This is a genomic window from Empedobacter sp. R750 (assembly GCF_030324345.1).
In the GTDB taxonomy this organism is placed as follows: Bacteria; Bacteroidota; Bacteroidia; order Flavobacteriales; family Weeksellaceae; genus Empedobacter; species Empedobacter falsenii_C.
In genome coordinates this window covers 1-57,671 of the sequence record NZ_JACAGF010000014.1, presented here as the reverse complement: position 1 = coordinate 57,671, position 57,671 = coordinate 1, and the positions used below count along the sequence as shown (strand labels likewise).

50 protein-coding genes and 1 pseudogene (1 of these 51 running past the window's edge) are annotated in these 57,671 nt (G+C 31.5%); 31 read left to right on the top strand and 20 right to left on the bottom strand.

Translation table 11 applies throughout. The features are described from left to right. A protein-coding gene (carA, locus tag HXZ74_RS13550) for a glutamine-hydrolyzing carbamoyl-phosphate synthase small subunit (RefSeq protein ID WP_280050114.1) crosses the window boundary here: on the top strand, positions 1–45 show its final stretch. Its footprint begins 1,044 nt before the window's first position; the window shows 45 of its 1,089 coding nt (coding positions 1,045–1,089); its start codon lies off the left edge, out of view; the stop codon is at positions 43–45. Positions 46–56: 11 nt separating this feature from the next. Then, on the top strand, positions 57–3,287 hold the full coding sequence (gene carB, locus HXZ74_RS13545; RefSeq protein WP_286475829.1) for a carbamoyl-phosphate synthase (glutamine-hydrolyzing) large subunit: 3,231 nt from the start codon (positions 57–59) through the stop codon (positions 3,285–3,287). A gap of 103 nt (positions 3,288–3,390) precedes the next feature. Here the strand turns inward: carB and HXZ74_RS13540 are convergent, their stop codons facing one another. The 5 genes from HXZ74_RS13540 to HXZ74_RS13520 form a co-directional block, all read right to left on the bottom strand. Then, on the bottom strand, positions 3,391–4,425 hold the full coding sequence (locus tag HXZ74_RS13540; protein WP_286475827.1) for a DUF3667 domain-containing protein: 1,035 nt from the start codon (positions 4,423–4,425) through the stop codon (positions 3,391–3,393). Between the two features lie 210 nt (positions 4,426–4,635). After that, on the bottom strand, positions 4,636–5,256 hold the full coding sequence (locus tag HXZ74_RS13535; protein WP_280063036.1) for a hypothetical protein: 621 nt from the start codon (positions 5,254–5,256) through the stop codon (positions 4,636–4,638). Positions 5,257–5,352: 96 nt separating this feature from the next. Then, on the bottom strand, positions 5,353–6,060 hold the full coding sequence (locus tag HXZ74_RS13530) for a hypothetical protein (protein WP_125350289.1): 708 nt from the start codon (positions 6,058–6,060) through the stop codon (positions 5,353–5,355). A 60-nt stretch (positions 6,061–6,120) separates the two neighbouring features. After that, positions 6,121–6,843, bottom strand: coding sequence for a tRNA threonylcarbamoyladenosine dehydratase (locus tag HXZ74_RS13525; RefSeq protein WP_280063035.1), 723 nt, complete (start codon positions 6,841–6,843; stop codon positions 6,121–6,123). A gap of 14 nt (positions 6,844–6,857) precedes the next feature. After that, a complete protein-coding gene (locus HXZ74_RS13520; protein WP_286475826.1) occupies positions 6,858–7,514 on the bottom strand; it encodes a TatD family hydrolase in 657 nt (218 codons plus the stop codon). Positions 7,515–7,587: 73 nt separating this feature from the next. Between HXZ74_RS13520 and HXZ74_RS13515 the strand changes: the two genes are divergently transcribed. Then, on the top strand, positions 7,588–8,991 hold the full coding sequence (locus HXZ74_RS13515; protein WP_286475853.1) for a DHA2 family efflux MFS transporter permease subunit: 1,404 nt from the start codon (positions 7,588–7,590) through the stop codon (positions 8,989–8,991). A 15-nt stretch (positions 8,992–9,006) separates the two neighbouring features. Continuing rightward, positions 9,007–9,267 (top strand): CPCC family cysteine-rich protein, encoded by a 261-nt coding sequence (locus HXZ74_RS13510; protein ID WP_260392410.1) that lies wholly within the window; start codon positions 9,007–9,009, stop codon positions 9,265–9,267. Positions 9,268–9,320: 53 nt separating this feature from the next. Here the strand turns inward: HXZ74_RS13510 and HXZ74_RS13505 are convergent, their stop codons facing one another. Beyond that, a complete protein-coding gene (locus HXZ74_RS13505; protein WP_114999109.1) occupies positions 9,321–10,361 on the bottom strand; it encodes an asparaginase in 1,041 nt (346 codons plus the stop codon). A gap of 226 nt (positions 10,362–10,587) precedes the next feature. On the opposite strand from HXZ74_RS13505, the gene HXZ74_RS13500 reads away from it, so the two are divergent. Then, complete coding sequence (locus tag HXZ74_RS13500; RefSeq protein ID WP_286475824.1) at positions 10,588–11,988, top strand: phage integrase SAM-like domain-containing protein; 1,401 nt, start codon at positions 10,588–10,590, stop codon at positions 11,986–11,988. A gap of 440 nt (positions 11,989–12,428) precedes the next feature. Here the strand turns inward: HXZ74_RS13500 and HXZ74_RS13495 are convergent, their stop codons facing one another. The 3 genes from HXZ74_RS13495 to HXZ74_RS13485 all read right to left on the bottom strand — a co-directional run bounded on the left by HXZ74_RS13495 (position 12,429) and on the right by HXZ74_RS13485 (position 13,794). Continuing rightward, positions 12,429–13,022, bottom strand: coding sequence for a recombinase family protein (locus tag HXZ74_RS13495; protein ID WP_114999115.1), 594 nt, complete (start codon positions 13,020–13,022; stop codon positions 12,429–12,431). Positions 13,023–13,199: 177 nt separating this feature from the next. Beyond that, complete coding sequence (locus HXZ74_RS13490; RefSeq protein WP_114999117.1) at positions 13,200–13,490, bottom strand: hypothetical protein; 291 nt, start codon at positions 13,488–13,490, stop codon at positions 13,200–13,202. After that, a complete protein-coding gene (locus HXZ74_RS13485) occupies positions 13,480–13,794 on the bottom strand; it encodes a hypothetical protein (RefSeq protein WP_114999118.1) in 315 nt (104 codons plus the stop codon). Before HXZ74_RS13485 ends, HXZ74_RS13490 begins: the two co-directional genes overlap by 11 nt. A gap of 1,154 nt (positions 13,795–14,948) precedes the next feature. Between HXZ74_RS13485 and HXZ74_RS13480 the strand changes: the two genes are divergently transcribed. The 7 genes and pseudogenes from HXZ74_RS13480 (at position 14,949) to HXZ74_RS13450 (ending at position 21,248) form a co-directional block, all read left to right on the top strand. Further along, on the top strand, positions 14,949–15,785 hold the full coding sequence (locus tag HXZ74_RS13480; RefSeq protein ID WP_038336839.1) for a hypothetical protein: 837 nt from the start codon (positions 14,949–14,951) through the stop codon (positions 15,783–15,785). A gap of 63 nt (positions 15,786–15,848) precedes the next feature. Continuing rightward, on the top strand, positions 15,849–16,304 hold the full coding sequence (lysM, locus tag HXZ74_RS13475) for a peptidoglycan-binding protein LysM (RefSeq protein ID WP_038336838.1): 456 nt from the start codon (positions 15,849–15,851) through the stop codon (positions 16,302–16,304). A gap of 148 nt (positions 16,305–16,452) precedes the next feature. Then, positions 16,453–17,295, top strand: a complete 843-nt coding sequence (locus HXZ74_RS13470) for an OmpA/MotB family protein (protein ID WP_280063031.1) — start codon at positions 16,453–16,455, stop codon at positions 17,293–17,295. A gap of 88 nt (positions 17,296–17,383) precedes the next feature. After that, positions 17,384–18,682, top strand: a pseudogene (locus tag HXZ74_RS13465) (cation:proton antiporter). Then, positions 18,682–19,188, top strand: a complete 507-nt coding sequence (locus tag HXZ74_RS13460; RefSeq protein ID WP_286475822.1) for a hypothetical protein — start codon at positions 18,682–18,684, stop codon at positions 19,186–19,188. Before HXZ74_RS13465 ends, HXZ74_RS13460 begins: the two are co-directional and overlap by 1 nt. A gap of 119 nt (positions 19,189–19,307) precedes the next feature. Next, complete coding sequence (locus HXZ74_RS13455; protein WP_286475820.1) at positions 19,308–20,684, top strand: AAA family ATPase; 1,377 nt, start codon at positions 19,308–19,310, stop codon at positions 20,682–20,684. A gap of 6 nt (positions 20,685–20,690) precedes the next feature. After that, complete coding sequence (locus HXZ74_RS13450) at positions 20,691–21,248, top strand: hypothetical protein (protein WP_114999131.1); 558 nt, start codon at positions 20,691–20,693, stop codon at positions 21,246–21,248. A 56-nt stretch (positions 21,249–21,304) separates the two neighbouring features. Here HXZ74_RS13450 and HXZ74_RS13445 read toward each other — a convergent pair whose 3' ends face one another. The 3 genes from HXZ74_RS13445 to dnaN are packed head-to-tail and all read right to left on the bottom strand — an operon-like array spanning position 21,305 to position 25,337. Beyond that, positions 21,305–21,739, bottom strand: coding sequence for an META domain-containing protein (locus tag HXZ74_RS13445; protein WP_114999133.1), 435 nt, complete (start codon positions 21,737–21,739; stop codon positions 21,305–21,307). A gap of 13 nt (positions 21,740–21,752) precedes the next feature. Continuing rightward, positions 21,753–24,182, bottom strand: coding sequence for a phenylalanine--tRNA ligase subunit beta (gene pheT / locus HXZ74_RS13440; RefSeq protein ID WP_280063027.1), 2,430 nt, complete (start codon positions 24,180–24,182; stop codon positions 21,753–21,755). A gap of 36 nt (positions 24,183–24,218) precedes the next feature. Then, positions 24,219–25,337 carry a DNA polymerase III subunit beta gene (gene dnaN / locus HXZ74_RS13435; protein ID WP_038337242.1) on the bottom strand — a complete coding sequence of 373 codons (1,119 nt, stop codon included), beginning with the start codon at positions 25,335–25,337 and terminating at the stop codon, positions 24,219–24,221. A gap of 268 nt (positions 25,338–25,605) precedes the next feature. Here dnaN and HXZ74_RS13430 point away from each other — a divergent pair, with 268 nt between their 5' ends. The 7 genes from HXZ74_RS13430 (at position 25,606) to HXZ74_RS13400 (ending at position 31,956) form a co-directional block, all read left to right on the top strand. Beyond that, positions 25,606–25,884, top strand: coding sequence for a GNAT family N-acetyltransferase (locus tag HXZ74_RS13430; RefSeq protein ID WP_286475818.1), 279 nt, complete (start codon positions 25,606–25,608; stop codon positions 25,882–25,884). Positions 25,885–25,890: 6 nt separating this feature from the next. Continuing rightward, the gene (locus HXZ74_RS13425) at positions 25,891–26,517 is read left to right on the top strand and encodes a carbonic anhydrase (protein ID WP_180905972.1); all 627 of its coding nucleotides are present in this window, start codon (positions 25,891–25,893) and stop codon (positions 26,515–26,517) included. 63 nt (positions 26,518–26,580) lie between these two features. Further along, positions 26,581–29,406 (top strand): hypothetical protein, encoded by a 2,826-nt coding sequence (locus HXZ74_RS13420; protein ID WP_286475816.1) that lies wholly within the window; start codon positions 26,581–26,583, stop codon positions 29,404–29,406. Between the two features lie 4 nt (positions 29,407–29,410). Continuing rightward, entirely contained in the window at positions 29,411–30,160 is a 750-nt protein-coding gene (locus HXZ74_RS13415; protein WP_114999140.1) for an SDR family NAD(P)-dependent oxidoreductase, read from the top strand. A 125-nt stretch (positions 30,161–30,285) separates the two neighbouring features. After that, a complete protein-coding gene (locus HXZ74_RS13410; RefSeq protein ID WP_114999142.1) occupies positions 30,286–30,795 on the top strand; it encodes a GFO_1088 family ECF-type sigma factor in 510 nt (169 codons plus the stop codon). Continuing rightward, the gene (locus HXZ74_RS13405) at positions 30,767–31,468 is read left to right on the top strand and encodes a hypothetical protein (RefSeq protein ID WP_114999144.1); all 702 of its coding nucleotides are present in this window, start codon (positions 30,767–30,769) and stop codon (positions 31,466–31,468) included. The genes HXZ74_RS13410 and HXZ74_RS13405 overlap by 29 nt, the downstream gene beginning before the upstream one ends. A gap of 11 nt (positions 31,469–31,479) precedes the next feature. After that, positions 31,480–31,956 carry a DUF4252 domain-containing protein gene (locus tag HXZ74_RS13400; RefSeq protein WP_114999145.1) on the top strand — a complete coding sequence of 159 codons (477 nt, stop codon included), beginning with the start codon at positions 31,480–31,482 and terminating at the stop codon, positions 31,954–31,956. A 28-nt stretch (positions 31,957–31,984) separates the two neighbouring features. On the opposite strand, the gene HXZ74_RS13395 is transcribed toward HXZ74_RS13400, so the two are convergent. Continuing rightward, positions 31,985–32,443 (bottom strand): GNAT family N-acetyltransferase, encoded by a 459-nt coding sequence (locus tag HXZ74_RS13395; RefSeq protein ID WP_181816280.1) that lies wholly within the window; start codon positions 32,441–32,443, stop codon positions 31,985–31,987. A gap of 47 nt (positions 32,444–32,490) precedes the next feature. Continuing rightward, positions 32,491–34,857: an outer membrane beta-barrel family protein gene (locus HXZ74_RS13390; protein WP_286475814.1), complete on the bottom strand. Its 2,367-nt coding sequence runs from the start codon at positions 34,855–34,857 to the stop codon at positions 32,491–32,493. 122 nt (positions 34,858–34,979) lie between these two features. On the opposite strand from HXZ74_RS13390, the gene HXZ74_RS13385 reads away from it, so the two are divergent. Together HXZ74_RS13385 and HXZ74_RS13380 are read left to right on the top strand one after the other, a co-directional pair. Further along, positions 34,980–36,302, top strand: coding sequence for a sensor histidine kinase (locus tag HXZ74_RS13385; protein ID WP_114999148.1), 1,323 nt, complete (start codon positions 34,980–34,982; stop codon positions 36,300–36,302). Further along, on the top strand, positions 36,292–36,969 hold the full coding sequence (locus HXZ74_RS13380) for a response regulator transcription factor (protein ID WP_286475812.1): 678 nt from the start codon (positions 36,292–36,294) through the stop codon (positions 36,967–36,969). Before HXZ74_RS13385 ends, HXZ74_RS13380 begins: the two co-directional genes overlap by 11 nt. A 92-nt stretch (positions 36,970–37,061) precedes the next feature. On the opposite strand, the gene gdhA is transcribed toward HXZ74_RS13380, so the two are convergent. Together gdhA and HXZ74_RS13370 are read right to left on the bottom strand one after the other, a co-directional pair. After that, positions 37,062–38,411, bottom strand: a complete 1,350-nt coding sequence (gdhA, locus tag HXZ74_RS13375) for an NADP-specific glutamate dehydrogenase (protein ID WP_286475810.1) — start codon at positions 38,409–38,411, stop codon at positions 37,062–37,064. Positions 38,412–38,610: 199 nt separating this feature from the next. Next, on the bottom strand, positions 38,611–39,201 hold the full coding sequence (locus HXZ74_RS13370; RefSeq protein WP_114999154.1) for a DUF937 domain-containing protein: 591 nt from the start codon (positions 39,199–39,201) through the stop codon (positions 38,611–38,613). Between the two features lie 104 nt (positions 39,202–39,305). Between HXZ74_RS13370 and HXZ74_RS13365 the strand changes: the two genes are divergently transcribed. Both HXZ74_RS13365 and uvrA read left to right on the top strand, forming a co-directional pair. Further along, positions 39,306–40,343, top strand: coding sequence for a GyrI-like domain-containing protein (locus tag HXZ74_RS13365; protein WP_114999156.1), 1,038 nt, complete (start codon positions 39,306–39,308; stop codon positions 40,341–40,343). Between the two features lie 86 nt (positions 40,344–40,429). After that, a complete protein-coding gene (gene uvrA / locus HXZ74_RS13360) occupies positions 40,430–43,255 on the top strand; it encodes an excinuclease ABC subunit UvrA (RefSeq protein ID WP_286475808.1) in 2,826 nt (941 codons plus the stop codon). Between the two features lie 47 nt (positions 43,256–43,302). On the opposite strand, the gene HXZ74_RS13355 is transcribed toward uvrA, so the two are convergent. Next, positions 43,303–43,839, bottom strand: a complete 537-nt coding sequence (locus HXZ74_RS13355) for a hypothetical protein (RefSeq protein WP_280037607.1) — start codon at positions 43,837–43,839, stop codon at positions 43,303–43,305. Positions 43,840–44,091: 252 nt separating this feature from the next. Here HXZ74_RS13355 and HXZ74_RS13350 point away from each other — a divergent pair, with 252 nt between their 5' ends. Beyond that, positions 44,092–44,556 carry a Dps family protein gene (locus HXZ74_RS13350; protein ID WP_114999161.1) on the top strand — a complete coding sequence of 155 codons (465 nt, stop codon included), beginning with the start codon at positions 44,092–44,094 and terminating at the stop codon, positions 44,554–44,556. A 109-nt stretch (positions 44,557–44,665) separates the two neighbouring features. Here HXZ74_RS13350 and HXZ74_RS13345 read toward each other — a convergent pair whose 3' ends face one another. Together HXZ74_RS13345 and HXZ74_RS13340 are read right to left on the bottom strand one after the other, a co-directional pair. Further along, the gene (locus tag HXZ74_RS13345) at positions 44,666–44,992 is read right to left on the bottom strand and encodes a YegP family protein (RefSeq protein WP_114999163.1); all 327 of its coding nucleotides are present in this window, start codon (positions 44,990–44,992) and stop codon (positions 44,666–44,668) included. Between the two features lie 129 nt (positions 44,993–45,121). Continuing rightward, positions 45,122–47,071, bottom strand: coding sequence for a KUP/HAK/KT family potassium transporter (locus tag HXZ74_RS13340; RefSeq protein ID WP_286475806.1), 1,950 nt, complete (start codon positions 47,069–47,071; stop codon positions 45,122–45,124). Positions 47,072–47,396: 325 nt separating this feature from the next. Here HXZ74_RS13340 and HXZ74_RS13335 point away from each other — a divergent pair, with 325 nt between their 5' ends. The 7 genes from HXZ74_RS13335 (at position 47,397) to HXZ74_RS13305 (ending at position 56,072) form a co-directional block, all read left to right on the top strand. Continuing rightward, the gene (locus HXZ74_RS13335; RefSeq protein WP_219035288.1) at positions 47,397–47,858 is read left to right on the top strand and encodes a MarR family winged helix-turn-helix transcriptional regulator; all 462 of its coding nucleotides are present in this window, start codon (positions 47,397–47,399) and stop codon (positions 47,856–47,858) included. Continuing rightward, the gene (locus tag HXZ74_RS13330; protein WP_286475804.1) at positions 47,842–50,241 is read left to right on the top strand and encodes a 3-hydroxyacyl-CoA dehydrogenase/enoyl-CoA hydratase family protein; all 2,400 of its coding nucleotides are present in this window, start codon (positions 47,842–47,844) and stop codon (positions 50,239–50,241) included. Before HXZ74_RS13335 ends, HXZ74_RS13330 begins: the two co-directional genes overlap by 17 nt. Before the next feature lie 41 nt (positions 50,242–50,282). Then, complete coding sequence (locus tag HXZ74_RS13325) at positions 50,283–50,627, top strand: four helix bundle protein (protein WP_286475802.1); 345 nt, start codon at positions 50,283–50,285, stop codon at positions 50,625–50,627. 28 nt (positions 50,628–50,655) lie between these two features. Then, positions 50,656–51,837, top strand: coding sequence for an acetyl-CoA C-acyltransferase (locus HXZ74_RS13320; protein WP_038336965.1), 1,182 nt, complete (start codon positions 50,656–50,658; stop codon positions 51,835–51,837). Between the two features lie 80 nt (positions 51,838–51,917). Next, positions 51,918–53,720, top strand: coding sequence for an acyl-CoA dehydrogenase FadE (locus HXZ74_RS13315; RefSeq protein ID WP_286475800.1), 1,803 nt, complete (start codon positions 51,918–51,920; stop codon positions 53,718–53,720). Positions 53,721–54,218: 498 nt separating this feature from the next. Beyond that, complete coding sequence (locus HXZ74_RS13310; protein ID WP_286475798.1) at positions 54,219–54,899, top strand: SIR2 family NAD-dependent protein deacylase; 681 nt, start codon at positions 54,219–54,221, stop codon at positions 54,897–54,899. A 39-nt stretch (positions 54,900–54,938) separates the two neighbouring features. Next, positions 54,939–56,072, top strand: a complete 1,134-nt coding sequence (locus tag HXZ74_RS13305) for a M28 family peptidase (protein WP_286475796.1) — start codon at positions 54,939–54,941, stop codon at positions 56,070–56,072. Positions 56,073–56,342: 270 nt separating this feature from the next. Here the strand turns inward: HXZ74_RS13305 and HXZ74_RS13300 are convergent, their stop codons facing one another. Then, positions 56,343–57,431 carry a tyrosine-type recombinase/integrase gene (locus HXZ74_RS13300; RefSeq protein WP_171623205.1) on the bottom strand — a complete coding sequence of 363 codons (1,089 nt, stop codon included), beginning with the start codon at positions 57,429–57,431 and terminating at the stop codon, positions 56,343–56,345. Positions 57,432–57,671: the final 240 nt, after the last annotated feature.

The following is a 57,671-nucleotide window of genomic DNA, read 5'->3' as shown; positions in this document are numbered from 1 at the left end:
GAATTCATCGAAGAAGTAAAAAAATATAAAAACGCAAACGCATAATCAGAATCACGATGTTAAAAAAAGATATTAAAAAAGTATTAGTATTAGGATCAGGAGCATTAAAAATTGGTCAAGCTGGTGAGTTTGATTACTCTGGTTCGCAAGCGTTAAAAGCGTTAAAAGAAGAAGGAATTAAAACAGTTTTAATTAATCCAAATATTGCAACTGTTCAAACTTCTGAAGGTATTGCAGACGAAGTTTATTTCTTACCTGTAACACCTTACTTTGTAGAAAAAGTAATTCAAAAAGAAAAACCAGACGGAGTTTTAGTTGCCTTTGGTGGACAAACTGCCTTAAACTGTGCGGTTGAGTTGAACAAAGAAAATATTTTCGAGAAATATGGTGTTGAAGTTTTAGGAACTCAAATTCCTGTAATCGAAGCAACGGAAGACCGTGATATTTTTATCGAAAAATTAAATCAAATTGGAGTTTTAACAGCTCGTTCAGAAGCGGTAGAAACTGTTGCTGATGCAATGGAAGCTGGTAAACGAATTGGTTTTCCATTAATCATCCGTGCAGCATACGCTTTAGGAGGTTTAGGTTCTGGTTTCGCAAATAACGAAGAAGAATTATTAGATTTAGTTGAAAAAGCATTCAATTATTCTTCTCAAGTTTTGGTGGAAGAATCATTAAAAGGTTGGAAAGAGATCGAGTACGAAGTAGTTCGTGACTCTTACGATAACTGTATCACAGTTTGTAACATGGAGAACTTCGATCCAATTGGAGTTCATACGGGAGAGTCAATCGTTATTGCGCCTTCTCAAACTTTATCAAATTCAGAATATCACAAATTACGTGAAGTTGCAATTCGTACAATTCGTCACCTTGGCGTAGTTGGAGAGTGTAATATTCAGTATGCTTTCGATACAGTTTCTGAGGAATATCGTGTAATTGAGGTGAACGCTCGTTTATCTCGCTCGTCAGCTTTGGCGTCAAAAGCAACAGGTTATCCTTTGGCTTTTGTGGCTGCTAAATTGGCTTTAGGTTATTCTTTGGATGAGTTGAAAAATAGTGTAACGCAAACGACATCTGCGATGTTCGAGCCAGCGTTAGATTACTGTGTAGTGAAATTGCCTCGTTGGGATTTAAATAAATTCTACGGAGTTCGTCGTAACATCGGTTCTGCAATGAAATCTGTTGGAGAAGTAATGGCAGTTGGACGTTCTTTTGAGGAAGCAATTCAGAAAGGAGTTCGTATGTTAGACATCGGACACAGAGGTTTCGTAGCAAATGGATTCAAAATTCCAGAAGGAGAATCGTTGGATACATGGTTAGCTGAACCAAATGATGAGCGTTTATATGCGATTACAGAAGCTTTTAAAGCAGGATATTCGATTGAAAAAATTCATGATTTAACGAAAATCGATTTATGGTTTCTACAACGTTTAGAAAGAATTTTTAATGTATCAAAAGAATTTGAAGCATTAGAAAGATTTGAACAAGTTGAAGCTGATTTAGTAAAACGTGCAAAATTATTAGGATTCTCGGATCAACAAATTGCAGTTTTAGTAAAAGGAGATCAAAACATACACAGAAACGAATTAACGGTTCGTGAATTACGTAAAAACTTCGGAATTAAACCTGTTGTAAAACAAATTGATACGTTAGCAGCAGAATTCCCTGCACAAACAAATTATTTATATGTAACCTACCACGGAACTGAAAATGATTTGACACCAGAAACAGAAAAAGCAGTTTGTATTTTAGGATCTGGAGTTTACCGTATCGGTTCGTCTGTAGAGTTCGACTGGTGTTCTGTAAATGCAGCGCACACAGCGTCTAAAAATGGTTATAAAACAATTATCATCAACTATAATCCAGAAACGGTTTCAACAGATTATGATGAGTCAGATCGTTTATACTTCGAAGAATTATCTTTTGAACGTGTAATGGATATTTTAGATTTTGAACAACCTGAAGGAACAATTATTTCGACAGGAGGTCAAATTCCAAATAACTTAGCGATGAAATTGTACGATCAATCAATCAATATTTTAGGAACTTCTCCTTTAAGAATTGATGATGCAGAAAATCGTCACAAATTCTCAGAAATATTAGATGAATTAGGAATCGATCAACCACGTTGGAAAGAGCTTTCTTCTTTAGAAGCGATTCACAAATTTGTGGAAGAAGTTAATTTCCCAGTATTGATTCGTCCTTCTTATGTTTTATCTGGAGCTGCGATGAATGTAGTTTCAAATACGCATGAGTTAGATGCTTTCTTGAAATTAGCAAAAGAAGTTTCTCCTGATTATCCAGTTGTTGTTTCAGAATTCGTACAAGGCGCAAAAGAAATTGAGTTGGATGCAGTTTGTCAAAATGGAGAAATTGTAGATTACGCAGTTTCTGAACACGTAGAATTTGCGGGAGTTCACTCAGGAGATGCAACAATGTATTATCCACCACAAAAAGTGTACATCGAAACAATTCGTCAAATGCGTAAAGTTGCAGCGAAAATTGCAAAACGTTTCGAAATTTCTGGACCAATGAACATTCAGTTTTTATCAAAAAATAATACAGTTCGTGTTATCGAAACTAATATTCGTGCTTCTCGTTCGTTTCCATTCGTATCGAAAGTTGCAGGAAATAATTTAATCGAAAAAGCAACAAAAGTTTTATTAGGATTAGAAGTAGAAAAAGGACATTCAGAAGTCGTTTACGATTTAGATTATGTAGGAGTGAAAGCTTCTCAGTTCTCATTTACACGTTTAGCAGGAGCAGATCCAGTTTTATCAGTAGACATGTCTTCGACAGGAGAAGTTGGATGTATCGGTGATACAGCGGAAGAAGCTTTATTAAAATCAATGCTATCTGTTGGATATGAAATTCCTGAGAAAACAGTTTTAATTTCTGGTGGACCAATTGCTTCTAAAGTTGCTTTATTAGAACCAGCGAAACAATTAATCGCAAAAGGTTACAAAATTTATGCAACAGAAGGAACGCACAAATTCTTTACAGAAAATGATGTGTATTCTACGCTTGTTTACTGGCCTTCTGATAAAAAAGAGCCAAATGTAATGTCTTATTTACATGACAAGAAAATTGATATGGTGATCAACATTCCGAAAAACTTAACAAAAGCGGAATTAGACAACGATTATCAAATTCGTCGTACAGCAGTAGATTTCAATATTCCGTTGGTTACAAATGCACGTTTAGCTTCGGCTTTCATCAATGCATTTACAAAATTATCGATGGATGATTTAAAAATCAAAACTTGGAACGAATACCGTAATAAATAGAAATTAGAATCTAGATATTAGAAATTAGAAAGCCTCGCAAATGCGAGGCTTTTTTATATTGTTGTTTTTGAATTTGTCATTCTGAAGTGTCGAGGCATCTTTATCAAGCATGAAGAAATGAATACAAAATAATTCCAATAACAATTATTGAGAAAATAAACGTATTAATTCCTAAAAGTATAACACCTTTAATTGTTGTAATGATAAATCCTTGGTTATAGAGTTTTTTCAGCGCAAGGAAAAAGTAAACAATAAGATATAAAACAATCAATGTATTAATTAAAGCTATTATGGCTGATACAGCATTACTATCAATATAATCTGAAAGTTTATTCAAAAGAAAATAAACTAAAATAGATAAAAGAATTACCGTAAAATAATGCAGTGTAAAAATTCCGTGATCAAAATACCACCATTTCTTTTTGTTGTAAAAAATCCATAAGAAGAAAGCAAACAAAGGCATGTATACAAACAAAACTTTCGGAATGACATGCAAAGATTTCTCAACAATAGCTTCTCCTAATTGTTCATCAGAAACCTTTCTTTTTCTTAACTCTTGGTATTTTTCAATAAAGGGAGATAATATTGGAACGTTATTTTTTACTTCAGATTGCAAGTTTTCAATAGATTCATCATTTACTTCTTCTAAAGAATTTATGTTTTTATTCTTTTCAAATTCAGATTTTATTTTTGCACCTTGTTCAACAGTAGCGAATCCTTTGTTTTGTAAAGTGTCTATTGTTGCATTAACTGCCTTTTGAATTTTTTCAGTATTTTCTATTGATATAGGCTCATTGGAAGTGTCATTATATTCAGTTTTATGAGAAGGAAAAATTGAGATAATAAAAAACGTTACAAAACTGACAAAAATGTACATCTTCACCGGATTAACAGAACTATTTCTTTTACCACTTAAATATTCTTTGGTTAAAACTCCTGGTTTCAAAAATAGTTTTTTGATCGTTTGCCAAAAACTTCCATCGTAATGAATAAAATCTTCGATAAAGTGTGTAAATAAAAAGTGAAACGGTTGACGTGTTTCTACATTTTCTTGTCCGCAATGTGTGCAATAATGTTCTTCTACGTAATGTCCACAATTTTGGCAATTATGATCTTCTCTTAGTTTTCCGTGACTCATGTGTTAATTCTTAGTGATGATAAATCTATAAAAAGATTATTTATTTTGAAATAACCACGAAGAAATATTTGATTAAATATAGATTAAGAAAATAGCTTTTTTGTCTTTTTGATTTTGTTAAGAAATCTCTAGAAGATTCTTCACCTCGCTATTGCTTCGTTCAGAATGACAATTGAGTCTATGTCATTCCGACAAAGGAGGAATCTAAATTTATTTTCTTTTTCTAAAATTGAAGAATAAACTAATAGTCAATAAAAATCCTAAAAGACTTAAACCTATCCAATAATATTTATTTCTTTTTTCGGCTGATAATTTATACAATTCAAACTCTTTTTGGATTAAATTCTCTTTACTTGAATTTGGAGGAGGCGGAATATTAAGAGTGTTTTTTTTCAGATATTCTTTACTAAGTTTTTCTAATTCTTCTAATTCAGATTGTTCAACAAATTTTAAATCAGAAGTTCTTGTACAAATATTTGTATAGATGCTAAAATCTGTGATAAATCCATAAATTAAATAGGTTTCATTTAATTCGAAGTTACTTCCACAACCTCCAAACATTGATGAGGCAGGTGTGTAAATAGTTGTATAATATTTTTGTTTTTTATTTGTAATATCTATATTTTTTTTGAAATTTTTCTCGATTTCAAATGTATAAGCAAAAACAGGATTTGAAGAATAATCATAAAGAGTTGTATCAATTTTAATGACTTTTCCTATTATAATTTCATCAAATTCATCAAATGAATTTTTAACAGATGGAAATTCTCCACAACTACAACCAAATGTAAAAGTTGAGAATAAGAATATGAAAGTAAAAAAGTATTTCATTCAAATTAGTGTTTCCTCTAATTTACAATATTTATCTAAACAAAAAATCCACTTCAACAGAAGTGGATTTTTTTATTTCTTGTAAAAATAGTTGGCTTAAAACTCAGCAAAAAAAGCTTCTACTTTTTCTACACCGTTTGCGTCTAAGGCTTCAACCAATTCTTTTTTGATTTCAGTTAATTCTTTCTTTTTCGCTTTTTTCAAAACTGGTTTTGCAGTTTCTAAAAAGTTTTCGATTTGTTCTAAACCACGAGAACTTAAGAATTTTTCGTCTGTTTTTTTCAATTTAGCATAAACTTGTACCAACATTCTACATTGTTCCAAGGCTAAAACGTATTCTTTTACAGTTTCTAACGTAATCATGTAATGCAACATCAATTGTACTGAAGGCATATTACGTTGATGACCAAATTTCGTGTATTTTTCTAATGCAATTCCAAAAGATTCTTTACTACGTTCGATATTTTTATTTAAAGCTGCAGAAATCACAACGTTAAACCAATCGTCCGAATTATCAGAGTTTTGAGCGATATCGAAAAATGCATTATCCGCATTCTCAAAATCTTGTAAACTATAATATGATAACGCAATTAATTTCTTTGCATCGTACAATTGTTTTGGGTCTTTTGCATCCAATAAACCTTCACAAATTTTGATACACATCTCGAAATTGCTGTTTCCAAATAAATCTCTCGCAGTATTCAACAACGAATTAGTCGCATTCTGTTCCAACGCTTGCTCGTACATAAATTGACGCGCTCTCAAAACATCCTCGTATGTGATATAATCGTAATTGATTTTCATTTTTTTCGTCTCTTTGTTAATTCGCAACTAAATTAATTAAATCTTTAAGAAAGTACTTAATTATTTATCTTTTTTTAATAAATGTCGAATCACTGTTTCTGCCGCATGCAACCCGAATAAACCAGGCATCCACGAATTAGTTCCGTAAAACGATTTTTTATAATTTTTTCCGTCAGTTAATTTAACCGAAGATTCATCAGGAACTTCTGTCGAAAAAACAGCTTTTACACCTTTATTAATTCCTTCTTTTTTTAATCGTTTTCTAACATTTTTTGCCAACGGACAAACATCTGTTTTGCTAATGTCACGCACTTGTACTTTGCTTGCCAAATATTTTCCACCAGCGCCCATATTGCTGATTACTTTAATTTTTTTGCGTTTTGCAGCTAAAATCAAATTAATTTTCGGTGTTACAGAATCGATGCAATCTAACACATAATCAAAATCAGTTGTTACGATTTCGTGTGTACGTTCTGGACTCAAAAATTCGTTAATACGTGTTAATTCTAATTCAGGATTTATATCCATCAAACGATCACCTACCACATCTACTTTGTGTTGTCCAACTGTCGAATGCAAAGCGGGCAATTGTCGGTTAATATTTGTAATGTCAACAGTATCGCCATCAACAATAGTCATTTTTCCAACTCCTGCGCGTGCAATAAATTCTGCGGCAAAAGAGCCAACTCCACCTAAACCAACAACTAAAATGTTCGAATTTTTTAGGATTTCTAAACCTTCTTCTTTGAATAATAATTCAGCTCTTTCTTGCCAAACTGCCATTGAAATGTATTTTATTATGATTGAACTTCGTAACCGAAAACTGTTTTCCAATTTTCTGCTTGTTGAAGTTGTAATTCCTCGATTGTAATTTTTCTCAAATCTGCTGCAAAAGTATAAATTTCTTCAATAGAAATTTCGCTTGCATCATTTTCCAAAAAGAATTGATTTGCAGAAAGATTTGCAAATATAATTTGTAAGTTTTTGTTTGATAGAAGATTTTTACCAAAAGATGCAAAACAATTTTGCGCAATAATTTGATTGAGTAATTGCTCATTCTTATTGAAACCATGAAAAATAAACGGAATCGTCAATTTCATTTGTTTTCGAATGTGTAAAATTTCTTGATAAGCGCGAACCGAATGTATAATGACTGGAAGTTGATGTTGGGTTGCAATTTCTAATTGTTTTTCAAAAACATTGATTTGTAATTCAAAATCTGTTTCGCACAATTTATCCAATCCAATTTCCCCAATCGCCAAACAGTTTTTATTCGAAATAGTTTGATTGATAATTTCGATTTCTTCCTCTATTGATGAGGTATTGATGTAAGCTGGATGAATCCCAACCGAAAATAATTTTGCTTCATTATTCAACTCATTTGGAAACTGATTATACAATTCCAAAACATCTGTTTGATGAGCTAAATGATGTGTATGCGCGTTGAGAAACATAGTTCAAATTTAATCTTTTTCAATGATTTTTCGAAATGTTAAAATAGGAATAGAATTTGCTGTAGGAATTTCAATGAATTCAGATCATATTTTAAGTCCAAAAATGTTGAAGTTTTTGCCATGGCTTGGTGCGATGGCAATTTTTATGCAAGCTTTGGACGCTACAATTTTAAATACTTCTTTACCTACAATCGCAAAAGAATTAGGAAAATCGCCTTTGGAAATTCAGTCGATTATCGTTGCGTATACATTAACAATAGCTTTATTAATTCCTCTGAGTGGTTGGCTTTCGGATAAATATGGAACGAAAAAAGTTTTTCAATCAGCGATATTGATTTTTACACTTGGATCCACACTTTGTGCGTTTGCGACAACTTTGCCTTTTTTAGTGATTTCACGCGTCATACAAGCGATTGGAGGATCGATGATGGTTCCCGTTGTGCGTTTAGCAATTTTGTATGCTTATCCAAAAAGTGAATTATTAAAAGTGATAAATTTTATCACCATTCCAGGATTAATAGGTCCACTTCTTGGACCAACAATTGGAGGTATTTTGGTTGAAACTTTATCGTGGCATTGGATTTTTATTGTGAATATTCCTTTTGGAATAGTAGCACTTTGGATGACGACTTTTGCGATTCCTGATTTTAAACATCCAGTTTTTAAATTTGACATCAGAGGCTTGATTCTTTTTAGTGGAGGAGTTACGGTGTTAACATTGATTATGGAATTGACATCTTCTCGTGTGATTGGCTTGCAAACCGTCATTGCATTGACATTGGTTTCTGCCTTTTTGATTGGGTTGTATATTTATCATGCAAAACATAAACAACATCCTTTAATCGATTTGAATTTGTTTAACATCAGAACTTTGCGAATTGGTATTATAGGAAATCTTATTACACGATTAGGAATTGGAGGAATGCCTTTTCTTATTCCGCTTTTGTTGCAAGTTGGTTACGGATATTCGGCTACTGTAGCGGGATTGATTATGATTCCGTCCGCAGCAAGTAATATTATAGCAAAATCTTTTGTTGTACCAATTGTGAATAAATTTGGTTATCGAAATACGTTGATTTCTAATACAATTATTTTAGGATTAATCATTTGTCTATTTTATTTTCTACAATCCGAATCACCAATTTATTATATCATTCCGTTAATGGTTTTGAATGGATTTTTTAGTTCGATACAATTTACAGCAATGAATACCTTGTCTTTAGCTGATTTGGACGAAAATACATCCAGCGAAGGAAATAGTTTATTGTCGGTTACACAACAATTATCGTTAACTTTTGGAATTTCTGTAGCCGCATTAATTTTAGGCGTTTTTAGACAAGCAGGATTTGTAAATGGAGTAGAAGTGCAAGCTTTCCGTTATTCATTTTTGACGATGGGTGTGATGACAATTTTATCAACTTACATCTTTTTCAAATTAAGAGAATCTGATGGCGCTTCGATGTCGGGAAAAAAATAAATGCTATCTTAGTTTATGATGACAAATAAAGAAGGAAAATATCAATGTCCATGTTGTGAATGTTTTACATATTCAGAGAAACCAATTAATACTTTTCAATTATGTGAAGTATGTTTTTGGGAAGATGATGGAATTCAATTTGATGATCCTTTGTATGAAGATGGTGCAAATAAAGTATGTTTAGAGCAAGCGAGAAAAAATTTTCAAGAGTTTGGAGCTTCGGAGAGAATATTCTTAGATTCAGTTCGTCAACCTTTTGAAGATGAAAAATATTAAAACGAAAAAATCTCTACCAAGTAGAGATTTTTTCGTTTTATATGAATTTACAATTAGTCATTGTAAAAATGATGGCGAAGTTCACCTTTTAAGTTTGTTTCGTATTGTGTTTTAAATTCTTCTTTCGAAAGATTTTGACCTAATAAATAAATAGCTTTTGTAATTGCAGCTTCCATTGTCAAATCATAACTCGAAATTGCTCCCATATTTAGTAACGCATCACTTGTTGCATAACGTCCAAGTTCTACCATTCCACCCGCACATTGCGTGTTGATAATAAGATGAACTCCTTTATTCGTTACTTCTTCCAACAATTCGATAAACCAATCATCAGTAAAAATATTTCCTGTTCCGAAAGCTTCAATAATAAAAGCTTTCATATTTGGAGCGTTCAAAACACTTTCGATAAAAGAACGATTCATTCCAGGAAAAATCTTCAAAACACCAACATCAGCATTTAGATCTTTGTTGATAGAAAGTTTATCTGTCACAACATTTTTTAACAACAAATCTTCTTTCACTTCCAAATGAACACCAGAAACTCCAATCACTGGATAATTCGGCGATTCGAAAGCATCAAAGTTTTCTGCATTAATCTTAGTTGTTCTATTCGCACGGAACAATTTATATTCAAAATACACGCAAACTTCTTTGATAATTGGTTTATCATTTTTGCGTAATGAAGCCAATTGAATCGAAGTAATTAAATTTTCTTTTGCATCTGTACGCAAATCTCCAATTGGTAATTGCGAACCAGTGAAAATGACAGGTTTTTCAAGATTATCAATCATAAAACTCATTGCAGAAGCCGTATACGCCATTGTATCTGTTCCGTGTAAAACGACAAAACCATCGTAATTTTCGTAGTTTTGTTGAATGGTTTCGGCAATTTCTATCCAATATTTTGGTTTCATATCAGACGAATCTATCGGTGTATCGAAACTATGATAATCGAAAGAACAATCTAAAAGTCCCAACTCTGGAATTTGTTTCAACAAATTATCAAAATTGAAAGGTTTCAAGGATTGATCTCCATAATCTTTCGCCATTCCAATTGTTCCTCCTGTGTAAATTAATAAAATTTTTGTTTGCATGCGGTTTGATTAATTTCTGGTTAAACTTACATAAATCAAGCTTATAATATTCAAATTTAGTTAGTTGTAACTTTATTAATGTTAGTTAAATAATTGAAACTAGGTCAAGGATAATCCTTTTTAAGACAGTTTTGGACTGTTTATGACATTTAATATCACCCTAGTTCTCACCCTATTTATTGGGTGTAGTTTTGAATTTTAATTTAACAAATATAATGTAAATACTATGATTAATTATCAACTTAAAAGAAAAGATATTTCGAAACCTCAACCAATCTTTGCTTACATCACGGGGGTATTTATTGGCTCTAAAGAACGTTTAAAGATTTCAATCGGAAAATCTATTTTACCGCAAGATTTTGGCGAAGAAATAGATAACTATAAATTTAATAGAGATAGGTTGAATAAATCAAAAAAACCATCAAATCTTATTGTTAAATCAGTTATAGATAAGTTTGAGTTAACTGTAAATCAAGTAGATTTATTTTTTAATTTAATAGATATTAAGCCAACCAGAGAAGAATTTAAAGTAAAATTGTTAGAGTATTTAGGACGTGAAGTAAAAGAAATTAAAGTTACATCAGACAGATTTATTGATTTTATTGAGGATTACATTAATAATGTTAAAAATTTACGAAAAAAAAATATGATGAAAATTAGTGATGATACTATTCGCAATTATTTGAGTATTATTTATCACATAAAAAATTATGAAAAATATAAAGAGAGGGTATTAAATATAAGCGATATAAGCTATGATATTTATAATGATTTTATTGATACAACAGCTCAATTTTCTGTTGAAGAACTAAAAGGAAATAACCGAACAATTAATTGTAGAGTGCATAATAAAGTTTGTAAGTCAAATAATACTATAAGTGTTATAGCATCTCGATTTAGGTTTTTTCTTGAACAAGCGTCTAAACGTGGCTATCAACTACATAAAATACTAAATTTGAGTGATGAAAGACTAGTAATTAATATGCAACCATCATCTAAGGATTATTATTTCTCAAACGAATTTTTAAATAATATTTACAATTATCAACCAAAATCAAAAAGTGCTGTTAAAGGCAAAGATTATATAATGTTAGCATCTACTACAGGGATGAGGTTTCAAGGTGTGAAAAAATTATATGAACAGATACCGCAATTAATTACAACAAATAATGGAAGCTCTTTTTTTATAATAAAGAATAAAGCTAAAAAAACAGGTATAGAGTTGTTAAGCCCACTTATGAAGCCAGCAATAGAAGTGTATGAACGATTGGGAGAGTTCCCTAGGTTATCAACAGCAAATATGGTTAATTATCAAATTCGTGCTTTATTTAGAGAAATGGAATTAGAAAAAAAAGTAACAATGAATTACCATACCTATGGAGATGGTGTTGTCAAAGTAGATAAATTACTTTCTGACGTTGTCAGTTCTCATGACTTGCGAGCAAGCTTCATAACAAATCTTTTAAATTTGCAAGTAGATAGATTTAAGGTTCAAGCGATGACTCATAAGGCAATGAACGACGGCACAGCTTTTTCGGTTTATGATAAACGTTCCGAAATAGATAGGGCTATTGAGTTTTATGAAGCGACTAAGGATATAAATTCTGAATTTTACAGATACAAATAAGGGGCTATTAAGCCCCTTTATTTTTTCTGTGACAACCATTCGATTATTTCGCTTTCTAAATACATTTTCAAATTGGTGTGTTGGCTTCGAGTAAATGGAAGTCCTTTCTTTTCCCAACGTTGAAGTGTTTTTGGTGCGATTCTAAGCTTACTGCATACATCAGCACTGTAAAGTATATCTGTTAGTCTATAGTTGTTTTTGTTTGCCTTTATGGCCATAATTTAAATTTTTTAAGTAAATATCAAAATGCATGTTAAGCACTCGACGTCCCTTAAACAACATAACCACTGCAAATGTATAGTTGTATTTTTTAAGTAAAAAATTGGAAATTAAAAAAGAAATACTTAAATTAAGATGCTGATTTCAAGTAAGTTAATTGAAAATTACAAACTAATTAAGCCTTAATCAATTAACTATTTATTTAAAAAAATAAGGGCTAATTAAGCCCTTAATAATTGTGATATTTTCTGCACCGTTGATTTAGATTTCTTTGTGATTGCTGAGGTTTCTCTTATGCTCATCTTTGAGGTTAAACACTTAACTATGTCGTTATGTTTGTTTAGTAGTTGTTCGGTTGTTTCAGTTGTTCCGATAGTTCTGCCCTTATATACGCCCTTTGCTTTGGCTATTTCGATTCCCTCTAATTGTCTTTCACGTATTTGCTCTCGCTCCATTTCTGCCATTGTGGCCATAATACTTGTAATTAAGCTAAATGCGGCACTTACTTTCATTGTTGGGGTAAACATCTGTAATCCTAACGATTCGACTGTTAATTGTATTCTTTTGGCCTTAAGATATTCGATTGTTGTTAGGATATCCAATTGATTGCGTCCTATGCGGTCAATGTTGTGTATTATTACCTCATCTATTTTGCCTTGTTCAATGTCTTTGATTAGTTTGCTTGCTTGTGGTCTTTCTGCAAATTTAACTGCTCCACTTATTTTGTCGACGTACTGTTTAACATCTGTTGAGGTTGTCTCTTGTCGTCCTGTATTTTGGTCTGTCGTACTAACACGGATATATTTTGCTATCATATTCTTTTTACTGCTTTTAGTGTACCAAATATAGAGTGTGTTATTTTAATAAACAAATTTATTTTTTTGATACGATTTTAGGCACTTTGTTGAGGTTGGTTAATCCTTGAAGTGTATTGCGTTATGAGTATACCCTAAAATTAGTACAGTTGGTTATTTTAAACAAAAAAATGAGGCCTAAACCTCATCTCTTTTATTTTGTTGTAATTCGCTAAATTGTTCTTGTAAATCAATTGACAAATAATTTAGTTCTGCCTCATTATCGAGTGTTCTGTTTTCGTCATAGGCTAAGGCCTTAATTAGTTCTATTTCGTTAATAGTTGTGCTTATGCTTTGTATTCTTTCAGATAAGTTTATTTCTGTTCCAAATGCTTCTTGTGGCGTTGCACGGTAATTGAATTTATGTGACCAACTGTAGTTAGGTTCTTCTTTGGTAAGTGGTGGGAGGTTAAGGTCTTTAAGCTTCATATTTTCTGTTTTTATCGTGTGTTGTGTTTATTTGTTTGTTTTCCTTTGTAATATAGTTAAGCCAACCATTAGCATCGTGAACAGTGTTGATATACCAATTGTTTGAAATATATAAGCTAAGTAATTGTTTTACTGTGTTCTGATTTGCTTCTGCTATACCGTGAATGTGTGGCTGATTATTTGTCTTCTTATACTCTACAGAATAATATATTTCTGTGCCAATTAATGAACTTAGGTAGTCCATTGTTTGATGAATTTCTTTGTTTGATTGTCTAAGATTAAAATCTATTGAAATCGCTATCATATTTGTTATTAAATTATTTAGGTTCAGTTGGTTAATCTGATAATTTGTTATTTAGTTTAGGTATGGTTAACCTATTAGACCCTTGTATATTATAGGCCTTTTTTTACGTCCTTATTCAATCAAAAATCTACGAGCTTAAGTGTGCTATTTTAATTGTTTTATGGACGTTATATTACGATTGTACTATTATAAATATTATTTTAGTAATGAAAGAACAACATTTTTATTAGTGGTTTATGTAGATTGTTTGTAATAAAATGGTCTTCAATGTTTTATAGTTGAAAATATTATTTAAAAAAAATTCCCTACACTCGAAAGCATAAGGAATTACAAATATGATAGTCTTAGGTTGGTTAACCACTACCAACCGTTAGCAGTAATGTAATTGTACTATTTTATTTTGAGAAATTGAAATAATGGGAGTGTTTATTGATGAGGTTAACATATTTTATATTGCTAATAATTATATACTTACACTTTGTTTAGTGTTGTTTATTTGTCTTATTTTGATGAGGTTTTAATTTGTAACCATCTTTATTACAATTAATTAGCTTTATATTTTCCAAAAAATAAAAAAAACCAAAAAAAAATTGAATGAATAGCTGGTGTATACTATTTAAGTCAATGAAAAATAGGTAAAAAATAGTCGGATACATCAACCTTATTTTGATTTACCTAAAAAGCAACTAAAGTACGGGGGAGGGGGTACAAGGAGGTAAGGGGGGATAAAATTAATCCTTATATACTACCTCAAAACAGTTGGTTTCTTGTGCTCTTAATAGCGTGGCTAAAACAGTTTGTCTATATGGCCTTAACTACCTCAAAACAGTTTATTTGTGTAGTCTATATAGTGGACTCGAAACAGTTTATTTATTTATCCTTTTTATACGTTTCAATAACAGTTCGTTTTTATGTTGATTAAAATTAGTTATATATTTGCTAAAGGGAGTATAATAAAAATAAAAAGTACCCTTATTCTTACCCTATTATATTTAATTATTTGTATAACATTGGTTGTGAGTTATTTAGAATATTTGATTAATTTCTGGTTAAAATTAACCATTATAAAAAATCTGTACAACATCTTTTCTTAAACTCCGATATTTTGTAAATTGGATAAATAATTGTGAATATAATTTTAAACTATCAACTTGATGAAACTATTACTTTTAGCCATTACAACTTTGTTAACATCAGCTTATGTTAATGCGCAATCTGACGAAGGATTGTTTGAAGTTGAGTACGAAATGAACGGACAAGAATTGAAATCTTTTGCTTTTTCTACGGATAATTGTGCGCAGAATTTGATTGTAAAATCGTGGGAAAATTGGGTAACGAACAAAGAAGGTTCTTCTGCTTTTCTAAAAAAACACGAAGCGAGTAACATCAAATTCAAAAATTCGCAAGATGTCTATAAATCTGTGATTAGTTTGGTTGATGAAGAAAACGGAAAAACGACCGTGATTAATACATTAACTGATCAAAATGGAATGACATTTAATAGTAATTCGGCAGAGTTTGATAAAATTTATGCTCAACTACAAGATTTAGCGACTAAAACGAAGCAAGGTTGTGTACGAAATGAGTTGAGGCTAGCGAACGAAAATATGATTCGATTGACAAAAGATAACGCTGATGCACAATTGAAAAAAGGAAACTCGATCAAATCATATCTAAAAGATAATAACACCTTATTGAAATTAGAAAGTAAAAAGCAAGCTTTGGGCGATAAATTGGATTTGGTGGTGAATCAATTGGAAAGAGAATCAAATGATAAAGTAACTGATGGCTTGATGAAGAAAAAGATAAAAACAGAAAATTCTTTGCGATCGATAGAAGATCAAGTAGTAACATTGAGCGGAAAAATACAAACTGCCGAAGAGAACGATAAAGGTTTAGACGCAAAAATTAATCAATTAACAAGTCAAATTCAGCAACAACGCTCGATTACAGAAAATTTAAAAAAGAAATATTCATCAATTGCACGATAATTGTTAGAGAAATTATATATTTACTAAATATCAACAAATAAATATTATTAAAATCAACTCGTTATGGGATTATTTTCATTTATCAAAAATGCCGGAGAAAAAGTCTTCGGAGGTGCAGAAACACCAGAAGAAAAAGCAGCTAAAGTACAAGAACAAGTTGCAAAACAAGGATTTGATTTGTCAGGAGTAACTTTTTCTGCTGATGGAGATAAAATTGTAGTAGCTGGACAAGCGTTGGACATCAACGAGAAACAAAAAATTTTAGCAACAGCAGGTAACATTGATGGAGTGGAAGGAGTAGAAGATCAATTAACCTTGAAAACACCTTTAAAAATCGAAATTCCAGATTTATCTAAAACAATGTACACTGTAAAAAGTGGAGATTCTTTATCTAAAATTGCCAAAGAAGTTTACGGAGATCCAATGCAATATCCAAAAATTTTTGAAGCAAACAAACCAATGTTAAAACACGAAGATAAGATTTATCCAGGTCAAGTTTTGTATATTCCTCAGGATTAATACAATAGAAATAAAATATTCACGTTAAAACTCCTACAACCAAATGATTGTAGGAGTTTTATGTTTTTACAGCATGGTTTTTGCGGAATATTTACTCGCAATAAAAAATAATAACATATATTCGTATAACTGAAATAAAAAAATAATTATGAAAGTTTCAATTTTGCCAGTAGCGGTTATCGCTGCTTCAACTTTATTTAGTTGTGTGAGTCAGAAGAAGTATGATGAATTACAAAACAAATTCAACTCAGCTTATTCTGAGAACCAAGGATGTCAAACAGAATTGGCTGTAGCGAAAGCTAAATTAGCTAATTTTGAATCTAACCAAGGTCAGTACGAAAACACAGTTCAGAGTGAAAGAAATCAAATTAAACAATTACAAGAGCAATTGAAAAATTGTATTAATGGTGGTTCTAAAAATGTTTCTGAATTAGTGAACGAAATCAATCAGTCTAACAAATACATCAAACATTTGATTGATGCGAAAAGCAAATCTGATAGTTTGAACATGGTTTTAACAAACAACTTGACGCGTTCTTTATCTAGCAACGAAGCAAAAGATGTTGATGTTAAAGTTTTAAAAGGTGTTGTTTACATTTCGTTAGCTGATAACATGTTGTACAAATCTGGTAGTTACGAAATTTCGCCTGCTGCAGGAGAAACTTTAAGTAAAATTGCGAAAATCATCAACGATTATAGAGATTACGATGTATTGATTGAAGGTAACACAGATAATGTGCCAATTTCTAAACCAAACATCCGCAACAACTGGGATTTATCTGCTTTACGTGCATCTTCTGTTGTACAAGCATTACAAAACCAATATGGTGTTGATGGTAAACGTTTAACAGCTGGTGGACGTGGAGAATTTAATCCATTAACTACAAATGCGACTGCGGAAGGAAAATCTAAAAACCGTCGTACACAAATTATTATCTTACCTAAGTTAGATCAATTTATGGATTTAATTGGGCAAGCTCCAAAAAACTAATTTTGATAAAAAAATCAAATTAATATAGAAAGAGCCACTTTATAGTGGCTCTTTTTTTGTAACTTTTTCCAAATTTTAATCAATACCAATGGAACTATATTATTCTTTTTCGGTTCTAATTGTTCTTGCTGCATTATTTTCTTATGCAAACCTTCGATTCCTAAAATTACCTGGAACAATTGGAATTATGATTATCGCCATGTTAGTATCTGTCGCTATCCGTTTATTGGGAGATAGCTATTTTCCTGATGCTACAAAAGACATGTTTCAACTCTTTAACAGTTTAGACTTCAATGAAATATTGATGGGCGCAATGCTTAATTTTCTGCTTTTTGCAGGTGCAATGCACGTTAATATACTCGATCTGAAAAACTTGAGATAGACAATTGCTACTTATGCTACAATTTCGGTAGTATTATCAGCATTTATTATATCAGCAATTTTATATTACATCGCCCCATATTTTGGTATTCAAATTCCGTATATCTATTGTTTATTGTTCGGAACATTAATTTCTCCAACTGATCCAATCGTTGTATTAGGAATTTTGAAACAAGCAAAAGTTCCTAAAATTATTGAGACAAAAATTACAGGAGAGTCACTATTTAATGATGGTGTAGCAGTTGTAATGTTCGCAGTAGTTTTACAAATAGCAACTAATCCAAGCTTTGATGCTGACTTTGCAAGTGTTTCAAAATTATTCTTGATGGAAGCTGGTGGAGGAATTTTACTTGGGTTATTATTAGGATTTACAGCTTCTAGATCCATGAAAAAAATTGATGATTATAAAGTTTCAGCTTTAATTACATTGTCGATTGTAATGGGAGGATTTTTGATTGCAAAAGAACTTCATGTTTCGAGTCCTTTAGCTATGGTTATCGCAGGTTTAATAATCGGAAATTATGGAAAGAAATTCGCAATGAGCAAAACAACTCAAGATTATTTAAACAAATTTTGGGAGCTTATTGATGAGATAATGAACGCTATTTTATTCCTTTTTATAGGTTTCGAATTGTTGTTAATAGAAGATTTAATGGATCAAATTCTATTAGGAATTGTCACAATTTTTATCGTCTTATTATCTCGAACATTATCAATTGTGATTCCAGCTCGTACTATTTTAAGAAAAAATACATTCTCCAAAGGTTCACTTATCGTTTTAGTTTGGGGAGGAATTCGTGGTGGAGTTTCAATTGCATTAGTTCTTTCGATGCCAAATTCGGAATGGAAAGATTTGTTGCTAGAGATTACATATATTGTCGTTTTATTCTCAATCGTTATTCAAGGTTTAACCGTTGGTAAAGTTGCGAACCGCGTGTTGAAAGACGAATCTGATGAAGCAAATAAAGAAGAAATAGAAGATTATCTTAATTCATCTAAATTGTAATGTTCGAAAGTCAATTGAAATTATTTACGCAATCTTATGATGACGCAATTTTTTATAATAATGACGCTAAGGTTGATGGTACAATTGGAGCAAAGTTGCACTTGTCTTACTATTATATCGACATTCCTTATAAAAAATGTTTGATTTATGTAGAACAAGAATTAGGAAATCATAATCTAGGAAAAATTCGAGTAACCTTAGATAAAATATCGTTACCAATTTTTACGATTACGAATATTAATCATCTTGTCAATTTATTTTTAAGAAAGAAACAGATTCTAAAAGTTGATTGTAGCAATGAATCTTTTAAACATTATTTACAGAATTTATTGATTGAAACTAATCTTGAAAAAATAGCAAAGGATAATTTATTCGAACCTAAAATATCAAGTAAAATTGAAGGTGAAAATTTGGTTATAGAAACAATTTACCATTTAGAATTTGAAGAAAAAATAGAAGCTCTGAAAGCTTTAATCGAATTTTACAAGAAATTAATTTCATATTAGCAAAAACAACAAGCGTATCTATAGATGCGCTTGTTGCTTTAACAGAAGTTTAGAATTTAAAATAGTCTAGTTAACGAATTAATCTTTATTTTTAATAGAAATTAGAACAAGCCAACAGAATGAAATTAAAAGATTTATCTAATCAACTCGAAATATCTTTAGGAAGTTTACAGAATTTTATCAATGATTTTAATATTGATTTGAGTTTTTGTATTGACGAAAATTTTAATGTAACACAACAATTTATAGCATTTTCGGAAGAGAATAAAGATTTCTTAAAAAGATATGCCGAAGATTATTCCAAAGAAAAAACAATAGAAGAGATCGCTAAAACAATTGGAGCGAAAGAAGAAGAAGTGCTTCATTTTTTTGTAACAAATGGAATTCCTGCTGAGGTTGCAAAGCAGATGAAAACGGGTGTGTCAAGTTATTTGATTCATTCTTACATTGGGGGAAAATATCCATTTATAGAAAAAGCATTTCCGCAATGCGAAGATTTTTCTGGTAAAAGTTTAGTCGGTTATACTGACTTGTATTTTTATATGACTGATATGTTAGATCCATTTATCAGTAAAGATCAAATAGAAAGTTGGGGAATCTCAAAACCTGCGGGATTGATTTTGTATGGACCTCCAGGTAGTGGAAAAATATATTGGGCAAAGAAAATAGCGGATATGATTGGTTACGAATTTGTACATATTTTCAATGATTATTTAGTTGGAAATTTTGATAACAAAAAAAATAAATTCTCCGATTTTCTTTCAAAAAAGATGAATCAACCCAAAACATTATTGTTTATTGATTCGTTCGACGAAATACTACATTCTACTTCTGTAAATACCATTTATCCAGAAATGGTCGATTTGTTTTATTCCGTTCTTAGACATATTCAGAAAAATGACACGAAAGAACTTTTGATTGTTGGAGCTGTTGAATCTTTGGCAAATTTGAATGATGAAATCGTTGCGCCTGGTCGTTTTGATTTGCATATTCCTATTTTTCCTCCAACTTTTGACGAGCGGAAACAATTACTTTTACACCACATGACCGCAAATCTGGCGCAAGATTCTCCTTTATTATCAATTTTGAAAAATCAAAATGCGTTGAACAAAGATTTCTGGACGCCTTATGCGGCTGAAATGAGACTTTTCTCAAATACAATGTTGATAGATTTTACACAATCGCTTAAAAAACGTTTGTATGCGTTGTACAGAAAAGATGAAACGAAAAATATTGTGATGACAGAAAAGGTTTTGTTTTCGGCTTTCCAAGAAGCAAAATCGAAATTAACGCCAGATTATTTAAAACATTGCGCAATTTTCTTAACAGAAGCCAAACAAAATGTTGGACAAGATTTTCCACATCGTTTGATTGAATTAAATGCTGATTTAGAGTTTTATTTATCATCAAAAGAAATTCCGATTACTAAAATTGGTTTTAAGCAAAGTGATGAAAACATAGTAGAGAAACTTGTAGAGAATAATAATGATAAATAGTATTTTATGAAATTTATACTTGTAATATTTTACTTTTTTACATTAAGTTTAAATGCTCAGATTTTAGAAAAAAAATATATTAAAATTAATGATAAGTCTCTTTTGGAAGTTATAAATAATAACAATATAACTTTAAAATATCCAATTATCCATGGCGATTTAATTAAAAAAAAGAATTTTTTTAATCTTGAATATGAAATTAAAAAGGATACTTTAAATTTCATTGAGAACGGAATTAATAAAACTTTTTTAATAAAAGAAAAAATGTTAATAAATTATTCAAATCAAGATGTTTTTATAAAGGAGGAAGAATATTTAAAAAGATTAACACTTGTTCTTTTTGATAATGAAAAATTTTATATAAGATTTCCTAAAACTTCTAATGGGATTATAGTTGAAGATTATATTAATAATGATTCTGAAGTTTTAAATAATAAATTAAAGAAAAAACTTAAAAATATTAATGAAAATAAATATAATGTTGAGATTATTAAAGGTTTTGAAGCTATAGAAAAATATGGATATGAGGGAATTAATGGTGTAATAATTATAAAGAAAAAATAAACCATAAAAAAAAAGCGCTCGTAGAGCGCTTTTTGATTTTATAAAATGATTAAAACTTACAAAGTTTTAAATGTTAATAACAAGATATTTCCTTTGTAAAGATGTAATTCTTTTCCAGAAACTTCGTAACGATTTACACTTTTCAACATCGATAAAAATGCTTTTTCTTCTTGCAAATTAGGACAAGCCATTTTAGTTTCAGAAAAATTAACAAAGCTTGTTACGCCGCTAACTTTTGTAAAAGCAGCATTGAAATTGTTGCAACCCGCAAAACCACTTACAGTCGAATTCGCTTCGTCTATAACCAACATTACGTCCTTATCGTACAAACCTTTTACTACGTTGTTATCGTTGATCAAATACCAATTTTGATTTGAAATCGAAACTTCCGATTTTGGTTTAATTTTAGCAGTACTTGCGCTTGTAGAACAAGAAGTTGCTATAAAACTCATCAAAATAGTTGCTGAAAATAAAGTTACAATCTTTTTCATTTTTCGGAATATTTTATCTCAACTCAGCGTTGAATTTTTCTTGATACAATTTGATTAATTTATTCATTAAACCATCAATTTCTTGATCACTTAATGTTTTATTTTCGTCTTGAATCATAAAACTTAAAGCATACGATTTTTTACCAGCTGGCAATTTATCTCCTTCGTAAACGTCGAATAAATTAACAGCTTTCAACAAATTCGTTTTCACTTCTTTTGTCGCTTTGTACAATTCTTCATATTTCACAGAAGAATCAAGCAATAAAGCTAAATCTCTACGAGAACCTGGGAATTTAGAGATTTCTTTGTATTTCAAATCGTGTTTGTTTGCTAAAGCAACCATTGCATCCCAATTTAATTGAGCAAAGAAAACATCTTGATTAACGCCTAATTTTTTCGCTAATTTTTTGCTGATGATTCCTAGTTTTCCTAATGGTTTTTGACCAGAAATAAACTCAATTCCATCTAAGAAATTATCATCTTTTGCAGGTAACTCATCTGTAATTTGAATATCTAATCGAACAAAAATTTGTTTAATCAAACCTTTCAAATCAGCAAATGAAGCTTTACGTAAATTTCCTGTCCACGATTCGCTATTAAAGTTTCCTGAAAGAACGATTCCTAAACATTTATTTTCTTCGTAAATCCCATCAATTTTGCGGTAAACTTTCCCAAATTCGAACAATTTAACATCCGAATTACGACGGTTGATATTAAACGCAACATTTTCTAATAAACCATTCAACAAAGTGCGACGCATAACAGCTAAATCAGCCGAAAGCGGATTTAACATGGCAACACTTTCTCCTTCTGGATAAAAGAAAACTTCTTCGTATTCTCTTTTCGTTAACGAGTTATTGATGGCTTCATTGAATCCGAAAGAAATCAATTGACGCGCAATAAAATCTTCGATTTTATCTGGACTAACTTTTTGATTTGGAACATAAGAAAACGAGAATTTAGAAGGTATTTCGATATTATCGTATCCATAAATTCTTAAAATATCTTCGATCAAATCCACATCACGTTGTACATCTACACGATAAGCAGGAACTTCTAAATCTAAAATCCCATCATTTTCTGACAAAATTTTAATTTCTAAATTCTCTAAAATCGATTTGATTTTATGTTCTGGAATTTCAACTCCTAATAATTCAACCACCTTATGTAAACGTAATTTTACATTAAAGTTTTGAATTGGATTTTCGTAAATATCATCAATATTAGATGCAATTTCAGCGCCAGTAATTTCAACTAACATCATCGCAGCTTTTTTCAATGCATCGATTGTTGTGTTAGGATCAATTCCACGTTCAAAGCGGAAAGAAGCATCTGTATTCAACGCATGTGCTTTTGCACCTTTACGAATTGTTACTGGCTCAAAATAGGCTGATTCTAAGAAAATAGTTGTCGTTGCATCCGAAACTCCTGAATCATTTCCTCCGAAAACTCCCGCAATACACATTGGATTATTTTCGTTGCAAATCATCAATTCATGTCCTTTTAATGTACGTTCAACGCCATCTAAAGTTGTGAATTTTGTTCCTTCTGCTAATTTTTGAACGATCACTTTATTTCCTTCAATTTTAGCTGCATCAAAAGCATGTAAAGGTTGTCCTAAATCGTGTAAAATATAATTGGTAATATCAACCACATTATTAATTGGCGATAATCCAATAACTTTCAAACGATTTTTTAACCAATCTGGCGACTCAGCAACTTTTACATTTTTCAAGTAAACAGCTGCATAACGAGGTGCAGCTTCTGTATCTTTAACCTCTATAGAAATAGGGCTTTTTCCGAAATCTATCGTAGGATAATTTGATACATCATATGTTTTGAATGTTGACGCAATATCACGAGTTTTAAGAGCAGCATGTAAATCACGCGCTACACCGAAATGTGACATTGCATCCGCACGATTTGGCGTTAAACCAATTTCAATTTCGTGGTCAACTTCATCATTTTTTCCAAAAAGATCAAACGTAGAAGTTCCAGGTTTTAAATCTTCTGGTAAAACTAAAATACCAGAATGATCTGTACCAATTCCTAATTCTACTTCAGAACAAATCATTCCGAAAGATTCTTCACCACGAATTTTTGCCTTCTTGATTTTAAATTCACCATCTGGCGAAGGTAAAACCGTTCCGACAGTTGCTACAGGTACATTTTGACCCGCTGCAACATTAGGAGCACCACAAACAATTTGCGTTTCTTTTCCGTCTCCTAAATCTATTTTAGTAACTTTTAATTTATCTGCATTTGGATGAGGTACAGCCGATAAAACTTTACCAACTAATACGGTTTCCAAATAATTTTTAGCTCCACCTACTTGCTCTACACCTTCTACTTCAAGACCTGTACTTGTAAGTGTAGCAGACACTTCATCAAGTGTGATATCTGTATCAATGTAGGTTTTTAGCCAATTGTATGAAATTTTCATTGTATTGTATAAATGAATTTTATGTATTCTTTTTGATTATGCGTTTAACATAACTGGCATAACTAACATTAAGATTTCTTCACCATCTTCTAGTCCATCAACTGGTTTGATGATTCCTGCACGATTTGGCTCAGACATTTCCAATGTTATTTCTTCTGATTGTAAATTGTTCAACATTTCGATTAAGAAACGAGAATTGAAACCGATTTGTAAGTCAGTTCCGTTGTAATCACAAGGAAGTCTTTCTTCTGCTTTGTTTGCAAAATCGATATCTTCAGCAGAAATTGTCAATGAATTTCCAACTAATTTTAATCGAACTTGGTTTGTTGTTTTGTTAGAGAAAATTGCCACACGTTTCAAAGATGTTAAGAATAAGTTTCTGTTAATCGTTAATACGTTTGGATTTTCTTTTGGAATTACCGCTTCATAATTAGGATATTTACCATCAATCAAACGACAAGTTAACACGATGTTTTGGAAAGAAAAACGTGTATTTGTATTGTTATATTCGATTGTTACATCGTCATTATTTCCTCCTAAAATATTTTTCAATAAGTTAAGTGGTTTTTTCGGCATAATATATTCAGCAGCTTGTAAATTGTCTAAGCCGTTGCGTGTATATTTTACCAAACGATGCGCATCTGTAGCAACAAAACGGAAAATATCTGCATTTGCTTGGAAGAAAACACCTGTCATAATTGGACGTAATTCGTCGTTTCCTGTCGCAAAAATAGTTTTGATAATTGCCTCTGATAAAATGCTTGCGCTAAGAGTTGTAGAGCTTGCGTCTTCGATATCTGGCGTTTGAGGATATTCGTTTGCGTCTTCAAATGCTAACTGATAATTTCCTTGTTCTGAAACAATTTCCAACGTATTTCCTTCTTTTTGGATAAAAGTAAGCGGTTGCGCTGGGAAAGTTTTCAACGTATCAGTTAAGATTTTTGATGGAATTGCAATTTTTCCATTATCATTAGACTCAACTTCTAAAGTTGTTGAAATTGTTGTTTCTAAATCAGAACCAGTGATAGTTAATTGGCTACCATCCAATTCGAATAAAAAATTATCAAGGATTGGTAAAGTATTATTAGAGTTAATAACTCCTCCGATTAAGTTAACATTTTTTAATAACGTGTTGCTCGATACAATAAATTTCATATGAAGAATATTTCCTTAAAATATCTAACAAATGTAATAAATAATCAAGTAAAAAACTCAAACCTATACATTAAATATTATATAGAATGGTTTATTGTTGAGTATCAAATAGAAAGATGATTGTAAATTGATTGTTATGATTTGTTTAAATTTTCTTTGAATTAAAAACTTTTCACTCGTAAATTTGTCTTGTATATCGAGACTTTTAACAAATCTTTTTGACCAAATCTCATCCAAAAAGATTAATTTGAATTTAAAATAATATTCTATGAAAATTGAATTGAATTTAGAAGGAAAAAATGGCGTTTTTATACTTCTTGATGAGAATAATAAAGAAGTTGGCGAATTAACTTTTATGCTGAAAGAAGAACAAATGTTGATTAATCATACAGGTGTTAATCCCGAATTGAGAGGGCAAGGTTTGGCAGAAAAGTTAGTGTTAGAAGCTGTAGATTACGCAAGAAAAAATAAGTTGAAAATCATACCATTTTGTAGTTATGTGAGCGTTTATGTTGGTAAACATCCCGAAGTGCAAGATGTAATTTAGAAAATTATGAATTTAGAAAAAGTTTTTGAACACAACCAAGAGTGGGTAAATAAACGTTTAGGACAAGACGAGCAATATTTTGATAAGCTTTCGGCTGGTCAAAATCCAGAAGTACTTTATATTGGGTGTTCAGATAGTCGTGTGACGGCAGAAGAGTTGTTGGGAGCGGAGCCAGGAGAGGTTTTTGTACACCGCAATATAGCGAATATGGTAATTAGTTTGGATATGAATACCACTTCTGTTTTGGACTATGCGGTAGAACATCTAAAAGTGAAACATATTGTAGTTTGTGGACATTATAATTGTGGTGGGATTAAATCTGCAATGATTCCGAAAGATTTAGGAATTATGAATCCTTGGTTGCGTAATATTCGTGATGTTTATCGTTTACATTCAGAAGAATTAAATGCAATCGAAAATGAAGGAATGCGTTACAACCGTTTGGTAGAGTTAAATGTACAAGAACAATGTGTTAATGTTGTAAAAAATCCTTTTGTGCAACGCGCAATGGAAAATGGATTGGAAGTACACGGTTGGGTGTTCGATTTGTTTACTGGAAAATTAATTGATTTGAATTTAAACTTCGATACAATCTTAGAAAATATCAAAGAAATTTACGATATCAACGAATAAATTTAACATTTTGTTATATTTGGTATAATAATTGTTTTTAAGACTGTTAACCAAACTATATCAATGATTAACAACCGTTGGATAAAAAGAATCGGTATCGCTTTAATTTCTATTATTGCGGTACTTTTTATTTTAAGTTTTTACATCTCCTATTTTCTGAATGATCGACTTCCAAAAATCATTGCAGAAAAAAACGATACGGCTTATAATCTGACTTACGAAGATTTGAGCTTTTCTATTTTTAATTCATCTTTATCGCTAAAAAATGTCGAAGTTTCTCCAAAAGATTCTTTGTTGATAAAGGATTCGATTGACGCAACAGGAAAAGTCAAAGAAATAAATGTAGTTGGAATTAATTTTTTCAAGTTGATTACCAAAAAAGAAGTTGCGGCGCTTTCTATCAATATCAATAATCCTTCTGTAAATTATTATCTTAAAGAGAAAAAAGATTCGATCAAAAAAGATACAGCGCAATCTAAAGTTGGGCAAAGTATCGATGTTTCCAATGTAAATATCAATAATGGCGAGTTTAATTTGTATTCTCAATCAGGAAAAAAACATATTGCAAATGTTTCTAATTTTTCGATCGATTTTGACGGCGTTCGTTTCAATGAACGAACAGCGGACAAAAAAATTCCGTTCAGATATTCTGCTTTTGACATCAAATTAGATTCGATGTTTTTTGTAGTAAAAGATCAACAATTGATTAGAGCACGAAAAGTTCGTTTTAATGAAACTGATTTTGAATTGGATAATTTCTCGATGAAACCACTCAAAATGAACGGAAAATTGTATGTTCCAAATGATTCTGAAAATGATTTATTGGATATCGAAACGCCACTTCTTTCGCTTTCTAAAATGGATTGGGGATTTACTTCGGAAGATAAATTATATTTTAAAACAGATTTAATCAAATTCAAAAATCCAAAAATTACCATTATTTCTGCTAAACCTGAGAATAAAGTTGAGAAGCAATCAACTAAAAAAGTAAGCATAAAAACGGAAGATGCGGAGTTAATTAATATCAAAAAATTGCAAATAGAAAACGGTAAAATTCGTTCACTTTTTTCTAATGCAGAAACGGTAAAATATGCAATAAATAATGTTGCGTTAAGTATCGAAGGAATAAAAATGAATGCGTTGACGCGAACAAATGATATTCCGATTGATTACAAAACTTTTCGTATTAAGTTGGATTCGATGTATTATCGTTTGAATGAAATGCACACGTTGACAGCTTCTAATTTTGATTTGACAGAAAAGAAATTAATTCTGAAAAATTTTAAAATGAAACCATTGATTTCAAAGAATCAATTTAATAGAAATTATACAAAATCAAACACGTTATTAGATGTCGAAGCGCCAATTTTGACGTTGAATAATAATAGTTGGGGAATAAAAAATGGTGATTTTTATTTTCATACAAATTCAATCAAATTGGATGAGGTAAATGTGAAAATCATCGATCAAAAGAATGAAAAAGTTATTGCAAAAAAAGCGGAAAAAGCAACGCAAAAATTCTTGATTAATTTTAATCTTGGAATTGATACGATTCAAATTAAACAATCTCGATTTATTGCTTCGCAAAAATTTGATTTCAATAATGTTAATTTGACGGTTTTAGGATTAAAAAATGATTATGGGAAAGAACTTCATGTTAATCATGTTATTTTCAAAAATCCAAAATTTACGATTTATGGACAGCCAAGACGAGTGGCACAGCGCGAAGGAAAAACGTCGAAAGAGTTTAATGATATTATAAAAGTTGATAAAATTTCGTTGGTAAATGGACATTTAGATGTGATTCCTTATCAACAAAAAACGCCGAATTTAACGCTGAAGCAAATTCAGTTAACGTTTAATCAAATCAATGTTGATCCAAAAACAATTCAAGAAGCGATTCCATTTTCGTATAAATCTGTGTTGTTAAAATCTTCTGGAATTGATTTCGATTTAGGAAAAACGTATAAAATGAATACTGGCGCTTTGCAATTTCAGAACGGAAATTTGATGTTGAATCAATTAAAATTAACGCCAAAACTTTCTCGAAAAGCATATACAGCTTCATTAGATAAACAAGCCGATTTATACACTGTTTCTGTCAATCAATTACAAGGAAATGGAATTCAGTGGGGAATTTCTCCATCCAAAGATTTCTTTTTGAAAGCGAATCAAATAAAATTGAACCAGCTTTATGCAAATATTTATAGAAGTTTGGTTCCACCTGATGACACAAAACGTAAAACTATGTTTTCGCAAAAATTACGCGAAATGAAATTCGATTTAGGGGTTAAACAATTGCAATTGGTCAACTCTAAATTAGAATATGAGGAAGAAACTGAAAAAAGTATCGGAACAGGAAAATTGACTTTTTCATCTATAAATGCAACGGTTAAAAATGTCAATTCGGGTTATCGTAAAAAATCGTTACCAGATGTAAATGTCGATTGGCGTTCAGAATTTATGAATGGAGATTTGCGTGCAAATTGGACATTTAACCCAATGAATCGTTCAGAGAAATTTAATATCAATGGATCGATTACAAAACTTCCTGCAAAAAATCTTGATCCTTTTGTGAAACCATATCTTAAGATTTCTGTAGACGGATTTTTCAATCAAATAAAATTTAATTTTGATGGGAATGATAAAGCTGCAAGTGGAAATTTTGGAATAGATTATCAAAATTTGAAAGTGAATGTTTTGCGTGATGACGGTTCGAAAAGGAAATTATTATCAGCAGTTGGAAATGCGGCGGTAAAGAATGATTCTCGTGGAAAAATGAAAGAAGAAAAAGTAGAAAATATCGAACGAAAACAGGATAAATCATTTTTTAATTTCTTTTTAGCTTGTATCTTAGACGGTCTTAAAAAAGCACTTTTAATTATTTAAGAAAATGAAAAGAACAGTCTTCATAACCGGAGCAACATCTGGCATAGGAATGGCGACAGCAAAGAAATTAGCAGCAAATTATCGCTTAATTTTGTGTGGTCGTCGTCAAGAACGATTAGATGAAATTCAGGCAGAATTGAGTAAAATTACGGACGTAAAAACCATTCAATTTGATGTTCGAGACAAGGAAGCTGTTTTTAATGCAGTAGAAAGTTTAGAAAATGAGTGGAAAAATATTGATGTTTTAATCAATAATGCGGGAAATGCACACGGATTAGCACCTTTTGATACAGCTGATTTGGAGGATTTGGAAGCAATGATTGACATCAATGTAAAAGGATTAATTTACGTTTCGAAAGCAATTATTCCAATTCTTAAACAATCATCAAATGCGCATATCATCAACCTTTCGTCGATTGCAGGAAAAGAAGTTTATCCAAATGGAGGAACATATTGTGCGTCGAAAGCGGCGGTAGAATCGTTGAGCAAAGGAATGCGTTATGATTTATTACCTTACGGAATCAAAGTTTCTAATATTGCGCCAGGAGCGGTAGAAACAGAATTTTCTTTGGTTCGTTTCAAAGGAAATCAAGAACTTTCGGATAATGTGTACAAAGGTTTTGAGCCATTGGTTGGTGAGGATATTGCAAATGCAATAGAGTATTTGTTGCAACAACCAGAACATGTACAAATTGCCGATGTTACAATCTTTCCAAAAGCGCAAGCTGGAGGAACTGTTATTTATAAAGGATAATTTATTAAAATATTTTTATTTGAAAGCCTCTAAAATAGAGGCTTTTTCATTTTATTCAAAAAAAGTTTCAAAATCGATGTAACACTTTTTAGTATTGAGCTGTCTTATTAGTAAAAGCACTCAATATGAATCAAGAAACGTTTAAAACATCGGTATTTGTCCACAAGGATAAGCTGTATCGTTTTGCGCGTAGGATTTTGATTAGTGATGATGAAGCGTTTGATGTTGTGCAAGAAATATTAATGAAATTGTGGGAAAAGCGCGATTCGTTAATTGAGGTTAACAATATTGAGGCTTATGCGATGCGAATGGTAAATTATGAATGTATAAATCGATTACGAAAATTTGATGTTCGAGAGAATTATAAAAATACAACGCAAATCAATTTGAGTATTCAAGAAGATCCACAAGAAATAAAACCGATTATTCTAAATTTGATTAATCAATTACCAGAAAAACAACGCAAAGTAATGCATCTGAAAGATGTAGAAGAACTCGAAATAAAAGAAATTGCTGAAATTCTAGAAATGGAAGAAAATGCAATTCGAGTAAATTTGATGAGAGCAAGACAAAAAGTAAGAGAACAATTAGAAGTTTTTTTTGAAAATGAAGAAAGAGCAATCTATTATAAATAAAGATGATTTTTTTGCTGGAAAATTAACTGATGAGCAAGAAAAACAACTCATAAATAATGAAAATGATTCTTTTTTTGAAACATTAAAAGAGGAAAAAGAAGTCAAAATGGAATTAAGTTTTGATGATTTTATGGCTAAAGTTGAAGAAAATCAACCAAAAGTTATAGAAAAATCGAAAACGAAAGAGTTTTCTCTATGGAAAATTTCGGGAATTGCTGCGTCTATTTTACTTGTTGTTGGATTATTTTTCTTCTTGAATCAAACAAACAATGTTGAACATCATCAAGAAATTGTGAAAACAATTGAACCAAATAAAAAAGAAGTAGAAGTTGTTAAGAATAAAGAAGAAAAAACTGTTGAAAAGCCTAATACAGTGATTTCTGAACCAAATAATATCGAGATAAAACACGAAGTTTCGCAATTTGTAAAAGAGACAAAATCAATTAAACAAGAAAATAAAAAATCAACCATTCAACCAATTGAACAAGAAATTACAAAGCCTGAAAGCGCAGAAGAATATTCATCAGATTTTGTGATTGTAAATGGTCAACCAGTTGAAAATATGGAAGAAGCGAAAGCTTTGGCTTATTCTACAATGAAATTATTTTCGAAAAATGTAGACCAAGGAGCGAAGGCAATCAGACAATTAAAATCATTATCAATAGAACTTTAAAAAAGAAAAATATGAAAAAATATGTATTCATTTTTGCATTATTCATCGTTGGATTTGCAAATGCACAAACAAATAAATTCGTCGATATTTACAACCAATTTCAGGATAAAAAGGGCGTTACAACGATTACAATAAACAAGGCAATGTTTAGTATGATGGGAAATTTGACGGCAAATGATTCTGATTTGAAAGATTTGGATGGCTTGTTCAAAAAAATGAATTCAATCAAAATGATTATGATTGATAACACAAACAAAGATGCTAAAAATCAAGTGAAATCTGCTTTTGATAAAATGAAATTAGAGGAATTGATGTCGATAAATAAGGACGGAAGTAAAATTCGCTTTTTAACGGAAAATGCAAATGCGAAAGTTTTTAAAAATGTATTGATGAGCATTAATAGCGATGATCAACAAATGTACATGATTATGGATGGTGAAATTACGGCATCCGAAATGAACAAAATGGTAAAACAATCTAATAAATAATAAAAAAGCTGAGCAACGCTCAGCTTTTTTAGTTCAATATTTTCTCATAACAAACACTTTCTTCGACGTTTTTGTATTGATCATAATTTTCGATTCTTGTATAATCACATCGCTCATACAAAGCGATTGCTTCGGGTTGTTTCAATCCAGTTTCCAAAATACATCGTTCATAATCCAATTCGATTGTCCAATTTTCTAACTCATTCAGAACTTTTGCCGCAATTCTATTTCCTCTAAAATCAGGGTTTACATACATTCTTTTCACTTCCATTGTTGTGTCAGAATAATGTTTTATTGCGCCGCAACCAACAGGATTTTCGTTCAAATAGGCGATAACAACGTGATTTATCTTGTCAACTTTATTGTATTGAGAAAAGAAAGAATGAAATTCTCCATCTCTTATCGCTAAATCTTTATCTAATTCTGTTACCAATTCTTCAAAATCTTTGTTAGAAGAATTTGTTCGAATGATTTTTATTGAATTCATATTATTTCTTTTGCTCAAATTTAATAAAACTTACGTTTTTTGTAGCGCTAAATTCTATTCTGTTCCGTTGTTTTTTGTGCTTGTTTCGCTTCTTTTACTTTTTGATTTCCGAAATTGTATTTCAAATTCAAAATAAAATATTGCGTATCGCGATAATCTTTGAAATATTGATTTTGATTTGCGTATTTCGTAGAAATAGTATTGCGATCAGTTTTAAAAATATCATTGAAAACCAAACCAATTTCGAAACGTTTATCCCATATTTTTTTATTTAAAATCAAATAGGTATTTTGAGATGAACTAATATCAAACGAACCTTGAATTGCCTTCGAATTATATTGATATCCTGCCGAAATATTAAATGTTTTTGCTTTGTCTAAATCCAATTGTGTACTCAATGAAAGGTGATAAAAAAAGACATCATTCTTGTATTGCAGGTTGTCTGGGCCAAAATAATAGTTTTGATTATATTCTCCCATCGTGAATAAATTGAGTTTCCACCACGATTTTAGATTGAAATTTTTCGAAAGATTTGCTCCAAAAGCTTCTCCATTTTTGATGTTAGTAAAATGATAAACAGTTTCAAAAGTTTCAGGATTTTGAATAGAAATTTCCATTGCCGGATCTTTTTCGTATCGATAATAGGCTTCGAAATTCCAATCTTTTAAGGTATATGATAAACTCAAATTGTGGATAATCGTAGAAATCGCATTGGCATCGCCTTGAAAATAAGAAAACAGATTGTAATATGATTTCGAAGGATTCAAGAAATTATAATTAGGTCGATCAATTCTTTTTCCATAATTCAAACCAATTTGTCCCGCATTTTCAAAATTATACATGACGTATAAAGTTGGAAAAAGATCGGTGTTTGTTCGTTTATTTTGGCTAATTGGATTATCAGAAATCGTATTTATAAGAGCTGTTTCAGATCTCAAACCAGCTTTTGCTTCCCATTTTTTCCATTTGTAATTTCCAGAAATATACAACGCAAAAATCTGTTCTTTGTAATCAAAAATATTACTTTTTTCGGGTTGATATTCGATTTGATTTTGAATCGACTCAAAGAAATCTAAATCATTATCATTCTTCACAAAACTATATTTCGCTCCAGCTTCCAAACCATAATTTTCTTCGATCAAACTATAATCAATTTGTGTAGAAAATAGATTCAATTTTTGAAGTGCCGCGCTCAAAAAACGATTTTCTTCATAAGGTTTATCCTTGAAATTCAATTTTGTTAAAACATCTTGATTTTCTTTGTAATAACGATGACTAAAATTGTTGCTCCATGTCAAATTATGTTGCCCGAATTTTTTATCATAAACCAAATACGTATTAAAATTATTCGAAGCTTCGCGACGATGATTTTGTGTTTTGTAAAATGATTCAAGTTGATTATTTGTTGTATTGTAAATATTTGTTGGAACGTTATAATTCCCAATTGAAGCAGGATTTCTAGAACCATTTATTCCAAACTGAAAATTCTGTAAACTATCAATTGAATATTGAGAAGCAAAGTTGTAAATATGTTGTTGTTTCGCAACTGTTCGACGAATCATGTCACTTTCCCAGCGTGTCTGATCTTTTTCATAAGTTGTTACATCAAAATTCTTGCGAACATATTTTCCATTCACAAAATAATAACTTCCTGTCAATTGCCATTTTTCTGTATTGTAAGATTGGGTAGTACCCAGCATTCCTTTGCTATAAATAGATTGATGATAACGTGTCGCAATTTGTCCTTTGTAACCAGAAAGCACATTTTTCTTCATTTTAATATTTATAATCGCGCTTCCAGAAGCTTCATATTTTGCAGGCGGATTGGTAATGACTTCAACCGAAGAAACTGTTGCACCATCAGTATTTTCCAACAATTGTTTCAAATCATCTTGGGACATTAATGTTTTTTTATCATTAATTGTGACTAAAATTTGCGTATTTCCTCTCACACTTAACTGTTCATTTTTTAGAAGAACATTTGGCGTGTTTTTCACGATATCCCAAGCACTTAAATTTTGCAAAGGCGTATTTTCGACATTAAATTCTATTCGATCAATTTTTCGTTTCAACAAAGGTTTTTGACTAGAAAAAACAACGTCTTTTAAGTTAATTGTTTCATCTTTTTGAAGCGTAATAATCAAAGAATTTTCTGAGTTGGCTTGATATGTCTTTTCAAATTCTTGGTAACCAAATTCTTTAATGTAAATTGTAAATGATTGTGCTTGATGAAGCTCAAAATTAAATTCGCCATTTTCATTCGATTCAGCTACAATTGGATCTTGTGAAGGAATTTCAACTTCAATTGAACTATTTTTGATTGGTTGATTTTGCTCATCGATAATTTTTCCAGAAATAATTTGTGCAAAAATTAAATTTGGAAGTAGCAGAAAAAATGTTATTACTATTTTCATGGTTCAGATTTTTAACAAATCTCTTTCAAGTTTCGATTTTACTTGGTTAATGAACGGTTAACGATGAGTTAATGTGTAATTTATGTGCGAAAACAATGTATTTTTGAATTGATGAAAAGCTTATGAAATTATCTAAAAAACATTACACATTTATCTTCTCTTTTGCATTGATTGTTCTAGTTTCATTGCAAGTTTATTATATCTATAATTCTTATCGATTGATTGAAAAAGATTTGAAAAAAGAGGCTCAAGAAATTGCAATGAAAGTAATGAATTTTATGTCAAAATATGAAACAGATTCTAATGATGATAAGATTATAGATTACTTCAAAAAATTGAATCATGATGAAAAAAAACAGTTTGATGAACTACAGATAATTCGAACTAAAGTAGATTATAATTATAAGATTTACACTCCAATTGTAGATTCTTTATTAGAAGTTTATTCTAAAGAAAGTGGTTTTGAAATAGCACTTCGCACGGATGTTTATTCAGTTTATGATGAATTGAATCATAAAGAATTATTGCCAAAGAAAAAGTATGTGATTTACGAAACGACAAATAAAATTGTGACGCCAACTAGCATCAATCAGAGTGTTTGGTCATCGGATGATATTACGAATCAAAAAGATTCTGATTTAGGAATTGACAAGAATGAACGCCACAAATACAAAATTAAAGGTAAAACGGATTATGAATTATTGAATCTGAGATTTTTAATTTTAAAGAAAATTATTCCTTTAATCATTGTGAGTTTGTTGATTGTTGGATTAATTGTCTTTTTGTATTGGAAAAGCCTTGAAAATTTATCGAGACAAGAAGAAAAAATCAATCAATTACATTTGACAATAGATTCTATTGCGCATGAATTGAATACGCCAATTACGACGATGAAATTTGCTCTGCATCAAGTTCAACATCCAGAAACGAAACAAATGATGAACCGACAAATTAATCGTTTGGAGCAAACTGTTGATTCTATTTTTGTGAAAAATGACGAAAATTCTGAGTTGTTAGATGAGGTTATTTTAAGTGAAATTATCCAAAATATTAAGCTTCAATATCCAGAAATTAAATTTATTCATCAAAGTATTTTCGAAAAAAATAATGTACTAAGAACAAAAGATTTTCAACAAATAGCTCAAAATTTGATAGAAAATTCAGTGAAATATGGTGCTTCTGAAATTGTATTAGATTTTAAATTTCAAAAAGAAATCACATTGAATTTTTTGGATAATGGAATTGGAATTCCAACGAATGATTTGCCGCTTATTTTTGATAAATATTATCGTGTAAACCGTTCTGTTAACCAAAATGTAAGCGGTTTGGGTGTTGGATTATTTTTGGTCAAGAATACAATCGAACGATATTTAGGAACAATTAACGTTCAGAATAATAAAGAAAAAGGTGTTCAATTTTTAATCATTTTACCGAATGAAAACTAAATTAATTTTAGTAGAAGATGATCAAGATTTGGGAACAGTTCTCAAACAATATCTCGAATTTTCTGATTTTGAAGTGACTTGGTTTGATCATCCGCAAAAATTATTGAAGGAAATAGAATCATTAAAATCAGCTCAATTAATCATTTTTGATGTCATGTTACCCGAAATTGATGGTTTTTCTTTAGCAAAAAAATTAGCCGAAACCATTACAATTCCCTATTTATTTTTGACAGCTAAGGCGCAAAGTTTTGACCGTGTTTTAGGGTTGAAATTAGGTGCAGATGATTACATCACAAAACCTTGCGATCCTGAAGAATTGGTTTTGAGAATAAAAAATATTTTGAAGCGAAATCAGCCTGTTTTAGAAAAATTGATTAAAATTGGAACTTATGTTTTTCATCCAAATCAATTGCAATTATCTTATCAAGAAGAAAAATTTCAGTTAACAGAAAAAGAAGCAGAATTGTTGAGTTTCTTGATTCAGAATAATCAAAAATTAGTGAGTCGAAAAGAGATTTTAGAAAAAATTTGGGGCGAAAACGATTATTTTATGGGTAGAAGCTTGGATGTTTTTATGACACGTTTGCGCAAATATTTTCAGTACGATGAAACCATAAAATTTGAATCTGTTCGTGGAATTGGGTTTAAAATTAATTTTCCACTCTAAAAAAAATAAAGCTGAACAGAAGTTCAGCTTTAATAACAAACAATTGAATTCTAAATTCAGTAAAGGGAACCGAATTTTATAAATGGATTTTTTTATATTCCTTGAGCAATCATAGCATCGGCAACTTTTACGAAACCAGCTATATTAGCACCTTTGTAATAATTTATATTTTCTTGAAATTGACCTTTTCCATATTTTTTACATTGGTGATGAATTTTTATCATAATTTCTTTCAATCGATAATCTACTTTTTCTCTGTTCCAATTTTGACGAATCGAATTTTGAGACATTTCCAATCCAGAAGTCGCAACACCACCGGCATTTGCAGCTTTACCAGGTCCGTATAAAATTTGATGATCCAAAAAATAATGAACCGCTTCGGGAGTTGTTGGCATATTTGCACCTTCTGCAACCAATTTGCATCCGTTGAGATGTAAAGTTTGAGCATCTTGCAAATCCAATTCGTTTTGTGTAGCACATGGCAAAGCTATATCACAAGGGACTTTCCAAGGGTTTTGGTCAGAGAAAAATTTAGCATTTGGATAATAATCAACATACTTTGAGATTCTGTCATAATTATCATTTTTAATTTTGAAAATGACCTTTAATTTTTCTGTGTCAAAACCATCTTCATCATAAATATATCCAGAAGAATCAGAAAGTGTTACCACTTTAGCACCCAATTCCAGAGACTTTTCAGCAGCATATTGTGCAACATTTCCAGAGCCAGAAATAGAAACAGTTTTACCTTTTAAGGTTTCTTTTTTTTCGGCTAGCATACATTCTACAAAATATAATAAACCGTAACCAGTTGCTTCAGGACGAATCAAAGAACCGCCATATTCCAAACCTTTTCCAGTTAAAACACCTGTAAATTCGTTTCGCATTCGTTTGTATTGACCGAATAAATAACCAATTTCTCGTCCTCCAACGCCAATATCACCCGCGGGAACATCTACATCTGCACCAATATGACGAGATAATTCGCTCATAAAAGATTGGCAGAAGCGCATAATTTCCATGTCAGATTTTCCTTTTGGATCAAAATCAGAACCACCTTTTCCGCCACCCATAGGTAAAGTTGTCAGGCTATTTTTGAAAACTTGTTCAAAAGCTAAGAATTTAAGAATAGATAAATTAACAGATGGATGAAAGCGCAAACCGCCTTTGTAAGGACCAATCGCAGAATTCATTTGTACACGATAACCTTTGTTGATTTGGATTTCGCCTTTGTCATCAACCCAAGTTACTCGAAACTGAATAATACGTTCTGGTTCGGCTATTCTTTCAAGAATTTTGAACTTCTTGTACTTTGGATTTTCTTCTACAAATGGTAAAATGGTTTCGAAAACTTCTTCAACTGCTTGTAAAAATTCTTTTTCGTTTGGGTTTTTTGATTTAATTCTTTGAATGAATTTTTCTGAGTAAAATAAAGTATCCATGCTATTTGTGTTTGATTATTGATAAAATTACAATCAACAATAAAAAAAATAACATATTTTTTAAAGTAAACTTTTAATATTTGTGAAGTTGATAATTTTGACTACTCAGAATCTGTAGGTTGATAATTTTTGAAACAAAAAAAGCAGGAAAATTTCCTGCTTAATAAATTTTGTATTTTTATTCAGTTTAAGACAAGGCTTATTTTTTGAAAAATCCTCCCAATAATCCCATTGCGTCGCTTAAACCTAATTGTCCGTCACCATCTTGGTCTAATAATTTTTCGAAACCACCTAAATTTACTCCACTTTGGTTTGTTTGAGTTGTAGAACCACCAACTAAACCACATAATAAACCAGCAATTCCATTAGAATCTAATCCAGCAGATTGTTTTTGTTTACCTAAGTAGCCCATTACAATTGGCGCAACTAATGCTAAAATTTGAGTAACCTGTCCCATATTCAAACCAGATTGTTGAGAAATTGCAGATTCTACATTTTGTTGTTTGTTTCCTAAAACGTGACCTAAAATTCCCAATCCATCTTGTTGATTTCCTCCTTGACCTAAAAATCCAGAAAGATTATCCAAAATACTTCCGTCGTGTTGATTCAAAGCATTCGAAATTCCTTCAGCACCTCCGCCTTGTGCATTTTTATTTAAAGCAGACAATAAAAAAGGTACAGCTGCTGCAACAGCAGTTTGAGCTTGAGATTCATTAATCCCTAATTGTTTTGCAGCAGAAGCAACAATTTGTTGTCCCATTGCACCTTGAATTAAATTTGTAAAGTCCATAAGTTTATATTATTTACTCAAATATACTATTTTTAACAGATTAATTCAGATTAATATTAAGAGTCCTACAAAGTATTTCTATTTTTGTACAATCAATTTTGTAAATGAAACAAATAAATCTTTTTTTAGTAATCATTATTGCGGTTTTGGCTTTATTGCCAATCGTTTTACCTAGTCGTTTCGATGAAGAAATGCAATATGAATTTGATGCCCCTGTTGGTTTGGTGTACGACGAATTTTATAATCTTCGTCAATTCTCCAAATGGCAACAATTTACAGCTTCGGATTCTTTGACAATCAAGAAATTTTCGAATACAAAGGAGGAAGACGATAATTATATGATTTGGGATTCTGAAAATGCTTCAATCGCTTCAGGAAAAGTTACGATTGAAAATTTTTCGATAAATCGTTTCGTCAATTATACGATAAAGTATGATGGTTGGGAAAAATTAGATAGTCTTAATGTTAAATTTGAACAACAAGAAAATGGGAAAACAACTGCAAAATTGAATTATTTAAGTCAAGAAATTCCTTATTTCTACCGCTATTTTGCTTTTTTCAAAAATCCTGAATCTAAATTTGAAAAATCGTTGGACAACTTAAATCAACAAGTGAAAGTTAGATTGGATAAGGATCAAAAAGAAGGTCGATTGAATTATGGCGAATATCGTATTGTAGAATTGGGTCGAACAAATTTATTAGCGATTCGTAAACAATCAAGTTTTGCAGAAAAAGATGTGATGGATAAAGTAGATGGAGCTTTTGAGGTGATTTATAAATCATTAATAAACAAAGAAGAAGGCGGTTTTGATTTCGATTTAGGTTTCCCGTATGTCTATTTTACTGATTTTGATAAAGAAAAAGATAAAGTGACATTTTTTGCTGGAATACAATTAATAGAAGATTTGCCTTTGCAAAAAGACATGAAAAAAGTGGTTGTTCCTGGCGGAGATTATTTGTTGACATTACATTTAGGACCTCGTTCTAAACGTACGCAAACAATCGAAAAAATGAAGAATTATGCCAAATCTAAAAAGCTACAATTGGATACAAAACAATTAGAAATTATGCTAAATGATCCGAAGGAAACAGATAGTTTAAAATTAATTTCTCGAATTTATATTCCAATTAAAAAACAATAAATACTTAAGAATTAACAATTTTTAAAGTACACTTAGCCACAGAAATGTGGCTTTTTTTGTATTTTTGCAACTTCTTACAAACAAACATGGACAAAGATTTTATTGAAGTTTACGGTGCACGTGAACATAATCTAAAAAATATTGATGTAAAGATTCCTCGAAACGAACTTGTGGTAATCACGGGTTTAAGTGGAAGTGGAAAATCTTCGTTGGCTTTTGATACGATTTATGCAGAAGGACAACGTCGTTATATCGAAACTTTTTCGGCTTATGCGCGTCAATTTTTGGGAGGTTTGGAACGTCCAGATGTTGATAAAATTGATGGTTTGTCGCCAGTTATTGCGATTGAGCAGAAAACGACCAATAAAAATCCGCGTTCTACTGTTGGTACAATTACAGAAATTTATGACTTTCTTCGTTTGTTGTATGCGCGTGCTTCTACGGCTTTTTCTGTCGAAACAAACGAACAAATGGTTGCTTACACAGAAGAGCAAATCATTGAATTGATTCGTGCTCAATACAGCGGAAAGAAAATTGCGATTTTAGCGCCAATTGTACGTTCAAGAAAAGGTCATTATCGAGAGGTTTTTGTGACATATTCTAAAAAAGGTTTTCTTGAAATGCGCATTGATGGAGAGTTGAAAGATATTGCACCAGGAATGATGTTAGATCGCTACAAAACGCATGATATCGAATTGATGGTGGATAAAATGTTGCTGAATGATAAGGTGAACGATCAACGTTTGCGTTCAAGTATCGATCATGCAATGCAGCAAGGAAACGGAATTACGATGATTTTGGATTATGAAACCAATGAAACCAAATTCTTTTCTCGTTCGTTAATGTGTCCGTCGACAGGAATGTCATATGCGTTGCCAGAACCGAATACATTTTCGTTCAATTCACCAAAAGGAGCTTGTCAAACTTGTACAGGTCTAGGTGAGTTGAAAGTGGTTAATCACGAAAAATTATTTCAAGATCGCGAAAAATCATTGTTTGATAATTTGGATGAATTATTTGAAGCGTTAAAATCATCTTCTCGAATAGAAAAACAATTGGAAGCGATTTTTGTCAAACATAATATAGACCAGAAAGTAGCATTCAAAAAACTTCCTCAAGCATTAATTGATGATGTAATGAATGGTTTGAAAGAAACTTTGAATGTCGATCTTAAATTTGCATCAGTCAAAAAAACATATAAAATCGATTTTGAAGGATTGAATGAATTTCTTTCTGAAATAATGGAAGATAAAAATAATCCGTCTTCAAGTTCGATTAGCAAAAAGTTTGGAAAGAAAGTTATTTGTCCAACTTGCGAAGGAAAACGCCTTAAAAAAGAATCGCTTTTCTTCCGAATTGACAATAAAAACATTGGTGAAGTTGCAGAAATGGATCTTCAATCATTACAAAAATGGATTGAAAATGCGCCAGTTTCGATGACGTCGAATCAACAACAAATTGCGCACGAGATTCTGAAAGAAATTTATACACGTTTATCTTTTTTATTAGATGTCGGATTAGATTATTTGAGTCTTAATCGTTCTTCTAGAACCCTTTCTGGAGGCGAGGCGCAACGAATTCGTTTGGCTACTCAAATTGGTTCTCAACTGGTGAATGTATTGTATATTTTAGATGAGCCAAGTATTGGTTTGCATCAACGCGATAATGTTAGATTGATAGATTCGTTGAAGAAATTGCGCGATATCGGAAATTCGGTTTTGGTTGTAGAACACGACAAAGACATGATCTTGGAATCGGATTATGTAGTTGATGTTGGACCAAAAGCAGGAAAAAATGGCGGTCAAATCGTTTGGGAAGGTGAGCCGGAACAAATGTTGAAATCAAATACATTAACATCAAAATATTTAAACAATCAGTTGCAAATCGAAGTTCCAAAAGAACGAAGAAAAGGTAATGGATTAGAATTGAGACTTTTTGAAGCATCAGGGAATAATCTAAAAAATGTAAATCTTACCATTCCTTTGGGTGAATTAGTTGTGGTTTCGGGTGTTTCAGGTTCTGGAAAATCAACGTTGATTAATGAAACATTGTACAGAATTCTGAATCAACATTTTTTTAGAGCAGAAAAAGATCCGATGCCTTACAAAAAAATCGAAGGTTTAGAGCATTTGGATAAAGTAATCGAAGTGGATCAGTCGCCAATTGGTCGTACGCCTCGTTCTAATCCCGCGACTTATACGGGAATTTTCTCTGATATTCGTACGTTGTTTACAAATTTACCTGAAGCCAAAATTAGAGGTTACAAGCCTGGACGTTTTTCATTTAATGTAAAAGGTGGGCGTTGTGAAACTTGTCAAGGAGCAGGTTTGCGTGTGATTGAAATGAATTTTTTACCTGATATTCATGTCGAATGTGAAACATGTAATGGTAAACGTTTTAACCGTGAAACGTTGGAGGTTCGTTACAAAGGAAAATCGATTTCGGATGTGTTAGAAATGACGGTAAATGAAGCGGTAGAATTCTTTGAAGCGATTCCGAAAATATATCGTTATGTCAAAATGTTGCAAGATGTAGGTTTGGGTTACATCACGCTTGGTCAGCAGTCGACAACATTGAGTGGAGGAGAGGCGCAACGTGTGAAATTAGCAACAGAATTGGCTAAAAAACAAACAGGAAAAACAATTTATATTTTAGATGAACCGACAACAGGTTTGCATTTTGAAGATGTAAATGTATTGATGAAAGTAATCAATAAAATTGTAGAATTTGGAAATACAGTCATTATTATCGAACATAATTTAGATGTGATAAAATTAGCCGATTATGTGATTGATATTGGTCCAGACGGAGGAAGCAAAGGTGGTAAAATTGTGGCAGAAGGAACGCCAGAAGAAATTATAAAGAATCCGAAAAGTGTGACAGGAAAATTCTTGAAAGACGAATTGAAATAAATATAAAAAAATCCATCTAAAAATTTTTAGATGGATTTTTTTATGACTTATAATCCGATAGAAACGCCCATAAAAGGTTGTAATCCTGAAGAAAATATACTTTCGTTTTCTTTATATAAAACATTGTACATCACACCAGCTTGAAATCTTACTGGCCCGCTCGATTGATATCCAGCTCCCAACCATAACGCAGATTCGTCCATGTCAGTTTCATAAATACTGTTGTAATATGGCGTGCGATCGTTGTACTTTTGTTTTCCTGTGTAGTACATATAATTGGCTCTCAAGAAAATGTTCTCGATTGGAAAAAAGTTAATGTAAGGACCAACATTAAACAAATTTTGCTTTACATAGTCATCTTTCGCATACTGATAACCTGCCGTCGCACCCAATTCTAAATTGTTTGCAACCATGTATCCAACACTTGGAGAAATATTAAACCCAAAATAGCTATTATTCCCAAAAGATAGTCCCAAACCACCTCCAAAACGCCAATTATTATTAAGCGTTTGATTTTGATTAATTTGAGAAAATGCAGTATTGCTTAGGGTTAAAGAAATGATAAATAAAAGAAACTTTTTCATAGAAATTTAATTAATTTTTAACTTTTAAAAATGGCTCTAATTGAAAAAACCACTATAAATTTGTCTCATCAAAAATAGTAATTCTGTTTTTAAGTAAACATTATTATTTATTTTAAGTTAATTCGAGTCGTTCATAGTTTTTAATTATAAAAGAATAGAAATAAGATTTGATAAATCTATAATTCATTCGTTTTCTGGTTCTATATTTGCATTAGTAAAGTTAATCAAATAGACAATATAAAATTTAATCATATGAAATTATTATCGCCAGAAAAAAAACAAAAAATCGCTGATATTTTAATTAAATTATTAGCTGATGAACATATTTTATACTTAAAAACAAGAAATGCACATTGGAATGTAGAAGGTCCTGATTTTCAGACAATACATGTGTATTTTGAATCGTTATATAACGAGTTACAAATTGTTATAGATGATGTTGCAGAAAAAATTCGTCAGAAAGATGTTTATGCACCAGCAACTATGGCAGAGTATTTGCAGTTAGCTCACTTATCAGAAACAAGAAAAACTGAAAACAAAGATAGTTTAAGTTTTATTGCTGATTTACTACACGATCACGAAGTTATTATTGACTTTTTGGCGCAGGCTGTAGTAGAAATTGATGAGTTTCATGATATCTCAACTTCGGATTTCTTAGTTGGTTTATTAGAACAACATCAAAAAACTGCTTGGATGCTTAGATCGCATCTAAAATAAAGTTGAACATTATTTTACTTCATAAGTTTTTAGTGTTAATTCATATTAGTGTTAATTAGGTTGAGCCTTGGATTTATCCAAGGCTTCAGCTTTTTATAACGGTTTGTAATTAACCTTCTACTTCTTTTACTTCGGCATCAGCAGCATTTGTTTTGACAGAAGCAATTCCATTTTTAGCACCAGATTCGGTTTCGTACGATTGGCTTGTTCCAATTACTTGCCCGTTTGTTGCCTTTAAATTGAAATGCCATTTACCCGAAGAACCTTCTTTTAATTCGTATTTAGAATCATCTTGCGAATTTTTGCGAACAGATTCAATTCCGTTTTCGCAACTTGCTTTTTGTTTGTAACCTTCGCTCGCCAAAATATTTTGTCCATTTTTAGCTTTCAAACGAAAACGATATTCTCCTGCTTTGTCTTGATAAATTTCGAACATAATTTAATTTTTTATAAATATTTTATCTTGTTGATTGATATAAATTTATAAAAATTATTTGATAATTATCAATCTATAAAATATTTACAAAAAAAATCCTGAAAAATTATTTTCAGGATTTCTATTCTTTTATTGAATTCTTTTTAAATCGTCAATATTATGTTTGTGCATATAAAGAGGAATGTGTTCTACAACAACATCGTTTTTCTCTAGACCAAAAGATTTCGGAATGTTGAATTCTATTTTCTTTAATAAATAATAAACTTTTAGCGTGAAAAATTCTTTCATACTTAATTTGGTCTCAATTGAAGGGAATTTTTCAATCAAAACAAATTTCATATCAGGATCTTGATTGTATTTTTTCAAACATGTACTCAGGTATTTTAACTCTAATTCTCCATTTGCATACATATCGTTGATTACTTTTTTGATATATTGTTCTGTTTTTGGTTGAACTCTAAATCCTACATTAAATGTAATTCGATATATTTTTTGATCGACAATTGGCAATATTTTATAGCTCAACGTGTACGGCTCACTATCTCGGTTAATGTTTACAAACCAATAGACATCTGCACGTTTTGGTCGTTTTGATAAAATAGATTGAATACTGTATTTCTCGATATTTTTCGGATTGGTAGATTTCGTTAAGTAAAACAAGAAAGTCGAATATTTATTGATTGTTTTATCTTCACTTAATTCAGTTAACACATTCGCGTAACGTTTAATTTTAACGAATTCTAAGTTTCTAGAATTAAGGATTTTTCCGTAAAAACTACAATACATTATTATGAAGAACAGCCATCCCATTAATAAAGCTAAATATCCACCATCAACAAATTTGACAACATTTGCTACGAAAAATGAAGATTCTATTGCTACGAAAATCGACAAAATTGCCACAATAAATACTTTGTTGAATTTTGTATAATAATTAAGATAATAGGATAACAAGAAAGTCGTCATTAACATGGTAACCGTTATGGCAAGACCGTAGGCGGCTTCCATATGGGACGAATCTCGGAAATATAAAACAATAAAGACACAGCCAGCCCATAACATAAAATTGATTGTAGGAATGTAAACTTGGCTTTTGTGCTCGTTTGGTTGAATAATTAATGTTCTTGGCCAGAAACCTAAGTTGATCGCTTCGTTGATTAAGGTAAAAGATCCTGTAATCAAAGCTTGAGACGCAATAATAGCTGCACCTGTGGCAATACAAATTCCAGGAATCAAGAACCAATCAGGCATCATTTCGTAGAAAGGATTTCTACCATCTAACATAGGATTATCTTGGTGCATTAACCAAGCTGCTTGCCCCAAATAGTTTGTTACTAAACAGATTTTAACGTACAGCCAACTAATTCTAATGTTTTTTCGACCGCAATGTCCTAAATCGGAGTATAATGCCTCAGCACCTGTTGTACATAAGAATACAGCGCCAAGAATCCAAAATCCGTGAGGATAATTCATCAATAAGTTATACGCATAATAAGGATTTAATGCTTTGATAATACTTGGATGATGTACAATATGTAAAACTCCTAAGCCTAGAAGCATTGTAAACCAAAGAACCATAAAGGGTCCAAATATTTTTCCTACTTTATTTGTTCCAAATCGTTGGAAGAAAAATAACATCGAAAGGATGAAGATTACAATAGGTATAGTAGGTAGATTTTCGAGTCCGTTTAGCATTCGTAGTCCTTCAACAGCGGAAGAGACGGAAACGGGGGGGGTGATAATTCCATCGGCGAGCAAAGCAGAAGCTCCAATGATGGTTGGAATAATTAGGTTTTTACCTTTTTTCTTGATTAATGAATACAAAGAAAAAATTCCTCCTTCGCCATCATTATCCGCTTTTAGTGTCAACCATACATATTTGATAGAAGTCTGAAAACACAAAGTCCAAAAAACACATGATACGCCTCCGTAGACAATGCTTTCTTCAATCACGCGAGTCTCGCCAATTATCGCTTTCATTACATATAAAGGACTTGTTCCAATATCACCGTAAATGATTCCAAATGCGATTAAGAGCGTTGCCGCTGTTACTTTCTTCATCGTATGGTTTGATTCCATAAGCAGTATTTTAAAATTTCTACGAATGTATGCCGTTGAAAAGAGATTAAACAATCTTATTTATTTATAATATAAAACCAACATTATATTTATTTTCGATACTAAATATGACGTATTTTTACACTACTATAGTCAGTTTTTTATTAATGGAATAAATTTAAGTATTATTTAATCATACTATTTATTTTATTAATCATAATTTAAAGTTACATTTCATTGATAAATAGTAAATTGAATCATTATTTGTTAAACAAAATTAAATTTTAAAACTTTATTATGCTTGCATAATAAAAAAAGATTATATTTGTTATACATACACTAAAATATGTTAAGAGAAGATTTAACGATAGATTATTTATTGCGTTCAACATGGTTGTCAGTTCAGAAAATGTATAATGAGCAAGCAGGCGCTTACGATTCTACAATGGTGTATGCCTTTACATTATTATCAATAGATCCGAAAGGAGGTACGCCAAGTACGTCGCTAGGACCAAAGATGGGAATGGAGCCAACAAGCTTGTCGAGAACATTAAAAAACTTAGAAGCAAGAAATTTTATCGTTCGAAAACCAAATCCAGAAGATGGGAGAAGTGTGTTGATCACTTTGACTGAAGAAGGATTAAGAATGAGAGATATTTCAAAACATTTTGTTTTGCAATTTAATGAATCAATTAATAATCACATCGAACCAGAGAAAATGCAAATTTTCTTGGAAGTGATTTATAAGATTAACCAATTAATATCGGACAAAAAAATATTTAAAAACAATTATGAGAAGACACGTTAAACACGTAACTGTATTAGGATCAGGAGTGATGGGTTCTGGTATTGCATGTCATTTTGCAAATATCGGAGTCGAAGTCTTGATGTTAGATATGGTTCCTCGCGAGCTTACACCACAAGAGCAAGCGAAAGGACTTACTTTAGAGAGTAAAGTAGTTCGTAACAGAACTGCTCAAACTCACTTAGATGCTGCTTTAAAAAGCAATCCTTCACCAATTTATGACAAAGCATTTGCTTCTCGTATAACTGTAGGGAATTTTGATGATGATTTCGAGAAGATTAAAAACTCGGATTGGGTAATAGAGGTTGTGATCGAAAGATTGGATATTAAACAATCTATTTTTGAGCGTGTAGATAACTTCCGTAAACCAGGAACTTTAGTCACTTCTAATACTTCTGGTATTCCAATTCATTTGATGGCTGAAGGTCGTTCAGAAGATTTTCAGAAACATTTCTGTGGAACGCATTTCTTCAATCCACCACGTTACTTAAAATTATTCGAAATTATTCCAACTCCTCAAACAGACAAATCTGTTGTAGAGTTTTTCCAAAATTATGCATCATTATTTTTAGGTAAAACTCCAGTTTTATGTAAAGATACTCCAGGTTTTATTGGGAATAGAGTAGGAGTTTACTCAATGGCAAAAGTAATGGAGTTGACACAAGAATTAGGGTTAACTATCGAAGAAGCTGATACGTTAACAGGTTCTATTTTGGATCGTCCAAAAACAGGAACATTCAAATTGGGTGATTTGGTTGGTTTGGATACAGCATATAATGTAACAAAAGGTTTACAGCAAAATGCGCCAAATGACGAAATGATCCAAGGTTTAAAGGATTCTAAATTCTTAAATTTCTTAATCGAAAATAAATTCTTAGGAGATAAAGCAAAAAAAGGTTTTTATTATAAAGAAATTGATAAAGAAGGAAATACCAATCGTTTTGCCTTAAATCTTGATACGTTAGAGTATCGTCCAATGGAACGCGCAAAAGTTGCCGCTGTAGAAACTGCTAAAAATGCAGGATCTATGCGTAATAAATTAGGTGTTTTATTGAAAGATTCTGGTAAAGCTGGAGAATTAATCCGCAAACATTTTGCTTCATTATTCGCTTATGTTTCTCAACGTGTTCCAGAAATTACAGATGTACTTTATTCAATTGATGATGCTTTAAAAACAGGTTACGCTTGGAAATATGGTCCATTTGAAACATGGGATTTAGTTGGATTACAAAACGGAATTCAATTAGTAGAGTCAGAAGGTTTCAAGGTTTCGGATTGGGTAAAAGAATTAGCAGCAACTGGTGCAGATTCTTTCTATAAAATCGAAAATGGTAAGAAATTATTCTTTAATCAATCATCAAAACAATTTGAATTAATTCCTGGTCAAGATGCATTCATTATTTTAGATAACATTAGAAAAACAAATGAAATTTGGTCAAACCAAGAAACATCTATTCAAGATTTAGGTGATGGAATCATCAATATTGAGTTTCGTTCTAAAATGAATTCTCTTGGAGGTGGAGTTTTACAAGGAATCAATAAAGGAATCGAGTTAGCAGAAAAAGATTATCGTGGAGTTGTAATTGGAAACCAAGGAGACAATTTCTCTGTTGGAGCTAATTTAGCAATGATTATGATGATGGCTGCAGAACAAGATTGGTGGGAATTGAATATGGCAATCAAAATGTTCCAGGATACGATGATGCGTGTTCGTTATTCATCTATTCCAGTTGTTGTTGCTCCTCATGGAATGACGCTTGGTGGAGGTTGCGAAATGTCGATGCATGCGGATAAAATTGTAGCTGCTGCCGAAACTTACATTGGTTTGGTTGAGGTTGGAGTTGGATTAATCCCTGGTGGTGGAGGTTCGAAAGAATTTGCGCGCCGTGCAACTGAATTTGCCTTGAAAGATGATGTAAAAGTAAATCATTTACGTGATAACTTCATGAATATCGCAACTGCGAAAGTTGCAACTTCAGCTTATGAAGCGAAGAATATGGGAATTATTCGTGAGCAAGATATTGTAGTGGTAAATGCAGAACGTCAAATTGCAGAAGCGAAGAAACATGCAATTATTTTGGCAGACGCAGGTTACACACAACCAATTCAACGTAAAGTAGAAGTGTTAGGAAAAGAAGCGATGGGTATGTTCTATGTCGGAACAGATTCTATGGTTGCTGGACGTTTTGCTTCGGATCATGATCGTTTAATTGCGAATAAATTAGGATATGTAATGACAGGTGGTAATTTATCTGAATCAACTTATGTTTCAGAACAATACTTGTTAGACTTAGAGCGTGAAACATTCTTATCTCTTTGTGGAGAAAGAAAAACATTAGAGCGTATTCAACATATGTTAAAAACAGGTAAACCTTTAAGAAACTAGTATTTTGATTTTGTATTAAGTAAAATGTAAAAAGTATTAAGATGAATAACTATAAAGATTTACTTGTTTGGCAGAAATCAATTGATTATACAATTCTTGTTTATTCAATTTTGAAATCTCTTCCTAAAGAAGAAATGTATAGTTTGACATCACAAATAAAAAGAAGTTTAATATCAATTCCTTCGAATATAGCAGAAGGAGCTGGTAGAAATAGTAAAAAAGAATTTAATCAATTTTTATCTATTGCTTTAGCTTCGAGTTTTGAATTAGAAACTCAATTAATTATTGCATTAAAACTTAATTATATTGAAAATGATGAATGTTTGAAAGAATTGAATCATATACAAAATATGATAGCTAAGTTAAAAAAGTCACTTAATACATAATACAACAATACATAATACTTTTAAAAAAATGAAACAAGCATATATAGTTACAGGATATAGAACAGCTGTAGGAAAAGCGCCAAAAGGAACATTGCGTTTTACACGTCCAGATGAAATGGCAGCTACAGTAATCAAGCGCCTAATGCAAGATTATCCAACTTTAGATCCAGCACGAATCGATGATCTAATCGTTGGATGTGCGATGCCAGAGGCAGAACAAGGATTGAATATGGCACGTCTTATCTCATTAATGGGATTAGATACAGACAAAGTTCCAGGCGTTACAGTAAACCGTTACTGTGCATCAGGGTCAGAAGCAATTGCGTTGGCAGCTGCTAAAATTAGAACAGGAATGGCAGAATGTATCATTGCTGGTGGTGCAGAATCGATGTCGTATATCCCGATGGGAGGTTACAAGCCAATTCCAGAAACAGATTTAGCGAAAGATCACCCAGATTATTACTGGGGAATGGGATTAACGGCTGAAGAAGTTGCAAAAGAATTTAAAGTTTCTCGTGAAGACCAAGATTTATTTGCATTCAATTCGCATCAAAAAGCGTTAAAAGCAAATGCTGAAGGAAAATTTGCTTCTCAAATCGTTCCGATTGATGTTGAATATAGTTTCTTAGATGATAAAGAAAAAGTTCAAACAAAGAAAATTGATTTCAAAGTGGATGAAGGTCCACGTGCGGATACATCAATCGAAGGTTTAGCAAAATTACGTCCTGTTTTTGCACAAGGAGGTTCGGTTACAGCAGGTAACTCTTCTCAAATGTCGGACGGTGCAGCTTTCGTAATGGTGATGTCAGAAGATATGGTGAAAGAGTTAGGTCTTGAGCCAGTTGCTCGTTTAGTTGCGTATTCTACGGTAGGTTTAGCGCCTCGTATTATGGGAATGGGACCTTTGTTTGCAATTCCAAAAGCATTAGAACAAGCAGGAATGAAATTAGAAGATATTCAGCTGATAGAATTGAATGAAGCTTTCGCTTCTCAATCAGTTGCGATTATGCGAGAATTGAATCTTAATCCTGATATCGTTAATGTAAATGGAGGTGCAATTGCTTTAGGACATCCACTTGGGTGTTCGGGTACGAAATTAACAGTGCAGTTGTTACATGAAATGGAAGCGCGTAAAGCGAAATATGGAATGGTAACCATGTGTGTTGGTACAGGACAAGGAGCAGCTTCAATTTTCGAATATCTAAAATAAAAATTGTAAAAAGTAAAATGTATTAAGTATGGTACATTTTACTTAATACATGATACAATAATACATCAAAACATAAAAATATGTCTACAAATCCAAATAGATTAATCGGAGGTCAATACTTAATCAAAGATGCCTCTTACAATGATATTTTCACTTACGAAGATTTATCAGAAGAACAACAAATGATTTTGCAATCTGCAAAAGAGTTTATCGATAAAGAAGTAGTGCCTAAAAAACACCAAATTGAGAAAAAAGATTATGCGTTGATTGAAGAATTAATGCGTAAAATTGGTGAATTAGGCTTATTAGGAATTTCTGTTCCAGAAGAATATGGAGGAATGGGAATGGGATTCGTTACTACAATGTTAGTGTGTGACTATATTTCAGGAGCAACAGGTTCGTTAGCGACAGCTTTTGGAGCACATACAGGAATTGGGACAATGCCAATTTTATTGTACGGAACAGAAGAACAAAAACAAAAATATTTACCAAAATTAGCAACAGGAGAATGGTTTGCATCTTACTGTTTAACGGAGCCAGAAGCAGGTTCTGATGCAAATTCTGGGAAAACAAAAGCTGTTTTATCAGAAGATGGTAAAGAATATATCATCACAGGTCAAAAAATGTGGATTACAAATGCAGGTTTTGCAGATTTATTCATTGTTTTTGCACGTATCGATGATGATAAAAATATCACAGGTTTCATTGTAGAAAAAGATAAAGCTGGTGCTGGATTCTCATTAGGAGAAGAAGAAGATAAATTAGGAATTGTTTCTTCATCAACACGTCAAGTTTTCTTCAACGAAGTTCGTGTTCCGGTTGAAAATCTTTTAGGAGAAAGAGACGGAGGTTTCAAAATCGCAATGAATGCATTGAATGTTGGTCGTATCAAATTAGGAGCAGCGTGTTTAGATGCACAACGTCGTATTTTAGATTATTCGTTACAATATTCTTCAGAACGTAAACAATTCAATACGTCAATCAATACGTTTGGTGCGATTAAAGAGAAATTAGCTGATATGGCTGTTTCTGCGTTTACTTCAGAAGCTGGTGCGTATCGTGCAGCGAAAGATGTACAAGATGCAATTGAAGATAATATGGCAAAAGGAATGCCTCATAATGAAGCGGAATTAAAAGGTATTGAAGAATATGCTATTGAAGCTTCTATCTTAAAAGTTTGGATTTCTGATGCAGCTCAAATTTCTGCCGATCAAGGAATTCAGATTTACGGAGGAATGGGATATTCGAAAGAAATGCCAATGGAAGCAGCTTGGAGAGATGCGCGTATTTCAAGAATTTACGAAGGAACAAACGAAATCAATACCTTATTATGTGTTTCGATGTTAGTAAAACGTGCATTCAAAGGTAAATTAGATTTAATGTCTCCTGCAATGAATGTGGCGAACGAATTAATGTCGATTCCATCGTTTGATGTTCCAGATTATTCAGAATTATTTGCACAAGAAAAAGAAATCATTGCAAATCTAAAGAAAGCGTTCTTTATGGTTGCAGGTTCTGCTTTGCAAAAATTTGGTGCAGAATTAGAACAACATCAACAATTGATTATTGCGGCTTCTCGTATTATGCAAGAAATTTATATGGTTGAATCGGCAATGTTACGTGCAGAAAAAATTGCAAATGTAAAAGGTGCTGATGCAGCTAACAATGCAGAGAAATTAGTTCAATTACAATTATTCAAATCAGTAGAAATTATTAAAACAGAAGCGACGCGCGGAATTGTTTCTTTCACAGAAGGAGATGAGCAACGCATGATGTTATCTGGTTTAAGAAGATTTACACGTTACAACGAATATCCAAACGTAGTTAACTTGAAAACTGAAATTGCAGATCTTTTAATCAAAGAAAATAAATACACTTTCTAAGTATATTTTTAATACAAATTATTTAAAGCAGTCAATTTATTGGCTGCTTTTATTTTTTAACATGCTGAAATATAATTTGGTATATCGTTTGATGAATCTAGAGCAAGTACTAGTCTTTATATAAGTTAGTTGAGTTTTCATGGTACTTAAGTTTTAGTAGAGAAAGGCCTCAGTTGTTCCCAATTGAGGTTTTTTTATGCCTTGAAGTTAAAGTTTATTCATTAAAAATAAGCGAGTTAAGTCGTTATTTATTAATGAAATACTTTTTGAAAGAAATGATTTGAAGTAACTTTAATTCAAATTAATAACCCAATTAAAACAAAGCTTATGATAATTAATGCAGCAATTCTTACGTTGACCATGTTTGCAACATTTAGTATTATGTGTCTAGTCAAATTAGATGAATTAAAAAAAATAAAATAAAACCGAAACTCCATTTTTATAAATGGAGTTTTGTTGTTTTATAAAGTTATATTTACTTCAATTAATACATTCGAAATGAAAAAGAAGTTAGTCGTTTTAACGGGAGCTGGAATTAGTGCAGAAAGTGGAATTTCAACTTTTCGAGATGCCAACGGTTTGTGGGAAAATCATGATATTATGGAAGTCGCTTCGATTGATGGTTATCAAAGAAATCCTAAATTGGTTCAAGAATTCTACAACCAACGTAGAAAACAATTATTCGAAGTTGAGCCCAATACTGCGCATTTTTTTCTGAAAGAGTTAGAACACGATTTTGATGTTTCGATTATTACCCAAAATGTTGATGATTTGCACGAAAGAGCAGGTTGGTCTAAAATAATTCATTTGCATGGCGAATTGAGAAAAGCGCGAAGCGAAAAAGACGAGAATCTGATTATTGATTGGAATGAAGATATCAAACTTGGAGATTTGGCGGAAGATAGAAATCAACTCCGTCCGCATATTGTATGGTTCGGCGAAATGGTCCCAGAAATAGAAAATGCGATTGATGAGGTTTTAACAGCAAATATTTTGGTGATTATTGGAACGTCAATGCAAGTGTATCCAGCTGCTTCGCTCAAAGATTATACAAAAACAAATGTGCCAATTATCTATATCGATCCATCAGATACGTATACCAATTCATCTATTACGCATATCAAGAAAAAAGCAACAGAAAGTATTGAAGAATTAAAAACAATTTTGAATAATTTTTAATCTTTTACGTTTTAATCTTGGTTAATTATTTTAAATGATATGAAGTATATATTTCTACCATTATTAGTCTTTTCTATCAATGCGACTGCTCAAGAACTGAATCCATTTTATCAATCAGTTGTCGAACAAGTGAAATACGATTCTGTGCATCAGAAATTGCAAAAATTTCAAGATTTCGGAATTAAAACTGTTGGATCTTCTGCTCACGAAAATGCATTTACATGGTTGAAATCTTATTATACGACTTATGGTTATACCACTATAGAACAACAATCAGTTAATGTATATGGTAATGTTGGGTATAATCTTATTGTAACAAAAATGGGTAAAAAATACCCTGACGAATTCATTATTATTGATGGGCATTACGATACTTTAAATGGACCTGGAGCAAATGATAACGGCTCGGGTACAGTAACTTTATTGGAAATTGCTCGATTAATGAAAGATATTGAAACCGATTATTCAATCAAATTTATACATTTCACAGGAGAAGAACGTGGTTTGATAGGAAGTCAAGAATATGTTAATAAAATTGCGGTTCCTCAAAGTCTAAAAATTAAAGCTGTACTCAATATAGATGAGGTTGGTGGAGTAGCAAACAAGGCAAACACGACAATTATTTGCGAACAAGACGAAAGCAATCCAACATCGAATAATGCAGCTTCGTCAGAATTAACCAATCAAATGGCAACTATTTTCCCCTTGTACACATCGCTTCAAACTAAAATATCGAATGCTTACAGTTCCGATTATATGCCTTTTCAAGCAGTTGGTTATCCGATAACGGGACTTTTCGAGCAAAATCAAACTCCTTATGCGCATACCTCTCAAGATATAATCGATCATTTAGATCTCACTTATCTTACAGAAGTGGCCAAAGGGGCATTAGCGACGTTGTTGCATTTTTCTCAAGCACAAGAGAAGTTGAATACAACAAATCATCCGATTTCTACTTTACAGGTATATCCAAATCCAGTAAAGAACTACCTTTATTTTTCTCAGACTTTGCAGCAGCCAAGAATTACCATATACAATGAAGTAGGAGTGCAGGTTTATGATAAAAAATTTCAAACAGCTGTCTCGCAAATAAATTTAGAACACCTTACGACTGGTGTTTATTTCATCAATGTAAACTCAAATCAATACCACTCTAAAATCATAAAAAAATAAATTGTTGCTCCTCATTGCTGTAATAAATTGTCTTTTTTAGCTAAATAGTTACTTTTTTTGTCTAATGGGGAATTAATTCTTCGATATACGAGCATCGAACAAACCATATAGAATGGATATAGCGTGGATATAGAATGGATATACAACCGATATAGAAAAAGTGCATTTTAGTGCATACAACCTCCATTTAAGTTAATGGTTAACCAATTAAGTTTATCATTCGTCACTTCTAATGAATTTGTTTATTTAGAGATTAAAATTTCATTTTTTCTACAAATGATCTAACGGACTGATGATTTTTCGTTTGGCTGCATCGGTTAAACCGGTGTAAATCATGGTAGTTTTAATATCTTTATGACCTAATAAATCTTGCACAAATCTAATATCGGTTCCTTGTTCAATAAGATGCGTGGCATACGAATGTCGCAGGCTGTGGACCCCTACTTTTTTATTTATATTGGCTTTTTTCATGGCATTTTTAAATACTTGCTGAACCGATCGAACCGAATATTGTGCACCACTTTGCCCTTCGAACAAATACGTTTTTGGTCGGTATTCTTTATAATAAGCTCGTAATTCTTCTAAAACCGATTCAGGCAAAACGGCATACCGATCTTTTTTACCTTTTCCTGCGCAAATTAGCACCTGCATACGCTTACTATCAATATCGGTAACTTTAAGATGTACCAATTCACTCACACGCAATCCCATACCGTAGCACATTTTAAGCAACAGCAAATGCTTTTTATTCTCAATAGTTTTAAGCATTTTTTTAATATCGTGCGTTGAAATAGCCTTGGGTAAAATACTTGGTTTTTTAGGCCGAGGAATATCCATAAAAAATCGTTCACGATACAAAACCTGTTCAAAATAAAACTTAACAGCATTCATACGGCTGTGGATTAGATTTTCGGATAATTTTAAGGTATCTATACAATAAAGAAAATATCCACGAAGTTTTTCTGTAGACAAATCGTACACGGGATAGGTCTTAAGAAGTTTAAGCAGTTGAATAAATTCGGTTGTATATGTTTTAATGGTATTTACACTATATCCTTTCAGCTTTAGTTGATCGGTATAGCGTTTAAGCTCTATTTGATTAATGCTGGCAACCTGTGTAAGGGAACTTTTAGCAGAATGTTTTACCGGCAAATTAAACAACTTCCTTGATTGCTGCGTATCTGCTACATACCATTTTCTAACTGATTGACTCCAATTTACGTTTACCACATTTTTAAGCTGACTTATCAGTACTGCATTATAGGGAAAATGAATCCAAATAACTTTTTTCTCCTTATGAATTCCCTGCGAGAATTGATAATTCAAATAATTAAATTTAACAATATTATTTGCGTCCATAAAATTCGTATTTTGTATTGTAACAAATATAAAATTACACAAAATTTCTATAATAAATACTAAATACGCAATTAATTATCATGATTAATTTACTCACTTTCAGTAAATAGCGTTTATTTTAACTTTTTATTTGGTTCTTATAGAAAGTTGCGTATATTTGAGAGTTACCTGCTATGTTACGAGCGACCGTCCACAACGACACGGTTTGACCGATTGATAACCGACATTTGCAGAACTAAC

Coding starts and splice junctions, on each gene's coding strand:
- uvrA (WP_286475808.1), top strand. CDS start 40,430: ATGGACAAAGATTTTATTGAAGTTTACGGTGCACGTGAACATAATCTA.
- HXZ74_RS13395 (WP_181816280.1), bottom strand. CDS start 32,443: ATGAATTCAATAAAAATCATTCGAACAAATTCTTCTAACAAAGATTTT.
- carB (WP_286475829.1), top strand. CDS start 57: ATGTTAAAAAAAGATATTAAAAAAGTATTAGTATTAGGATCAGGAGCA.
- HXZ74_RS13515 (WP_286475853.1), top strand. CDS start 7,588: ATGAATTCAGATCATATTTTAAGTCCAAAAATGTTGAAGTTTTTGCCA.
- HXZ74_RS13505 (WP_114999109.1), bottom strand. CDS start 10,361: ATGCAAACAAAAATTTTATTAATTTACACAGGAGGAACAATTGGAATG.
- HXZ74_RS13415 (WP_114999140.1), top strand. CDS start 29,411: ATGAAAAGAACAGTCTTCATAACCGGAGCAACATCTGGCATAGGAATG.
- HXZ74_RS13400 (WP_114999145.1), top strand. CDS start 31,480: ATGAAAAAATATGTATTCATTTTTGCATTATTCATCGTTGGATTTGCA.
- HXZ74_RS13305 (WP_286475796.1), top strand. CDS start 54,939: ATGAAGTATATATTTCTACCATTATTAGTCTTTTCTATCAATGCGACT.
- HXZ74_RS13385 (WP_114999148.1), top strand. CDS start 34,980: ATGAAATTATCTAAAAAACATTACACATTTATCTTCTCTTTTGCATTG.
- HXZ74_RS13330 (WP_286475804.1), top strand. CDS start 47,842: ATGAGAAGACACGTTAAACACGTAACTGTATTAGGATCAGGAGTGATG.
- HXZ74_RS13410 (WP_114999142.1), top strand. CDS start 30,286: ATGAATCAAGAAACGTTTAAAACATCGGTATTTGTCCACAAGGATAAG.
- HXZ74_RS13535 (WP_280063036.1), bottom strand. CDS start 5,256: ATGAAATACTTTTTTACTTTCATATTCTTATTCTCAACTTTTACATTT.
- HXZ74_RS13320 (WP_038336965.1), top strand. CDS start 50,656: ATGAAACAAGCATATATAGTTACAGGATATAGAACAGCTGTAGGAAAA.
- pheT (WP_280063027.1), bottom strand. CDS start 24,182: ATGAAAATTTCATACAATTGGCTAAAAACCTACATTGATACAGATATC.
- HXZ74_RS13540 (WP_286475827.1), bottom strand. CDS start 4,425: ATGAGTCACGGAAAACTAAGAGAAGATCATAATTGCCAAAATTGTGGA.
- HXZ74_RS13355 (WP_280037607.1), bottom strand. CDS start 43,839: ATGAAAAAGTTTCTTTTATTTATCATTTCTTTAACCCTAAGCAATACT.
- HXZ74_RS13480 (WP_038336839.1), top strand. CDS start 14,949: ATGAAACTATTACTTTTAGCCATTACAACTTTGTTAACATCAGCTTAT.
- gdhA (WP_286475810.1), bottom strand. CDS start 38,411: ATGGATACTTTATTTTACTCAGAAAAATTCATTCAAAGAATTAAATCA.
- lysM (WP_038336838.1), top strand. CDS start 15,849: ATGGGATTATTTTCATTTATCAAAAATGCCGGAGAAAAAGTCTTCGGA.
- HXZ74_RS13405 (WP_114999144.1), top strand. CDS start 30,767: ATGAAGAAAGAGCAATCTATTATAAATAAAGATGATTTTTTTGCTGGA.
- HXZ74_RS13420 (WP_286475816.1), top strand. CDS start 26,581: ATGATTAACAACCGTTGGATAAAAAGAATCGGTATCGCTTTAATTTCT.
- HXZ74_RS13520 (WP_286475826.1), bottom strand. CDS start 7,514: ATGTTTCTCAACGCGCATACACATCATTTAGCTCATCAAACAGATGTT.
- HXZ74_RS13340 (WP_286475806.1), bottom strand. CDS start 47,071: ATGGAATCAAACCATACGATGAAGAAAGTAACAGCGGCAACGCTCTTA.
- HXZ74_RS13390 (WP_286475814.1), bottom strand. CDS start 34,857: ATGAAAATAGTAATAACATTTTTTCTGCTACTTCCAAATTTAATTTTT.
- HXZ74_RS13470 (WP_280063031.1), top strand. CDS start 16,453: ATGAAAGTTTCAATTTTGCCAGTAGCGGTTATCGCTGCTTCAACTTTA.
- HXZ74_RS13310 (WP_286475798.1), top strand. CDS start 54,219: ATGAAAAAGAAGTTAGTCGTTTTAACGGGAGCTGGAATTAGTGCAGAA.
- HXZ74_RS13335 (WP_219035288.1), top strand. CDS start 47,397: ATGTTAAGAGAAGATTTAACGATAGATTATTTATTGCGTTCAACATGG.
- HXZ74_RS13510 (WP_260392410.1), top strand. CDS start 9,007: ATGATGACAAATAAAGAAGGAAAATATCAATGTCCATGTTGTGAATGT.
- HXZ74_RS13530 (WP_125350289.1), bottom strand. CDS start 6,060: ATGAAAATCAATTACGATTATATCACATACGAGGATGTTTTGAGAGCG.
- HXZ74_RS13425 (WP_180905972.1), top strand. CDS start 25,891: ATGAATTTAGAAAAAGTTTTTGAACACAACCAAGAGTGGGTAAATAAA.
- HXZ74_RS13350 (WP_114999161.1), top strand. CDS start 44,092: ATGAAATTATTATCGCCAGAAAAAAAACAAAAAATCGCTGATATTTTA.
- HXZ74_RS13365 (WP_114999156.1), top strand. CDS start 39,306: ATGAAACAAATAAATCTTTTTTTAGTAATCATTATTGCGGTTTTGGCT.
- HXZ74_RS13460 (WP_286475822.1), top strand. CDS start 18,682: ATGTTCGAAAGTCAATTGAAATTATTTACGCAATCTTATGATGACGCA.
- HXZ74_RS13370 (WP_114999154.1), bottom strand. CDS start 39,201: ATGGACTTTACAAATTTAATTCAAGGTGCAATGGGACAACAAATTGTT.
- HXZ74_RS13345 (WP_114999163.1), bottom strand. CDS start 44,992: ATGTTCGAAATTTATCAAGACAAAGCAGGAGAATATCGTTTTCGTTTG.
- HXZ74_RS13525 (WP_280063035.1), bottom strand. CDS start 6,843: ATGGCAGTTTGGCAAGAAAGAGCTGAATTATTATTCAAAGAAGAAGGT.
- HXZ74_RS13450 (WP_114999131.1), top strand. CDS start 20,691: ATGAAATTTATACTTGTAATATTTTACTTTTTTACATTAAGTTTAAAT.
- HXZ74_RS13430 (WP_286475818.1), top strand. CDS start 25,606: ATGAAAATTGAATTGAATTTAGAAGGAAAAAATGGCGTTTTTATACTT.
- HXZ74_RS13300 (WP_171623205.1), bottom strand. CDS start 57,431: ATGGACGCAAATAATATTGTTAAATTTAATTATTTGAATTATCAATTC.
- HXZ74_RS13485 (WP_114999118.1), bottom strand. CDS start 13,794: ATGATAGCGATTTCAATAGATTTTAATCTTAGACAATCAAACAAAGAA.
- HXZ74_RS13325 (WP_286475802.1), top strand. CDS start 50,283: ATGAATAACTATAAAGATTTACTTGTTTGGCAGAAATCAATTGATTAT.
- HXZ74_RS13455 (WP_286475820.1), top strand. CDS start 19,308: ATGAAATTAAAAGATTTATCTAATCAACTCGAAATATCTTTAGGAAGT.
- dnaN (WP_038337242.1), bottom strand. CDS start 25,337: ATGAAATTTATTGTATCGAGCAACACGTTATTAAAAAATGTTAACTTA.
- HXZ74_RS13315 (WP_286475800.1), top strand. CDS start 51,918: ATGTCTACAAATCCAAATAGATTAATCGGAGGTCAATACTTAATCAAA.
- HXZ74_RS13380 (WP_286475812.1), top strand. CDS start 36,292: ATGAAAACTAAATTAATTTTAGTAGAAGATGATCAAGATTTGGGAACA.
- HXZ74_RS13500 (WP_286475824.1), top strand. CDS start 10,588: ATGATTAATTATCAACTTAAAAGAAAAGATATTTCGAAACCTCAACCA.
- HXZ74_RS13445 (WP_114999133.1), bottom strand. CDS start 21,739: ATGAAAAAGATTGTAACTTTATTTTCAGCAACTATTTTGATGAGTTTT.
- HXZ74_RS13490 (WP_114999117.1), bottom strand. CDS start 13,490: ATGAAGCTTAAAGACCTTAACCTCCCACCACTTACCAAAGAAGAACCT.
- HXZ74_RS13495 (WP_114999115.1), bottom strand. CDS start 13,022: ATGATAGCAAAATATATCCGTGTTAGTACGACAGACCAAAATACAGGA.